The 42,870-nt window shown below is 68.7% G+C and carries 42 protein-coding genes and 1 riboswitch (1 of these 43 cut by a window edge); of the genes, 23 read left to right on the forward strand and 19 right to left on the reverse strand.

What is annotated here, in order from left to right:
- The 4 genes from IF67_RS45265 to IF67_RS0128950 form a co-directional block, all read right to left on the reverse strand.
- Nucleotides 1-384: the 5' portion of an LppU/SCO3897 family protein gene (locus IF67_RS45265; protein ID WP_037839991.1), read on the reverse strand. It extends 201 nt beyond the left edge of the window; the window shows 384 of its 585 coding nt (coding positions 1-384); the start codon lies at nt 382-384; the stop codon falls past the left edge of the window.
- 98 nt (nt 385-482) lie between these two features.
- A complete protein-coding gene (locus tag IF67_RS0128940; protein WP_030990607.1) occupies nt 483-1,742 on the reverse strand; it encodes an MFS transporter in 1,260 nt (419 codons plus the stop codon).
- Nucleotides 1,743-1,820: 78 nt separating this feature from the next.
- Nucleotides 1,821-2,903 (reverse strand): inositol-3-phosphate synthase, encoded by a 1,083-nt coding sequence (locus IF67_RS0128945; protein ID WP_030990609.1) that lies wholly within the window; start codon nt 2,901-2,903, stop codon nt 1,821-1,823.
- 46 nt (nt 2,904-2,949) lie between these two features.
- A complete protein-coding gene (locus IF67_RS0128950) occupies nt 2,950-3,630 on the reverse strand; it encodes a PadR family transcriptional regulator (RefSeq protein WP_030990611.1) in 681 nt (226 codons plus the stop codon).
- Nucleotides 3,631-3,991: 361 nt separating this feature from the next.
- Between IF67_RS0128950 and IF67_RS0128955 the strand changes: the two genes are divergently transcribed.
- Both IF67_RS0128955 and IF67_RS0128960 read left to right on the forward strand, forming a co-directional pair.
- Entirely contained in the window at nt 3,992-6,658 is a 2,667-nt protein-coding gene (locus IF67_RS0128955) for a transglycosylase domain-containing protein (protein ID WP_234341388.1), read from the forward strand.
- A gap of 123 nt (nt 6,659-6,781) precedes the next feature.
- Complete coding sequence (locus tag IF67_RS0128960; protein ID WP_030990615.1) at nt 6,782-8,263, forward strand: glycosyltransferase family 87 protein; 1,482 nt, start codon at nt 6,782-6,784, stop codon at nt 8,261-8,263.
- Nucleotides 8,264-8,359: 96 nt separating this feature from the next.
- On the opposite strand, the gene IF67_RS0128965 is transcribed toward IF67_RS0128960, so the two are convergent.
- The 3 genes from IF67_RS0128965 to IF67_RS0128975 all read right to left on the reverse strand — a co-directional run bounded on the left by IF67_RS0128965 (nt 8,360) and on the right by IF67_RS0128975 (nt 11,014).
- Nucleotides 8,360-9,391 carry an alanine racemase gene (locus tag IF67_RS0128965; protein WP_030990617.1) on the reverse strand — a complete coding sequence of 344 codons (1,032 nt, stop codon included), beginning with the start codon at nt 9,389-9,391 and terminating at the stop codon, nt 8,360-8,362.
- Between the two features lie 63 nt (nt 9,392-9,454).
- Nucleotides 9,455-10,573 carry a lipid II:glycine glycyltransferase FemX gene (locus tag IF67_RS0128970; protein WP_030075756.1) on the reverse strand — a complete coding sequence of 373 codons (1,119 nt, stop codon included), beginning with the start codon at nt 10,571-10,573 and terminating at the stop codon, nt 9,455-9,457.
- A gap of 123 nt (nt 10,574-10,696) precedes the next feature.
- Nucleotides 10,697-11,014: a hypothetical protein gene (locus tag IF67_RS0128975; protein ID WP_030990619.1), complete on the reverse strand. Its 318-nt coding sequence runs from the start codon at nt 11,012-11,014 to the stop codon at nt 10,697-10,699.
- 229 nt (nt 11,015-11,243) lie between these two features.
- Between IF67_RS0128975 and rpsF the strand changes: the two genes are divergently transcribed.
- The 4 genes from rpsF to rplI all read left to right on the forward strand — a co-directional run bounded on the left by rpsF (nt 11,244) and on the right by rplI (nt 13,044).
- A complete protein-coding gene (gene rpsF, locus IF67_RS0128980) occupies nt 11,244-11,534 on the forward strand; it encodes a 30S ribosomal protein S6 (protein ID WP_006604399.1) in 291 nt (96 codons plus the stop codon).
- 82 nt (nt 11,535-11,616) lie between these two features.
- Nucleotides 11,617-12,231, forward strand: coding sequence for a single-stranded DNA-binding protein (locus IF67_RS0128985; RefSeq protein WP_030990621.1), 615 nt, complete (start codon nt 11,617-11,619; stop codon nt 12,229-12,231).
- A 111-nt stretch (nt 12,232-12,342) separates the two neighbouring features.
- Entirely contained in the window at nt 12,343-12,579 is a 237-nt protein-coding gene (rpsR, locus tag IF67_RS0128990) for a 30S ribosomal protein S18 (RefSeq protein ID WP_003978893.1), read from the forward strand.
- 18 nt (nt 12,580-12,597) lie between these two features.
- Entirely contained in the window at nt 12,598-13,044 is a 447-nt protein-coding gene (gene rplI, locus IF67_RS0128995) for a 50S ribosomal protein L9 (protein ID WP_030075760.1), read from the forward strand.
- Nucleotides 13,045-13,121: 77 nt separating this feature from the next.
- On the opposite strand, the gene IF67_RS0129000 is transcribed toward rplI, so the two are convergent.
- Both IF67_RS0129000 and IF67_RS0129005 read right to left on the reverse strand, forming a co-directional pair.
- A complete protein-coding gene (locus IF67_RS0129000) occupies nt 13,122-13,991 on the reverse strand; it encodes a trypsin-like serine peptidase (RefSeq protein WP_030990623.1) in 870 nt (289 codons plus the stop codon).
- Nucleotides 13,992-14,032: 41 nt separating this feature from the next.
- Nucleotides 14,033-15,370 (reverse strand): MATE family efflux transporter, encoded by a 1,338-nt coding sequence (locus IF67_RS0129005; RefSeq protein WP_030990626.1) that lies wholly within the window; start codon nt 15,368-15,370, stop codon nt 14,033-14,035.
- A 458-nt stretch (nt 15,371-15,828) separates the two neighbouring features.
- On the opposite strand from IF67_RS0129005, the gene dnaB reads away from it, so the two are divergent.
- Together dnaB and IF67_RS0129015 are read left to right on the forward strand one after the other, a co-directional pair.
- Nucleotides 15,829-17,307, forward strand: coding sequence for a replicative DNA helicase (dnaB, locus tag IF67_RS0129010; RefSeq protein WP_078889688.1), 1,479 nt, complete (start codon nt 15,829-15,831; stop codon nt 17,305-17,307).
- Between the two features lie 7 nt (nt 17,308-17,314).
- The gene (locus IF67_RS0129015; RefSeq protein ID WP_030990629.1) at nt 17,315-17,554 is read left to right on the forward strand and encodes a hypothetical protein; all 240 of its coding nucleotides are present in this window, start codon (nt 17,315-17,317) and stop codon (nt 17,552-17,554) included.
- A gap of 6 nt (nt 17,555-17,560) precedes the next feature.
- Here the strand turns inward: IF67_RS0129015 and IF67_RS0129020 are convergent, their stop codons facing one another.
- Complete coding sequence (locus tag IF67_RS0129020) at nt 17,561-18,526, reverse strand: NADP-dependent oxidoreductase (protein ID WP_030990630.1); 966 nt, start codon at nt 18,524-18,526, stop codon at nt 17,561-17,563.
- Between the two features lie 144 nt (nt 18,527-18,670).
- On the opposite strand from IF67_RS0129020, the gene IF67_RS0129025 reads away from it, so the two are divergent.
- The 6 genes from IF67_RS0129025 to IF67_RS0129050 all read left to right on the forward strand — a co-directional run bounded on the left by IF67_RS0129025 (nt 18,671) and on the right by IF67_RS0129050 (nt 25,253).
- On the forward strand, nt 18,671-19,645 hold the full coding sequence (locus IF67_RS0129025; RefSeq protein WP_030990632.1) for a GlxA family transcriptional regulator: 975 nt from the start codon (nt 18,671-18,673) through the stop codon (nt 19,643-19,645).
- A gap of 137 nt (nt 19,646-19,782) precedes the next feature.
- On the forward strand, nt 19,783-20,889 hold the full coding sequence (locus tag IF67_RS0129030) for a hypothetical protein (RefSeq protein WP_037839992.1): 1,107 nt from the start codon (nt 19,783-19,785) through the stop codon (nt 20,887-20,889).
- A gap of 133 nt (nt 20,890-21,022) precedes the next feature.
- The gene (locus IF67_RS0129035) at nt 21,023-21,229 is read left to right on the forward strand and encodes a hypothetical protein (RefSeq protein ID WP_030990638.1); all 207 of its coding nucleotides are present in this window, start codon (nt 21,023-21,025) and stop codon (nt 21,227-21,229) included.
- A 10-nt stretch (nt 21,230-21,239) separates the two neighbouring features.
- A complete protein-coding gene (locus IF67_RS0129040; RefSeq protein ID WP_078889689.1) occupies nt 21,240-22,688 on the forward strand; it encodes a serine hydrolase domain-containing protein in 1,449 nt (482 codons plus the stop codon).
- Between the two features lie 92 nt (nt 22,689-22,780).
- Entirely contained in the window at nt 22,781-23,923 is a 1,143-nt protein-coding gene (locus IF67_RS0129045; protein ID WP_030990642.1) for a pyridoxal-phosphate-dependent aminotransferase family protein, read from the forward strand.
- Between the two features lie 556 nt (nt 23,924-24,479).
- A complete protein-coding gene (locus IF67_RS0129050) occupies nt 24,480-25,253 on the forward strand; it encodes a TetR/AcrR family transcriptional regulator (protein WP_234341390.1) in 774 nt (257 codons plus the stop codon).
- Nucleotides 25,254-25,286: 33 nt separating this feature from the next.
- Here IF67_RS0129050 and IF67_RS0129055 read toward each other — a convergent pair whose 3' ends face one another.
- Complete coding sequence (locus tag IF67_RS0129055; protein ID WP_030990646.1) at nt 25,287-25,739, reverse strand: GNAT family N-acetyltransferase; 453 nt, start codon at nt 25,737-25,739, stop codon at nt 25,287-25,289.
- 107 nt (nt 25,740-25,846) lie between these two features.
- Nucleotides 25,847-26,380 carry a MarR family winged helix-turn-helix transcriptional regulator gene (locus IF67_RS0129060; RefSeq protein WP_078889690.1) on the reverse strand — a complete coding sequence of 178 codons (534 nt, stop codon included), beginning with the start codon at nt 26,378-26,380 and terminating at the stop codon, nt 25,847-25,849.
- Nucleotides 26,381-26,524: 144 nt separating this feature from the next.
- Here IF67_RS0129060 and IF67_RS0129065 point away from each other — a divergent pair, with 144 nt between their 5' ends.
- Together IF67_RS0129065 and IF67_RS0129070 are read left to right on the forward strand one after the other, a co-directional pair.
- Entirely contained in the window at nt 26,525-27,745 is a 1,221-nt protein-coding gene (locus IF67_RS0129065) for an MFS transporter (protein ID WP_030990650.1), read from the forward strand.
- A 132-nt stretch (nt 27,746-27,877) separates the two neighbouring features.
- On the forward strand, nt 27,878-28,336 hold the full coding sequence (locus IF67_RS0129070; protein WP_030990651.1) for a GlcG/HbpS family heme-binding protein: 459 nt from the start codon (nt 27,878-27,880) through the stop codon (nt 28,334-28,336).
- Between the two features lie 72 nt (nt 28,337-28,408).
- Here the strand turns inward: IF67_RS0129070 and IF67_RS0129075 are convergent, their stop codons facing one another.
- The gene (locus IF67_RS0129075) at nt 28,409-28,966 is read right to left on the reverse strand and encodes a hypothetical protein (protein ID WP_030990652.1); all 558 of its coding nucleotides are present in this window, start codon (nt 28,964-28,966) and stop codon (nt 28,409-28,411) included.
- Nucleotides 28,967-29,240: 274 nt separating this feature from the next.
- On the opposite strand from IF67_RS0129075, the gene IF67_RS0129080 reads away from it, so the two are divergent.
- From IF67_RS0129080 to IF67_RS0129090, 3 genes are all read left to right on the forward strand, one after another.
- On the forward strand, nt 29,241-29,876 hold the full coding sequence (locus IF67_RS0129080; protein ID WP_030990654.1) for an HAD family hydrolase: 636 nt from the start codon (nt 29,241-29,243) through the stop codon (nt 29,874-29,876).
- Nucleotides 29,877-30,326: 450 nt separating this feature from the next.
- Nucleotides 30,327-32,189: a globin domain-containing protein gene (locus tag IF67_RS0129085; protein ID WP_030990656.1), complete on the forward strand. Its 1,863-nt coding sequence runs from the start codon at nt 30,327-30,329 to the stop codon at nt 32,187-32,189.
- A 49-nt stretch (nt 32,190-32,238) separates the two neighbouring features.
- A complete protein-coding gene (locus IF67_RS0129090) occupies nt 32,239-33,180 on the forward strand; it encodes a pyridoxamine 5'-phosphate oxidase family protein (protein ID WP_051818697.1) in 942 nt (313 codons plus the stop codon).
- A 42-nt stretch (nt 33,181-33,222) separates the two neighbouring features.
- On the opposite strand, the gene IF67_RS0129095 is transcribed toward IF67_RS0129090, so the two are convergent.
- The 5 genes from IF67_RS0129095 to IF67_RS0129115 form a co-directional block, all read right to left on the reverse strand.
- Complete coding sequence (locus tag IF67_RS0129095; RefSeq protein WP_030990659.1) at nt 33,223-33,702, reverse strand: NUDIX domain-containing protein; 480 nt, start codon at nt 33,700-33,702, stop codon at nt 33,223-33,225.
- Nucleotides 33,703-33,750: 48 nt separating this feature from the next.
- Nucleotides 33,751-34,647, reverse strand: coding sequence for a LysR family transcriptional regulator (locus tag IF67_RS0129100; RefSeq protein ID WP_030990661.1), 897 nt, complete (start codon nt 34,645-34,647; stop codon nt 33,751-33,753).
- 309 nt (nt 34,648-34,956) lie between these two features.
- The gene (locus IF67_RS0129105) at nt 34,957-36,084 is read right to left on the reverse strand and encodes a cystathionine gamma-lyase (RefSeq protein WP_030990663.1); all 1,128 of its coding nucleotides are present in this window, start codon (nt 36,082-36,084) and stop codon (nt 34,957-34,959) included.
- Nucleotides 36,081-36,662, reverse strand: a complete 582-nt coding sequence (locus tag IF67_RS0129110) for a low molecular weight protein-tyrosine-phosphatase (protein WP_420708726.1) — start codon at nt 36,660-36,662, stop codon at nt 36,081-36,083. The genes IF67_RS0129105 and IF67_RS0129110 overlap by 4 nt, the downstream gene beginning before the upstream one ends.
- 60 nt (nt 36,663-36,722) lie before the next feature.
- Nucleotides 36,723-37,100 (reverse strand): phage holin family protein, encoded by a 378-nt coding sequence (locus IF67_RS0129115; RefSeq protein ID WP_030990666.1) that lies wholly within the window; start codon nt 37,098-37,100, stop codon nt 36,723-36,725.
- A gap of 49 nt (nt 37,101-37,149) precedes the next feature.
- Here IF67_RS0129115 and IF67_RS0129120 point away from each other — a divergent pair, with 49 nt between their 5' ends.
- The 3 genes from IF67_RS0129120 to IF67_RS0129130 all read left to right on the forward strand — a co-directional run bounded on the left by IF67_RS0129120 (nt 37,150) and on the right by IF67_RS0129130 (nt 39,088).
- Entirely contained in the window at nt 37,150-37,467 is a 318-nt protein-coding gene (locus IF67_RS0129120; RefSeq protein WP_030990669.1) for a cupin domain-containing protein, read from the forward strand.
- A 227-nt stretch (nt 37,468-37,694) separates the two neighbouring features.
- A complete protein-coding gene (locus IF67_RS43925; RefSeq protein ID WP_030990671.1) occupies nt 37,695-37,922 on the forward strand; it encodes a DUF5326 family protein in 228 nt (75 codons plus the stop codon).
- A 743-nt stretch (nt 37,923-38,665) separates the two neighbouring features.
- The gene (locus IF67_RS0129130) at nt 38,666-39,088 is read left to right on the forward strand and encodes an SsgA family sporulation/cell division regulator (protein WP_030075815.1); all 423 of its coding nucleotides are present in this window, start codon (nt 38,666-38,668) and stop codon (nt 39,086-39,088) included.
- 188 nt (nt 39,089-39,276) lie between these two features.
- Here IF67_RS0129130 and IF67_RS0129135 read toward each other — a convergent pair whose 3' ends face one another.
- The gene (locus IF67_RS0129135) at nt 39,277-40,683 is read right to left on the reverse strand and encodes a YibE/F family protein (RefSeq protein WP_030990673.1); all 1,407 of its coding nucleotides are present in this window, start codon (nt 40,681-40,683) and stop codon (nt 39,277-39,279) included.
- A 71-nt stretch (nt 40,684-40,754) separates the two neighbouring features.
- A riboswitch (TPP riboswitch) is annotated at nt 40,755-40,911 on the forward strand.
- Here IF67_RS0129135 and thiC point away from each other — a divergent pair.
- The gene (gene thiC / locus IF67_RS0129140) at nt 40,905-42,689 is read left to right on the forward strand and encodes a phosphomethylpyrimidine synthase ThiC (protein WP_030990675.1); all 1,785 of its coding nucleotides are present in this window, start codon (nt 40,905-40,907) and stop codon (nt 42,687-42,689) included. It overlaps the preceding riboswitch by 7 nt.
- Nucleotides 42,690-42,870: the final 181 nt, after the last annotated feature.

The following is a 42,870-nucleotide window of genomic DNA, read 5'->3' on the forward strand; positions in this document are numbered from 1 at the left end:
CTTCACGCAGTCGCCGACCTCGGCGCTGTCCGCGTCGTTCATGCTGCTGATCCAGGCGACCCCGATGAAGACCAGCCCGATGACGACGACGATGCCCTTCAGGATCGCCTTGGGGGAACGGGTTTTGCCGGGCCGCGGCGGCGGTACGGGAGCTCCGCCCTGCATGAAGGGCTGCTGCGGCGGCGCGGGGTAGCCCTGCTGCGGCTGTCCGTACGGAGCCTGCGGCTGCTGGGGGTAGGCGTATCCGCCCTGGGGCTGGCCGTAGGGGGCCTGGGGTGCCGGCGGTGCCTGCGGGTAAGAGTTCTGTCCGTAGGGCTGCCCGTACGGCTGCTGCCCGTACGGCGCCTGCCCATATGGTTGCTGGCCCTGCGGCGGCGTGGTCATGAATCTCCCCCGATATTGATGTGTACAGGCTCGTGTAGGACGTGCGTAAGGTATCTGGTCCCGGCGCCGCGTCGCAGGGCCTGGGCGTCACGAGGCGTCTAGCCACGTCCCCAGCGGAGAACTGCCGCGACGGTGACCGCATAGAGCACGGTCACGACGCCGAGCAGAGCGGCTGATCTTCCATCCGGTGGCAGCATGAGGGCAGCGACCGCGGCGGCACCGACGAAGGCGATATTGAAGAGCACGTCGTAGATGGCGAAGATCCGGCCGCGGAAGGCGTCGTCGACCGACGACTGGACGATGGTGTCGGTGGAGATCTTGGTCCCTTGGGTGCCGAGGCCGAGTACGAACGCGGCGGCCAGCATCGGACCCGGCGTGAAGAACAGCCCGAGAGACGGCAGCAACACGGCGCCTATCGCGGCACAGCAGGCGATCCAGCCGAACGCGGTGAGCCGCCCGACGGCCCAGGGCGTGACCACAGCGGCCGCGAAGAAGCCCGCTCCTGACACCCCGACGGTGATGCCGAGCAAGGCCAAGCCCTCCGACTCGGTGCCGGACCAGAGGTACCGGCACAGCATCAGCACCATGACCGTCAGGGCTCCGTAGCAGAAACGGATCACGGTCATCGCGATCAGTGCGCGAGCCGGGGTGCGCTGCTCGGCGAGGTGGCGCAGCCCGTCCACCAGCCCTCGCACCGTGCTCAACAGGGCTTCCCGGAGGTGCGGTTGGAGGCCTGCAGGGTCGGGGCCGAGCAGCTGCGGTGCCATGCGCAGGGCGGTGAGAGCCGAACAGAAATAGAGGGCCGCGGCGAGCAGCACGACATACGCGTCCACATCCGAGCCGGCCAGCCGGACGGCGAAGGCGAGCCCGCCGCCGGCCGTCGCGGCGAGCGTTCCGGCCGTGGGGGTCAGGGAGTTGGCCATGACCAGCTGCTGTTCACCGTCGACCACGCGCGGCAGCGCGGCGGAGAGCCCGGCCAGGACGAAGCGGTTCACTGCGGTCACGGCCAGGGCCGAGGCGTAGAAGAGCCAGTCGGGGACCTTCGACACGATCAGTGCCGCCGTCCCCATGGCCAGCAGGGTGCGCAGCAGATTGCCGTAGAGCAGGACCTGACGGCGCCGCCAGCGGTCGAGCAGCACGCCGGTGAACGGCCCGAGGAGGGAGTACGGGAGCAACAGGATCGCCATGGCGGAGGCGATGGCCGCGGGCGAGGTCTGCTTCTCGGGCGAGAAGACGACGAAGGTGGCGAGCGCGACCTGGAACACTCCGTCGGCCCCCTGGGACAGGAGCCGTGCGGCAAGGAGCGAACGGAAGTCGCGCAGCCGGAGGAGGACGCGCAGGTCGCGCACAGCATGCATGGGGCACAGCCTCACACAGCCCGCAGGCCCCCGGGTGGAATACCCGGGGGCCTGCGCAGGGGCGGTAAGTCGGGCGTCTCAGCGCTCGACTTCGCCGCTGATGAACTTCTCGACGTTCTCCCGTGCCTCGTCGTCGAAGTACTGCACCGGCGGGGACTTCATGAAGTACGAGGACGCGGAGAGGATCGGGCCGCCGATGCCCCGGTCCTTGGCGATCTTCGCGGCGCGCAGGGCGTCGATGATGACACCCGCGGAGTTCGGGGAGTCCCAGACCTCGAGCTTGTACTCCAGGTTCAGCGGGACATCACCGAAGGCGCGTCCCTCGAGGCGGACATAGGCCCACTTGCGGTCGTCCAGCCAGGCCACATAGTCCGAGGGGCCGATGTGGACGTTGTCCTCGCCCATCTCGCGGTCGCGGATCTGGGACGTGACCGCCTGCGTCTTGGAGATCTTCTTGGACTCCAGGCGCTCGCGCTCGAGCATGTTCTTGAAGTCCATGTTGCCGCCGACGTTCAGCTGCATCGTGCGGTCCAGGGTGACGCCCCGGTCCTCGAAGAGCTTGGCCATCACGCGGTGCGTGATCGTGGCGCCGACCTGCGACTTGATGTCGTCCCCGACGATCGGGACACCGGCCTCGGTGAACTTGTCCGCCCACTCCTTGGTGCCGGCGATGAAGACCGGGAGGGCGTTGACGAACGCGACCTTGGCGTCGATGGCGCACTGGGCGTAGTACTTCGCAGCGTCCTCGGAGCCGACCGGTAGGTAGCAGACCAGGACGTCGATCTGCTTGTCCTTGAGGACCTGGACGATGTCGACCGGGGCTTCGGGGGACTCCTCGATGGTCTGGCGGTAGTACTTGCCCAGGCCGTCGAGGGTGTGGCCACGCTGGACCGTCACACCCGCGTTGGGCACGTCGCAGATCTTGATGGTGTTGTTCTCGCTGGCGCCGATGGCATCCGCGAGGTCGAGCCCGACCTTCTTGGCATCGACGTCGAATGCCGCCACGAACTCGATGTCACGCACGTGATAGTCGCCGAACTGCACGTGCATGAGACCGGGCACGCGGCTCTTCGGGTCGGCGTCCTTGTAGTACTCGACGCCCTGTACCAGCGAGGCGGCGCAGTTGCCCACGCCGACGATGGCTACGCGAACCGAACCCATTCCGGTTGCTCCCTGTGTTCTCGATGAGGGCCTGCACAGCAGAGCCTCATGTGGTGGTGTCATCGGACGGATCCGGCCGGGAACCACCCCGGTGCCGGGGCAGGCCGCCCGTATCTCCTGACTGGTTCTTCTTGTCCTGTGCTGCGGGACCTGGTGGGCGCTGATCGCGCCCGGCGCGCTCACTCTCGATGAGCTCGTTCAACCAACGCACTTCGCGCTCCACGGACTCCATGCCGTGCCGCTGTAGTTCGAGGGTGTAGTCGTCCAGCCGCTCGCGGGACCTGGCCAAGGAGGTACGCATCCTCTCGAGGCGCTCCTCCAGCCGGCTGCGGCGGCCCTCCAGCACACGCATCCGTACGTCGCGCGACGTCTGGCCGAAAAACGCGAAGCGGACGCCGAAGTGCTCGTCCTCCCACGCATCCGGTCCGGAGTGGGCGAGCAGTTCTTCGAAGTGTTCTTTGCCCGCTGAGGTCAATCGGTAGACGATCTTGGCTCGGCGACCCGTCAGCGCCGCGGGGGGTACGTCCTCCGGGGAGCCGTCCGTCTCCTCGATGAGCCAGCCGCTCGCGACCAGCGCCTTGAGGCAGGGGTAGAGGGTGCCATAGCTGAACGCACGGAAGACCCCGAGCGAGGTATTGAGCCGTTTTCGCAGCTCATAGCCGTGCATCGGGGACTCGCGGAGCAGGCCGAGGACGGCGAACTCGAGGATGCCGGAACGTCTGCTCATCCTCCGCCTCCTGGGTCCTGTGCGTTCTTTATGCCGTGCTGATGTATCGACTCGATACATCCAGACGATAGATCGGTCGACTGGGTGGAACAAGAGGGGGCACGGTGAACGGCATCACATCACCGAATCGTTCTCATCAACCTGACTGATTTGGAGTGAATTTCAACACTGGGCAGGTTTTGGCCGTGCGTAGTCTGTGCGGCATGCAGACTGCCGGGAACCGTGGGCCAATATCTGGCGTCCCTGTCCTCGGTGTAGTGCGGCTCGCGCCTCAGGAGCGAGTCGTGCATCGGGGGGACCTGAAGACAACTGCCGCCTTCAGGCGACGAGATAGCGCGCCTGCCCGAGGAGTATTCGTTCCATGAGCGAGCACCGTCGCAAACCGCCACAGCCGCAGGGTGGCGGACGTGCCGCGGCCCGACGCGCCGCACAGCAGCCACCGGGGCGTCGAACCGCCTCTTCGCGTGGCTCCGCAGCCAATCCTGCCTCGCACTCCGAGCCGACCGGTCATGAGCCGCGGCAAGGAGGGCGCGCCGAGGCCCGCAGAGCTTCCCAGCGCAGCGGCCGCCGACGGGCGTCCGAGGCGTCCGGAGCGGCTGCCGGAGGCGGCGCCGGTGGCCGTGGCGGTGGAGGCCGGCGCGGCGGTGGTGGCGGTGGCCCCGAGGGGGGCCGCGGTCGCGGTCGTGGCGGCGGGACGCCGGCCAAGAAGCGTCTGATCGACTATCCGCGTGCCAACCGTGTCGGGTGGCGGCGCTTTGTGCCGTCCTGGAAACAGGTCACCACCCTGTGCGTCGGTTTCATAGGGCTGATCGTGGGCGCCTCCGGCGTCGCGCTGGCCCTGGTGAACGTGCCCAGCGAGAGTGACGCCGCCAAGTCGCAGAACAACGTCTACCTCTGGTCCAACGGCAAGGTCATGGCGCGTGACGGTGAGACGAACCGGCAGAACGTCACGATCAACGAGATTCCGCGCTCGATGCAGAATGCGGCCATCGCTGCGGAGAATGCGTCGTTCCGAACGGACTCGGGCGTGGACCCGATGGGCATCGCGCGTGCCGTGTTCAACATGGCGAAGGGCGGCTCGACCCAGGGCGGCTCGACCATCACCCAGCAGTACGTGAAGAACGCCATGCTGAGCCAGCAGCAGACCCTTGACCGCAAGTTCAAGGAGCTGTTCATCGCGATCAAGGTCGGCTGGTCGAAGAACAAGGAGCAGATCCTTCAGGGCTATCTGAACACCAGTTACTACGGCCGTGGGGCTTACGGGATCCAGGCAGCGGCTCAGGCGTACTACGGAATCGACGCCGAGAAGCTGGATGCGAATCAGAGCGCCTTCCTGGCCACCGTGCTTAAGGGCGCGGACCTGTACGACCCGGCGGGCGGCACCAGCCCGGGAGCCACGCGGGCGGCGAACACCAAGCGTGCCGAGGCACGGTGGTCCTGGATCCTCGACCGGGAGGTCGAGAACCACCTGTTGTCGAAGACGCAGCGGGAGAAGTACCGGGGCCGCTTCCCCAAGCCGCATCTGCCGAAGCCGGTGGCCAGCAAGGGTGGCCAGATCGGCTACATGATGGACACCGCGAAGAAGTACGTGCTGAAGCACGCGGGTCTCAGCGAGGCGCAGTTCGACAAGGGCGGCTACACGATCCGGACGACCTTCGACGCGAAGAAGACCACTCAGCTCGAGGGCGCGGTCAAGAAGGTCAACAAGCGGTACATCGACCCGGAAAAGCGCGCAAAGGACAAATACGTCCAGTTCGGTGGCGCCTCCGTGGTGCCGGGAGACGGCAAGATCGTCGCCCTGTACGGCGGTGAGGGCTACGACAAGGGGCACTTCAGCAACAACGCCGACACCTTCGGTGTACCGGTCGGCTCGACCTGGAAGCCGTTCGTGCTCGCAGCGGCGATGGAGCACGGAACGGCCCGTAGCGGCGGCCCGCTCTCGCCGGACAGCCGCTACAACGGCGATGACCACCTCAAGGTGAAGGACGCCGAAGGTCACTTCGTTATGAAGCGGGACAACACGCCCTTCTTCCAGGAAAACGAGAGCAACCATCCCTGGGGCTACATCCCCTTGACCAAGGCGATGGAACAGTCGGTCAACACGCCGTTCGTGCAGCTCGGCATGGATGTCGGGATGAGCAAGGTCCGCGACATGGCGGAGGCTGCTGGTATCTCGCCGGCCAGCTTCGACAAGAACCTGAACCCGTCCTTTGCGCTGGGCACCTCCACGCCGAGCGCGATTCGTATGGCCGATGCCTATGCGACCTTCGCCCAGTCGGGAACGAAGGTGGAGCCCTATTCGGTGACCAAGGTGACGTTCCAGGGTGAAGACCTGACGGGCTTCGACAAGCCCAAGCAGGAGACGGCGATGGAACCCAACGTCGCCAACAACGTGACCAAGGTGCTACAGAACGTCATCAAGAACGGTACGGGCAAGCTGGCCAATCGGCTGAACATGCCGGCAGCGGGCAAGACCGGCACCACCGACGAGAACAAGTCGGCCTGGTTCGTCGGCTACACCAAGCAGCTGTCGACTGCCGTCACGATGTTCCGTGAGGACGCAGGGAATCCGCGTCAGCTGTCCATGAACGGTGTCGGTGGCTTCGACTCGATCCACGGTGGCGCACTGCCCACCGAGGTGTGGACCGAGTACATGCTCCAGGCGATGAAGGGCGTTACGCCGGAGACCTTCCAGCCCGCTACGCCCATCGGGCAGAAGGTGGACGAGGCAGGTATGCCGACGCCGACGCCGACGCCCACGCCGTCGGACTCCCCGTCGGAGTCTCCGTCGGAGACGCCGAGCGATTCCGCTTCCCCGACGAACTCTCCCAGCCCGACCCCGACAGACACCTGTTCTCCCTGGGACGTCAACTGCAGGAACAGCGGGGGGACGAGTAACGGCGGAGCTAACGGTGGAGGACCGGGTGGACCGGGTGGACCGGGCGGTGACACCGGTGGGACGAGTCCGACACCTGATCCGACGGATGCGAACGGCGGTGGCGGCCTGTTCGGCGGCCCCAGCGGCTGACGGCCGTTTCACGTGAAACGCTGAATGTTTCACGTGAAACACGGGGCCACGAAGCCCCCGACCGGCTCGACCGGGCGGGGGCTTCGCCGTCTTCTGGACAGGGGCGTACGGCAGGATGGGCCCATGACGAGCGTGCGACGGGACGAGTCGGTACGGCCGACCAGGCGGGATGAGGTGGGGGCGGCCGGCAGCGAGCTGATCGGCGGGCCGATCGGCCGACGCGCACTGCTCGGGACGCATTGGCTGACGCCGGTGCGGATCATCGCGCTCATCGCCATCGGCATGTTCGCGCTGGGCATGGTGCAGAAGCTGCCCTGCTACAACGGTGGCTGGTTCTTCGGCGCCACGAGCCAGTACACCCACGCCTGCTACTCGGACATTCCCCATCTCTATGCGGGGCGGGGCTTTGCCGATGGGCTGATCCCCTATTTCGACCGGTTGCCCGGCGATATGGAGTATCTCGAATACCCCGTGCTCACCGGCGTCTTCATGGAGGTCGCCTCCTGGATGACACCGCACGCCGGGGGAATCCAGCACCGCGAACAGATCTACTGGCTGGTCAACGCCGGCATGCTGATGATCTGCGCCGCTGTCATCGCGGTGTGTGTGACCCGCACCCACCGGCGGCGCCCCTGGGACGGCCTCCTGGTCGCCCTGGCACCGGCCGCCGCCCTGACCGCCACCATCAACTGGGATCTGCTGGCGATCGCCCTGACGGCCGCCGGGATGCTGATGTGGTCCCGCAGTCGCCCGCTGGCGGCCGGCATCCTCATCGGCCTGGCTACCGCGGCGAAGCTGTATCCGGTGCTGTTGCTGGGCCCCTTGCTGGTGCTGTGCTGGCGCGCGGGAACCTGGCGCGCGTACGGGAGGGCGGCGGTCGGCGCTGCGGCCTCCTGGCTCGTGGTGAACCTGCCGGTGATGATCACGCACGATGCCGCGGGATTCCATATCCGGGAGGGCTGGGCGAAGTTCTATACCTTCAGCCAGGAGCGACCCATCGACTTCGGTTCGATCTGGCTCCTGATCTCGCAGCGCACCGGTAACCCCCTGGAGAACGCCAATACCTACGCCGCGCTGCTGATGATCGTGGGCTGTGGCGCCATTGGCCTGCTGGCCCTCTACGCGCCGCGCCGTCCGCGCTTCGCGCAGCTGGCCTTCCTCGTCGTCGCGCTGTTCATCCTCACCAACAAGGTCTATTCGCCGCAGTACGTCCTGTGGCTGACCCCGCTCGCCGCGCTGGCCCGGCCGCGCTGGCGGGACTTCCTGATCTGGCAGGCCTGCGAGGTCATGTACTTCCTGGGGATCTGGATGTACCTCGCCTACACGGGAAGCGGCGACAAACACCAAGGCCTGCCGCTGGAGGGCTACCAGCTGGCCATCGTGCTGCACCTCGTGGGCACGCTCTATCTGTGCGCCGTGGTCGTACGGGACATCCTGATGCCGGAGCGCGATGTGGTCCGCAGGGACGGGGACGACGACCCCTCGGGCGGAGTCCTGGACCGCAGCCCCGATGTGTTCGTGCTCAGCCGGGCCCAGCACCGTCCCCGGCACGCGGTGCACTTCGAGGGGGCGCCACAGGTGCGCTGGGGCGCCGTACGGGAATGAGCCGACCCCTGCCCTCCGCGCCAAAGGGCCCGGTGCCGCAGACGTTCTCTGCGGCACCGGGCCCTTGGCGTGTGTCCGAGCGGGCGCTCGGCCGGTTCAGCGGTCCACGATGCGGTCGAACTGGGTGGTGGTGTGCCGCAGATGGGCCACCAGCTCCTCACCGACCTGCGGCTGCGGTGCGTCTCCCGGCACGAACAGGATCGACACCTGCATGTGCGGCGGCTCCGCGAACCAGCGCTGCTTCCCGGCCCACACATACGGCGCGAGATTGCGGTTGACAGTTGCCAGGCCGGCCCGGGCCACGCCCTTGGCGCGCGGCATCACGCCGTGCAGTGCCTTGGGCGACTCCAGGCCGACACCGTGCGAGGTGCCGCCGGCCACCACGACCAAGTAGCCGTCGGAGGCCGCCTTCTGCTGGCGGTAGCCGAAGCGCTCGCCCTTGGCGACCCGGGTGACATCGAGCACCGAGCCGCGGTACTCGGTGGCGTCGTGGTCGCCGAGCCACAGCCGCGTGCCGATCCGCGCGCGGAACCGTGTCTGGGGGAACTGCTGCTGGAGACGGGCGAGTTCATCGGCCTTGAGATGGCTGACGAACATGGTGTGCAGCGGGAGGCGGGCGGCGCGGAGCTGGTCCATCCAGCCGATGACCTCCTCGACCGCGTCGGACCCGTCGGTGCGGTCCAGCGGCAGGTGCAGCGCGAAGCCCTCGAGCCGGATGTCCTCGATGGCCGCGGCCAGCTTCGGCAGATCCTCCGGCTTGACGCCATGGCGCTTCATGCTGCTCATGACCTCGATGACGACCCGGGCGCCGACCAGGCCGCCCACGCCCTCGACGGAGGAGACCGAGCGGATCGCCCGGTCGGGCAGCGGCACCGGCTCCTCGCCGTGGCGGAACGGTGTCAGAACGAGCAGGTCGCCGCTGAAGAAGTCCTTGATACGGGCCGCTTCATAGGTCGTCCCGACCGCGAGGATGTCGGCGCCCAGGCGGGTCGCTTCATCGGCGAGGCGCTCATGGCCGAAGCCGTAACCGTTGCCCTTGCAGACCGGGACCAGCCCGGGGAACTGCTGGAAAACGCTCTGGTGATGCGCCCGCCAGCGCGCGGTGTCGACGTAGAGGGTGAGCGCCATGGCCGGGCCCGGAACCTTTCTCGTGGCTGGTGTGTCAGGAGTACGGACGGTGCGGTGAAGCGGTCAGCGGCGCGCCATGTACATGTCGAACGCCTTGTGCAGAAGCTTGTTGAGCGGGAAGTCCCACTCGCCGAGGTACTCCGCTGCCTGCCCGCCTGTGCCGACCTTGAACTGGATCAGGCCGAAAAGGTGGTCGTTCTCGTCCAGCGAGTCGCTGATGCCGCGGAGGTCGTAGACCGTGGCGCCGAGCGCATAGGCGTCCTGGAGCATCCGCCACTGCATCGCGTTCGAGGGACGGACCTCACGTCCGATGTTGTCCGAGGCGCCGTAGGAGTACCAGACGTGCCCGCCGACGACGAGCATGGTCGCCGCAGAAAGGTTCACGCCGTCGTGGCGCGCGAAGTACAGCCGCATGCGGTTGGGATCCTCGGCGTTGAGGGCCGTCCACATGCGCTGGAAGTAGCCGAGCGGCCGCGGCCGGAAGTGATCACGGACCGCGGTGATCTCGTAGAGGCGCTGCCATTCGGCCAGGTCGTCGTAGCCGCCCTGGACGACCTCGACGCCGGCCTTCTCGGCCTTCTTGATGTTGCGGCGCCACAGTTGGTTGAAGCCCTTGTGGACCTCCTCCAGCGACCGGTCGGCCAGCGGCACCTGGAAGACATAGCGGGGCTGTACGTCGGCGAAGCCGGCGCCGCCGTCCTCGCCCTGCTGCCAGCCCATACGGCGCAGCTTGTCCGCCACCTCGAAGGCACGCGGCTCGATGTGCGTCGCCTCGACGTCCCTCAGACGCTTGACGTCGGGGTTCTGGATGCCGGCCTTGATCGCCTGGGCGTCCCAGCGGCGGATGACCACCGGCGGGCCCATCTTCACGGTGAAGGCACCCTGCTGCTTGAGATGCTTCAGCATCGGCTGAAGCCAGTCCTCCAGGTTCGGCGAGTGCCAGTTGATGACCGGCCCCTCCGGGAGGTACGCCAGGTAGAGCTTGACCTTGGGAACCTGTCGGTAGAGCACCAGGCCGGCGCCCACCATCTCGCCGCTCGCGTCGAACCAGCCCAGGCTCTCCGCCCGCCATTCGGATTTGACGTCCGCCCAGGCGGGGACCTGCATGTGGCTGGCCGCGGGCAGACTCTGGATGTATGCCAGATGCTGCTCTCGGCTGATGGTCCTCAGGGTCAGGCTCATGCGGGGCGCTCCTCGGCAGGTGTGTCCCCTCGGTCGGGGCTCCGGCTCTCGCGCCGAAGCCTACTGTGACCACGGAGCGCCCCGTCTGGGCCATACGGGCCGGGGCCCCGTATGCCGCATCGGCTAGCCGATAAGGCCGCCGAAGAGGCCGCCGTGAGCCAGGCCGAGGTAGAAGCCGACAGCCGCTGCCCCGAGGCCGATGATCAACAGGAAACGTTCGCCTGTCGTCGACGAGATGAATTGTCCCCACAGGCCGGTGCCGATTCCGATCAGGCCGACCCAGGAGCTGATCAGGTGCAGGCTGGGAGAGAGCGTGGTGAAGATGGCGATCGCGCCGAGGACCACGGTCACAATGGCGATGGTGTTCTCGACGGGATGCGCCTTGCCGTCGCTGTTGAGAAGCGAGAGCAGACTGCGCTGGGTCCGTGCTGCCTGTGCCATGCGGCACCTCCGATGACAGGGCGGCGCACTGTAACGCCGCTCACACCCGTTGTGTTCCAGATTGAGGGGTGCACCGGGCGGATTTCAACCGGAAGGCTTCAGGCAGGTACTCTGTACGGTCTGCGCCCATGTCTGCCCGGATGACCCGGACGGGCTCGGCGCGGAACGCATACGACCCTCCTGCCACGGAACGACCGTGGCCGCTGAGTCCAAAGGAGGTGGGTTCTACATGCGTCACTACGAGGTGATGGTCATCCTCGACCCCGATCTCGAGGAGCGCGCTGTCTCCCCGCTGATCGAGAACTTCCTCTCCGTCGTCCGTGAGGGCAACGGAAAGGTCGAGAAGGTCGACACCTGGGGCCGTCGTCGTCTCTCTTACGAGATCAAGAAGAAGCCCGAGGGCATCTACTCGGTCATCGACCTGCAGGCCGAGCCTGCGGTCGTCAAGGAGCTCGACCGTCAGATGAACCTGAATGAGTCGGTCCTCCGGACCAAGGTCCTTCGTCCCGAGACCCACTGAGCGCGCAAGCGCCCAGCGGTAACCGGGTCCGAGTAGCAGCAACACCAGCAGCCAGCAGCACACCCGCCGAGAGGTTCCCCTAATGGCAGGCGAGACCGTCATCACGGTTGTCGGCAATCTTGTCGACGACCCCGAGCTGCGCTTCACCCCGTCCGGTGCGGCGGTCGCGAAGTTCCGCGTCGCGTCCACTCCCCGCACTTTCGACCGCCAGACCAATGAGTGGAAGGACGGCGAGAGCCTGTTCCTGACCTGCTCGGTGTGGCGTCAGGCGGCGGAAAACGTCGCCGAGTCCCTGACGCGGGGTACCCGCGTGGTCGTCCAGGGCCGCCTCAAGCAGCGGTCTTACGAGGACCGCGAGGGCGTGAAGCGCACGGTCTACGAGCTCGACGTCGAGGAAGTCGGCGCGAGCCTGAAGAACGCCACAGCCAAGATCACCAAGACCAGCGGTCGCGGTGGCCAGGGCGGCGGCTTCGGCGGCGGTCAGCAGGGCGGCGGCCAGGGTGGCGGCGGCTGGGGCGGCGGCCCCGGCGGCGGTCAGCAGGGCGGCGGCGGTGCTCCCGCCGACGACCCGTGGGCGACCAACGGTCCTGCCGGCGGCTCCGGCGGCTCCGGCGGCTCCGGCGGCGGTCAGCAGGGTGGCGGCGGTGGCTGGGGCGGTAGCTCCGGCGGTGGCTACTCGGACGAGCCGCCCTTCTAGGTCCGTACAGCTGGCCCGATGCCGCGCGGTTTCACGTGAAACCGCGCAGCGAAGCGGCCAGGGGCCTTGAGGGCGTCAGCACAAACTTCTTGAACTCATTGGAGAGAGATAATGGCGAAGCCGCCTGCTCGCAAGCCTAAGAAGAAGGTTTGCGTGTTCTGCAAGGAGAAGATCTCCTACGTCGACTACAAGGACACGAACCTGCTGCGGAAGTTCATTTCCGACCGCGGCAAGATCCGTGCCCGCCGGGTCACCGGCAACTGCACTCAGCACCAGCGTGACGTCGCCACGGCTGTGAAGAACAGCCGTGAGATGGCGCTGCTGCCCTACACGTCCACCGCGCGATAAGGGAAGGGTGACCGAATCATGAAGATCATCCTCACCCACGAGGTCTCCGGCCTCGGCACCGCTGGCGACGTCGTTGACGTCAAGGACGGGTACGCCCGTAACTACCTGGTCCCGCGTGGTTTCGCGATCCGCTGGACCAAGGGTGGCGAGAAGGACGTCGAGCAGATCCGCCGCGGTCGCAAGATCCGCGAGATCGCCACGATCGAGCAGGCCAACGAGGTCAAGGGCCGGCTCGAGGGCGTCAACGTGAAGCTGGCCGTTCGCGCCGGCGACGCGGGCCGCCTGTTCGGCTCCGTCACCCCGGCCGACGTCGCCTCGGCGATCAAGGCCGCCGGTGGTCCGGACGTCGACAAGCGTCGTGTCGAGCTCGGTTCGCCGATCAAGACCCTGGGTGCGCACCAGATCTCCGTGCGTCTGCACGCCGAGGTCGTTGCGAAGCTCGGCGTCGAGGTCGTCGCCGCGTAAGCGCAGCACCACGACAAAGGGCCGCATCCCGTCCGGGATGTGGCCCTTTGTCGTGTCCGGGTGCCGAAGGCCCGCTGTCAGTCCTCGTCCTGGGCGCGCTTGTAGAGCTTGACGACATCGTCGTCGAAGTACGCGGCGTAGGAGACATCGTCCACGTCACCGCCGCCTTCATGGCCGCCGAGAACGCCGATGACCGTGCCGGTGTGGCTCCTCGGGTCGTAGTCGGCCAGCCAGGGGCTGCCGCTCGTACCGCCCTCGAAGTCGCTGCACTTGATACGGAGCTGGGTGCTGCTGTACTTCGTGGTGCGGTTCTGGCAGGAGATCGGGGTGTCACGGCTGGTCGGATAGCCGGTGATCTTGACCTCGTTGTCGAAGCCGCGGTCGATGCCGAGCGTGTTGCCGCCCAGCACGTCCTGGATCTGCTTGCCGTTCTTCTTGTCGAGCACGAGGAAGGCGATATCGAGGTCCTCGTCCTGCGACTTGGCCCAGCGGTCGTCGATGACCACCTTCTTGACCTTCCACAGGCCGGTGGGCTCTTTGCCGTTGCGGTAGTCGGGCGCGAAGACAAGATCGTCGACCGTGGTCTCGGCGTCGGGATCGAAGGCACAGTGGGCCGCGGTGATGAGCATGTTCCGGCCCGGACTCTGCACCACGCTCGCGGTGCAGAAGTGCTCGCCGGTGTCGTCCTTCTCGAAGACCGCGCCGACCCGGGCGTTCTGCTCGGTTCTGCGCGGGGTGTACGCACTGCCGTTGTCGGCCGGGGCCGTCGCGGCCGGGTCCTGGTCTTGCGGATCTTGGCCGGCCTCGCCGGACTTGCCGAAGCTGCTGCGGCCGCTGAGGGCACTTTTGCTCGTATCGGCTTCCTCCGAGGAGTAGCCCACCACGGCAGCGGCCACGCTGACGACGAACGTCAGGGGCAGCACGGACTTCCTGGCAAACGAGCGCACACGGTCATTATCGGCACCCGTTGCGTATTGCGGGAGGTCCTTCAGCGAGAGGCCCCGGTCACAATCCATCGGCCCGAGCGGGTGCGCAGCCACAGGGTCAGCATGCGGACGGTCATCATGAGCGCCATCGCCCACCACAGCGCGACCAGTCCGCCGCCGAGGACAGGTACGGCCAGCGCGGCCGGAGCGAACAGCGCCAGCGTCACCACCATGGCCCGGGCGAGATACGGCCCGTCCCCCGCACCCATGAGCACGCCGTCGAGGATGAAGACGATCCCGGAGACCGGTTGTGTCACGGCCACGACCAGGAGCGTGCTCATCAGCGGGCCCTGCACGGCGGGGTCGGAGGTGAACAGCGGGATGAACAAGGGGCGGGCGAGGGCGACCAGCACGCCGAGGACCAGGCCGGAGGCGATGCCCCACTGGACCATGCGCCGGCAGGCGGCCCTGGCACCGTCGCGGTCCTCCGCACCGAGGTACCGGCCTATGATGGCCTGCCCGGCGATGGCTATCGCGTCCAGCGCGAAGGCCAGTAGGGACCACAGCGTGAGCACGATCTGGTGGGCAGCGACCTCGGCGTCGCCGAGCCGGGCGGCGACGGCGGTGGCGATCATCAGCACAGCGCGCAGCGAGAGCGTACGCACCAGCAGCGGGACCCCGGCCTGGGCCGAGGCACGGATCCCCGCGGCGTCGGGACGCAGTGAGGCGCCGTGCCGTCGCGCACCGCGGATGACCACGACGAGGTAGACCGCGGCCATACCCCACTGGGCGATGACCGTGCCCCAGGCGGAGCCCGCGATGCCGAGCCCGGCGCCGTAGACCAGGGCGACGTTGAGTGCGGCGTTGGTGGAGAAGCCGCCGATGGCGACATGGAGCGGGGTCTTGGTGTCCTGGAGCCCGCGGAGCACACCGGTCGCGGCCAGTACGACGAGCATCGCGGGGATGCCGAGCGCGCTGATGCGCAGATAGGTCGTGGCGTACGGGGCAGCGGTACCGGAGGCACCGAAGGCCTCGACGAGCCAGGGGGCGGTGGGCAGTACGGTCGCGATGACGGCGGCGCCGAGCAGCAGGGCGAGCCAGATGCCGTCCATGCCCTGGCGGATGGCGGCGGGCAGATCGCCGGCGCCGACCCTGCGGGCGACCGCGGCGGTGGTGGCGTAGGCAAGGAAGACGAAGACGGAGACGGCGGTGGTGAGCAGGGCGGCGGCGACACCGAGGCCGGCGAGCTGGGGAGTGCCGAGGTGGCCGATGACGGCGCTGTCGACCATGACGAAGAGTGGTTCCGCGACCAGTGAACCGAACGCCGGCAGGGCCAGGGCGATGATCTCGCGGTCATGGCGGCGGTCGGTGCGCCGCGGGGTCGCGGGAGCCTGGGTCATGCGCTCAATGTAATCGTCCACAGGTAAGAGATGCAAACCCCTTGCAGTCCTTACTTTCCGCTGTGCGGAGTTGCCTCCCCTGTGCCGTTTGTCGCGATCTTGAAACGCAAGTGAAAGTTTTTCTCCCCCACAGCCTATGGATGAGAAAGGTGCAGGTCAGCTCGGTGGGGGTGGGGCGATTGTGTGCTTGTCCACAGAAGTTTCCCCCGGGCCGTGCACAGGATCCGGGGACTTCTCCACAGCTGTAGGGCAGTCATCCACATGGCCTGTGGATAACCAGATTGGCGGACGGTGCCCACGGGCCTACCGTGGTCCGGCACCCGCCGCCTGTTCCGGCCTGAGAAATCGTCCGAACTCGACGCGCCGTAACCGGAGTCGGGCGTCTCGATTGTCAGAGCTGTGCCGTAAGAAAGAACAGCACAGCAAGGTCCGCGTCGCGGACGGGAGGAGGTGCCGGGGTGAGCATTCCCGAGCCCATGGAAGACCCCTGGGCGGACTCCGGTCCCAGCGACCTGCTGCCGGCCGCGCGCTCCCGGCGAGGCGAGGGCAAGGGCCGCGGCCGCGGCGACCGCCAGGAGCGCGACGACGACGGCGGCGGCTCCTGGAACGGCGGATTCGAGCGGGTACCCCCGCAGGACCTGGACGCCGAGCAGTCCGTGCTCGGCGGCATGCTGCTGTCCAAGGACGCGATCGCGGATGTCGTCGAGGTCCTCAAAGGCGAGGACTTCTACCGTCCCGCCCATGAGCTGGTCTTCCAGGCGATTCTCGATCTGTACGCCAAGGGCGAGCCGGCCGACCCGATCACCATCGCCGCGGAGCTGACCAAGCGCGGCGAGATCGCGCGGGTCGGCGGCGCCTCGTATCTGCACACCCTCGTCCAGTCCGTACCGACCGCCGCGAACGCCGAGTACTACGCCGAGATCGTCCATGAGCGTGCGGTGCTGCGCCGCCTCGTCGAGGCCGGCACCCGCATCACGCAGATGGGATACGCCGCGGACGGCGATGTCGACGAGATCGTCAACAGCGCCCAGGCGGAGATCTACGCCGTCACCGAGCAGCGGACCAGCGAGGACTACCTTCCGCTCGGCGACATCATGGAGGGCGCCCTCGACGAGATCGAGGCGATCGGCTCACGCCAGGGCCAGATGACGGGCGTGCCCACGGGCTTCACCGACCTGGATTCCCTGACGAACGGCCTGCACCCCGGCCAGATGATCGTGATCGCGGCTCGTCCCGCCATGGGTAAGTCGACCCTTGCGCTGGACTTCGCGCGGGCCTGCTCGATCAAGAGCAATCTGCCGAGCGTGATCTTCTCGCTGGAAATGGGGCGCAATGAGATCGCGATGCGTCTGCTGTCCGCCGAGGCGCGGGTCGCGCTGCATCACATGCGCTCCGGCAGCATGACGGACGAGGACTGGACGCGGCTGGCGCGCCGGATGCCGGACGTCTCGGCCGCGCCGCTGTACATCGACGATTCGCCGAACCTCTCCATGATGGAGATCCGTGCGAAGTGCCGTCGGCTCAAGCAGCGCAACGAACTGAAGCTGGTGGTCATCGACTATCTCCAGCTGATGCAGTCCGGCGGCTCGAAGCGCGCCGAGAGCCGCCAGCAGGAGGTCTCGGACATGTCCCGAAACCTCAAGCTGCTGGCGAAGGAGCTGGAGCTCCCGGTCATCGCGCTCTCCCAGCTGAACCGTGGCCCCGAGCAGCGCACGGACAAGAAGCCGATGGTCTCCGACCTCCGTGAATCCGGTTCGATCGAGCAGGACGCCGACATGGTCATCCTGTTGCACCGCGAGGACGCCTACGAGAAGGAGTCCCCGCGGGCCGGCGAGGCCGACCTGATCGTGGCGAAGCACCGTAACGGCCCCACGGCGACGATCACGGTCGCGTTCCAGGGGCACTACTCACGGTTCGTGGACATGGCGCAGACGTGAGGGGGGCGTGCCCGCCATCCCGTCAAACGATCCCTCGGCCGTCGCCGTCACCCAGGAAGCCAGCGTCCGCTCGCGCCGGCTCCTCGAATCCATCGGCATGCAGCCGGTCGACAGCTTCGTGGAGTTCGACGCGCCCCAGGTGATGTACTCCGCCGGCCCTCAGTGGTCCGCGTCGGCCGGTGAGGACTCACCGGCCGACGCGGACGATGGCGAGGGAACGGCCGGTGGCGGGCCCGTCGGCCGGTGACCGCCGTCAGGGCGCCACCTCCAGCACGATCTTGCCGGTGGTGCGGCCGGTCTCGCCGAGGGTGTGCGCCTTTGCGGCCTCCTCAAGCGGTACGACGGTGTCGACGGCGACCCGCAGCTTTCCGCTGTCCACCAGGTCGGCGACGGCCTGTAGTCCGGCCCGGTCGGGCTCGACGAGCAGGAACTCCGCACGGACCTGTGCCTCGCGCGCCTGCGCGGCCGGGAAGGCGTCGTCCAGCGGCAGGATCGAGACCAGCGTGCCGCCGGTGCGCAGGGTGCGCAGTGAGCGGGCGCCGTAGTCGCCGCCGATGGTGTCGAGGACGACGTCGACGTCGCGCACCGCCTCCGCGAAATCCTGCTGGGTGTAGTCGATGAGCTCATCGGCGCCCAGGCCGCGCAGGAAGTCGTGCTTGGCCTGCCGGGCGGTGCCGATGACGTACGCGCCACGGGACTTGGCGATCTGCACGGCCAGATGGCCGACTCCGCCCGCCGCCGCGTGGATCAGCACCCGCGCGCCGGGCTGGATCTGCGCGGTGTCGACCAGGGCCTGCCAGGCAGTCAGCGAGGCCAGCGGGAGTGCGGCGCCCTGGACGTGATCCAGGCTGGCCGGGAGGTGCGCGAAGTGGCGGGCGGGTGCGGTGACGTACTCGGCGTAGGCCCCGGCGGGGTGCGGGAAGCGGGGCATACCGAAGACCTTGTCGCCCGGCGCGAAGAGGGTCACGCCGAGGCCGACCGCCTCCACCACGCCCGAGACATCGAAGCCCAGGGTGAACGGGGCCTTGGCGCCCGTCAGGAAAGCGCCCTGGGAGCGCGACTTCCAGTCGGTCGGGTTGACGCCCGCGGCGTGCACCCGGACCAGGATCTCCGTCGGGCCGGGCACCGGACGGTCGGTGGTGATCATCTTGAGGACGTCGGGGCCTCCGGCGGTGTCCTGGCTGACGGCTCGCATCTGCGGGGTCCGGGTCTCGGGCATGGTGTCTCCTTCGTACGGTGCCTACGGCGGTGACCGGGCATCCGCGACGCTGGTCGGGCGGGTTTCCCGGGGGTGCTGTCAGCTTTCCGTGGCGGCCGGGGGCCCGGCGGTGTCCTGATGGCCAACGTTTGAAAGAATCGGGTCATGCATCGCGTCGGTGTTCTCGCCCTGGACGGTGTCGTCCCTTTCGAGCTCGCTATCCCCGCGCGGATCTTCGGGGCCGCACACGGCGCCGCCGGGGAGCCGCTCTACTCCGTCGTCACCTGTAGTCCGGACGGGCGCCCGGTGCGCGCGGAGGCCGACTACGAGATCGCCGTCGCCGAGGACGCCTCCGTCCTGGCGAGTGTGGACACCGTCGTCGTCCCGCCGTCCCGCGCGCTGGCCACGATCGCCGAGGACGGCCGGCTGCCCGATGAGCTGCGCAAGGTGCTGGAGTACATCCGGCCCGGCACCCGGATGGTGGCCATCTGCACCGGCGCGTTCGTACTGGCCGCCGCCGGGATGCTCGATCACCGGCCGGCCACCACCCACTGGCGGGAGGCCGCGCAGCTGCAACGCCTCTTCACGACCGTACGGGTCGACCCCAATGTGCTCTTCGTCGACGACGGCGATGTGCTGACCTCTGCCGGAGCCGCCGCCGGTGTCGACGTGTGTGTGCACATCGTGCGCCGTGACCACGGCAGCGCCGTCGCCAATGACGTGGCCCGCGCGTGTGTGGTGCCGCCCTGGCGGGACGGCGGCCAGGCCCAGTTCATCCGGCTGCCCGTCCCCGCACCGTCGACGGGCGGCACGGCGGCCACCCGCGCATGGGCCCTGGAGCGTCTCGGCGATCCGCTGACCCTGACCGCCCTCGCCGCACACGCCCGGGTCAGCGTGCGCACCCTCACCCGGCGCTTCCGCGACGAGGTCGGCATGAGCCCTGGTCAGTGGCTCGCCGGCCAGCGCATCGAACGGGCCCGGCATCTGCTGGAAACCACGGACTGGCCCATCGACCTCGTCGCCCATCACGCGGGCTTCGGCACCGGGACCTCCCTACGCCAGCATCTGCACAGCGCCGTGGGGGTGTCGCCGCAGGTGTACCGGCGGACGTTCCGGAGCGCTGCCGAGCTGACCGCCTGAAGAGCGGCGGGGATCGCGGTCTTTGACCTTCAGGCTGCTTGAAGCTCCACAATCGCGTTCATGCAGCGGACGGAAAACACGTTGGCCGGCCGCCGCCGAGCTGCGACGATGCCCCTCTTTCCCCAGCGGAGGACATTTTGTTCGCTTTCGCGTGTGTGGGGTGCGGCGCCAGGTTGACCACCCCGCTGTCCCAGGTCGCTCTGCCGGTCCACGCCCATCAGAAGTATGGGAACGGGATTCAGCTTCCGGTGCTCATGGAGTCGGGCACGTTCGCCGTGGACCCGGAGCCCTCGGGGCCGCCGTGGCGGACGTGGGAGGAGATCGATCACCACGAGGCGGCGTCCCGCGGCATCTATGCGCCGGTCTACGCCCTGTCCGACGGCGCGCCCGGCGCGATCGTCATCGCACCCGGAGATGCACGCGGCACCCTGCTGATCCCGGAGAAAGGCGGCGGCTACTGCTGCGGCCTCGACGGGGCCGACGGCCTCAACATGGCCTGCGAGGCGTGCGGCCTGCCCGTGGCGAGCAGGATCGACGACTGCTCGCTCTGGCAGGCGGTGTGGCTCGCCCCCGACGCCGTGCGCCGCCGCCCCGTTGACTACGCCGACGCCGCACCGCTCTCCTGGGCGGAGCTGACGGCGAAGGGGAAGGGCACGCCCCCGTTCGAGCCGATCGCCACGTGGGGATCGCGGCTGGGGCCGAACCACTGGTGGTCATGGAGCCCGCAGTGGGAGGCGGCAGCCGGCCGGGCGCTCGCCCACCTGCTGGCGGCCTCGGAAGGCCGGCCGGTGACCGTCCCGGACGGCCTGATCGCGGAAGTGTTCCAACGCGCCCTCGACGCCCTGCTGCCCGCAGGTCAGCCGGCGCGGCGGGCCGTCCTGGCGGGACCGGGACGGCCCGCCCCCGATACGAACGCAGACATCCTCCTCGTGCCGACCCATCCACAGACGGGGGAGACCTGGGCCCCGGCCGGCCCGGCCGCCTCGGTATACCCGGTACCGCTGCCGTTCGGGGTGTGGCTGTGGCTGGCCTTCCCCGAACCGCACCTGTTCGTCCCCGCGTCGGGCGGTATGCCCGACGGCGTCCTCCGCGACGACCCGCCCGCGCCGCGCCCCCCTCACCGGTTCCGGGCCGACCCGGGAGCGTTCCAGCACACCCTGGTCCGGCTGCCGGCCGTCCGCAGCCCGTGGCTGCGCGAGATCCTCGAGAACCTCACGCAGCACATGCGCACCCGCTTCTTCTAGCCAGTCGGCAGAACGCGCCGACGCCCCATCTCCGACCTATCCGGTGACCGTGCTGCCGCCATCGAACAGCGCCAGACAGCGGTGCCTCCTGAAGCGGTGAACATCTGCTGTCCGTTCTCATGGACATAACCACATGGCCCTGGCCCTGACGCTCCCCGCTTATCTCGGATACCTCGGAACGGAGGGGGACCGGGTGCGGCTGCGGTCTGCGCTGAACATGGTGCACGCCGCGGGCCGGCTGCCGGACGACGAGCAGACCGAACTGGGCGCGGTGATCGGTGCGGCGGCGCTGGAGTGCTGCGGCGAGGATAGGGCCCGGCCGCGTCGGATTCGCCGTTGAGGAGAGTGCCATGACCATCCCACAGCCCACGGAGTCCCATGAGTCCGGACCGGTCGGCCACGGGCCGGTGGCGGGCGCTGCGTCCGACGAGTTCGCGGAGCTGTTGCCGCAGACCCGAAGGGCGTTGCTGCACCGGCTGGCGGTCGGACAGGCCGAGGGACGGGCGCCCTCTCTGACGGGTGCGGTCGTCCGCGGGGGGCGAGTGGTGTGGACGGGTTCCCGGGGATCGGTGGAGGGGGAGGCACCGCACGACGATGTGCAGTACCGGATCGGTTCGCTCACCAAGACCTTTGTCGCGGTGCTGGTATTGAGGCTGCGGGACGAGGGACTGCTGCGGCTGGAGGACCCGGTCGGCAGGCACCTGGAGGGGTCGCCGGTGCCCGAGGCGACGATCGCCCAGCTGCTCGCGCACAGTTCGGGGCTGGCGGCCGAGACCCGAGGTCCGTGGTGGGAGCGGACCGCGGGCGAACTGCGGCCCGAGCAGGCCGATCTCTTCGACGAGCGGCCGCAGCGGCTCCCCGCCGCACGGCGCCACCATTACTCCAACCCTGGCTATGCGCTGCTCGGTGCGCTGGTCGAACGGCTGCGGGGCGGTAGCCCGTGGGACGAGGTGCTGCGGAACGAGGTGCTGGAACCGCTGGGCATGGGGCGTACGACGCTGCGGCCGGAGAGGCCGCACGCGAGCGGCTGGGCGGTCCACCCGTGGGCCGACGCCGTGCTGCCGGAGCCGGCCGAGGACACCGGCTTGATGGGCCCGGCGGGGCAGTTGTGGTCGACGCTCCAGGATCTGTGCCGGTGGGCGGCGTTTCTGCTGCGGGGCGACGGACGGGTGCTCAGCGCGTCGAGCCTGGCCGAGATGCGGACACCGGCCGTGCCGCCGGAGGCGAACGCATGGGACGCGGGGTACGGACTGGGCGTTCAGCTCGTACGGCGGGAAGGCCGGCTGCTGGCCGGGCATGTCGGCTCGATGCCCGGTTTTCTGGCGGCACTGTGGACCGATGCCGAGGAGGACATCGCCGGGGTCGTGCTCGCCAATTGCACCTCGGGCCCGGCGGTCGCCGCCCTCGCCGCCGATCTCACCGGGATCGTGAGTGAGCACGAGCCCCGGATCCCCGAGCCCTGGCATCCGCTGCCCGGGCCGCTGGACCCGGAACTGCTGGCGCTGACCGGGCCCTGGTACTGGGGCGCGAACCCGCACATCCTGCGGCTGCGGGACGGGCGCGGACTGGAGCTCACGCCGCTGTCCGGGACGGGGCGGTCCTCGCGGTTCCGGGCGGAGAAGGACGGCACATGGACGGGGCTGGACGGCTATTACGCGGGCGAGACGCTGCGGGTGGTGCGGGATGAGGAGGGGTCGGTCAGCCATCTCGATCTGCATACCTTCGTGTTCACCCGCGGACCGTACGAACCGTCGGCACCGGTGCCGGGTGGAGTGGATCCGGAGGGTTGGCGGGTGTGAGGCCCGTACGGCGGGGGCGCGGGCCGCGGACGTACAGTCGAACCAGATGTCAGGAGCCGCGCCGAGTCGGCTCGCTACCGCTGGAAGGCCCTGTGACTGCCGTGTCTGATCCGACCGCGAACGCCGCCCCGGACCTGCTCGACCTGACTCCGCTCACCGCGGCCCACTTCGCGCGGATCGAGGACAAGGTCGCGGCCCTGATGCACACCCGCTGCGATGTCGTGGCGATGCAGGGCGAGGCGCTGCTGCCCCTGGAGGCCTGTATCCGCTCCGCCGTGCGGCCCGGCAGCACCGCGCTCAACATCATCACCGGCCCGTACGGCGAGACCTTCGGCGGCTGGCTGCGCTCCTGCGGCGCCGAGGTGGTCACCGTCACCGCGCCGTTCACGGGTGCGGTCGACCCGCGGCAGGTGGCGGACGCCTTGCGGGAGCACCCCGAGATCGACTTCGTGAGCCTGGTGCACGCGGAGGCAGCCACCGGCAACACCAACCCCGTCGCCGAGATCGGTGCGGTGGTGCGCGAGCACGGCGCGCTGCTGATGTTGGACGCGGTTGCGTCGGTGGGCGCCGAGCCGCTGCTCACCGACGAGTGGGGCGTGGACCTGTGTGTGATCGGCGGGCAGAAGGCCATGGCCGGGCCTGCCGGGGTGTCGGTGGCGTCCGTCAGCGCCCGTGCGTGGGAGCGAATCGCCGCCAATGAGCAGGCTCCGCGGCGCTCGTACCTCTCGCTGCTGGACTGGAAGGAGCGCTGGATCGACGGCGGCCGCACGGTACTGCCGCACGCCCCGGCGCAGCTGGAGATGCTCGCTCTGGAACAGGCGGCGGACCGGATGAACGCCGAGGGGCTGGATGCGGTCATCACCCGGCACCGGGCGGCGGCCGCGGCGACCAGGGCCGGTGCGCGGGCGCTGGGCGGGCTCGCTCCCTACGTTGTGCGCGACGAGGACGCGGCGCCGGCGGCCACGACGCTCCGTGCACCCGAGGGAGTGGACGCCCGGGAGATCGTGACCGCCGCGCTCGCGGTGGACGCGGCGGTGCCGGTGCAGGCCGCGGCCGGAGCGCTGGCCAAGGAGATGATCCGGGTGAACCACTATGGCCGGGCTGCTGACCGGGCAGTGGTCACGGCCTCGCTGGTGGCACTGGCGGGCGGGCTCCGTGCGCTGGGGGTGTCCGTGGATGCCGAGGGTGCCGCCTTGGCGGCGGGCGCGGCATGGGACGCGGTGGCCGCACGCTGAGGCGAGCCGGCGCCCGGCCGTAGGGCGCGTTGTCGTGGTGGGGTCGTGTTTCACGTGAAACACGACCCCACCCGTGTGTCTGGGCGCGGCATCGTCGTTTCACGTGAAACACCTGTGCCCGCGGGTGTGCCCCTCGGGAGCCCGGCGTTCAGCAACCTCCGTTATATGCAGGGGAGTTGGCTGCCGCGGAAGCAGGAGAGAACGAGGTGCCGTACGGCCGCAGAGGCAGCGCCGGCGGCATTGCGGCTGACCACGATCTCGTCCGTCGTCCGTCAGGAGCAGTGCGGTGGCGTGCTCCGGGCCCCGGCGGCAGGCTGGACGCGAAGGCGCCGTATGCGCCGTCGCTTGCGGGCCTCGGCACAGCGGTCAGGCCATGCCGAGGGCTCTTCGGCGGCTATGGAACGCTCTTCGATGGCTCGCACGTCCGCGCCGGTATCGGTCGTCGTCGGTCCGTTCCCCCGCCACCGCGTGTCCGGGTCATTTAACGATCATGCTCGAAGCCTCCCGTAGAATCGGAACAAGCGACCCGTTTACAAGGACGGCACGCGCGCACCGGATGTCGATGTTTTTCGGGAGGCCGGCGGTGGCCGAGGGTGGTGTCACGTCGTCCCGTGCGGATGCGCGGCGCAACAGGGCTCTGGTGCTCCAGGCGGCTCGATTCGCCTTCGAGGAACGGGGGTTGGGGGTTCCCCTCGGAGAGATTGCGCGCCGGGCGGGTGTCGGTGCGGGCACCGTCTACCGCCACTTTCCTTCCAAGGAAGCCCTGTTCAGGGCGACGATCGTGGAGCGGATTGAGCTTTTCACCGACACTGCAAGGGACTTGGCCGAGGTGCCGGACCCCGGCGCGGTGTTCTTTCGCTTCCTTTCCTCCGTGGTGCGGCTCGCGTCACGGAACAAGGCACTGTGTGACGCGCTGGAAGCGGCCGGCGCCGGTCGTTTCGAGCCGTCGCCCGGGGTCGGGCAGGACTTCGACGATGCGCTGGAAGTGCTGCTCGGCAGGGCCCAAGAGGCAGGTGACGTACGGCAGGACGTCGGGATAACGGACCTCAGGGCCCTGCTGGTGGGGTGTCTTTCGATGGAGCGGGCCAGGGCGGGAAACGGTGTGGAGGCCGGGGTGCCGGAACGGATGACGGCGCTGATGTGCGATGCGCTGCGGCCGGAGCGCGCCGTAACGAAACTGCCGGTGGAGCCGGTAAAGCGTAACGAATCGCGGTGTGAGCTGTGTGGCACGGCGATCACGGCGGCGCGCATGGGGCGGCCCGCCCGCTACTGCGGTGGTGCCTGCCGGCAGAAGGCGCACCGGGCACGGGGACGTACCCGGCAGACGTGATCAGACGTCGCCGTGTGCCGGCCGGTGCGTCGCTCAGAGCTGGAGCTTGAAGCCCAGGTGGGAGGCCTCGAACCCGAGGCGCTCGTAGAAGCGGTGCGCATCGATGCGGGTCGCGTCCGAGGTGAGCTGCACCATCTGGCAGCCGAGCGTGCGGGATTCCGCGACCGCCCACTCGATGAGCTGGGTGCCGAGGCCGCTGCCGCGCTCGTCGCGGTGGATGCGTACCCCTTCGATGATGGAGCGGGTGGCGCCGCGCCGGGACAGACCGGGGATGACCGTGAGCTGGAGCGTGCCGACGGTCCGTCCCTCGCGGACCGCGACAATCTGGTGCTGCTTCGGGTCGGCGGCCAGCACCTCGAACGCGGCGCGGTACGGAGCCAGGTCATCCGGCGATTCGCGGGTGGCACCCAACGGGTCATCGGCGAGCATCGCGATGATGGCGGGCAGATCGGCCTCGGTCGCGCGGCGTATCTCGATATCGCTCATGGGCGCGACCTTATGCCGTGTGATCGCGGGGGCGGCAGACAGGCAGCCGTGCCGCGCGTTCAGCCGTCGTCCCGCCCCCGTCCCCGTTCGCCCGCATCACCCCGGTGTTACTCCGGCGGCGCGAGCGTCTCGACGGCGGTGACGAGCGGTGCCAGCTCGGGGCGCTGGGCGGCGTCCTGGAGGGCTTCACGCAGGGCGCCGTCGTGGGTGGGCCGGGCGTCTACCAGGAGCGTGAGGCCATCGGGCGTCACGTTGGTGTAGATGCCGCGCCGGTCGTCGGGGCACAGGTAGCGCGAGAGCAGCCCCCGATCCTCGAGCCGCGTGACCAGGCGGGTCGTGGCGCTCTGGCTGAGAACCACGGAGTCCGCGACCTGGTGCATCCGTAGGTGGCCGCCGGGTCCGTCGTGCTGCTCGCTGAGCACATTGAGGACCGAGAACTCACGGACGCTGAGGTCGTGGCCCGTCTGGAGGGCGCGTTCGATGTGGGACTCGATACGGCCGTGCAGGGCGGAGAGCGCGCACCAGCCCTGAGCCAGTCCGGGGGCGGGCGCCGGTGGGCAGCCGGGGGCAGTCGGTGCTGCCGGCTGCCGTGCCTCCACGGTCTGCTGAGTCTCCTGGTTCTCCCGCGTCTGCTGCGTCATCGACGACCTCCTCATGGGCGCACCTCATGGGCGCACCACCAGGATAGGACACTTTCGAAATATACGGCGCTTGCAATTAACCCGCGTCTGCAATTATTGTGGACGCTCGTAAGAAACAGACGCAATGATTTGAAGGGATCCGCCATGCCTCTCGCACTCCTGGCTCTTGCCATAGGTGCCTTTGGGATCGGAACGACCGAGTTCGCGGTCATGGGCCTGCTGCCCGACATGGCGGGCGGTTTCGGTGTCTCGATCCCACTCGCCGGATACGCGACCACTCTCTACGCCCTCGGTGTGGTCATCGGGGCGCCGCTGATGACCGCCCTCGGCACCCGCTTCACCCGCAAGCAGATGCTGATGCTGCTGATGGGCCTGTTCATCGTGGGCAACCTGCTCACGGCCGTCGCACCCAACTTCGGGATCATGCTGGCCGGACGGATCGTTGCCGCGTTCACGCACGGTGCGTTCTTCGGCATCGGCGCGCTCGTCGCCGCCGACCTCGTCGCGCCCGAGAAGCGGGCCACGGCCATCTCGCTGATGTTCAGCGGCCTGACCATCGCCAACGTCGTGGGCGTACCCGCCGGCACCATGCTCAGCCAGCAGTTCGACTGGCGCACCACCTTCTACGCGATCACCGCGCTCGGTGTGATCGGCCTGCTCGGCATCGTCAAGCTGGTCCCCGCGCAGCGGGCGAAGGCGGCCTCTCCGATAGGCAGCGAACTCGCGGTCTTCCGCAATCCGCAGGTCGGTCTCGCGATGCTGATGACGATCCTGGGCTTCGGCGGTGTCTTCGCGGCCGTCACGTACCTCGCCTCGATGATGACCGAGGTCACCGGCTTCGCACCGTCCTCCGTGATCTGGCTGACGGCCATCTTCGGCCTCGGCATGGTCGGCGGAAACCTGGTCTCCGGTCGCTTCACCGACCGCGCCATGATGCCGATGCTGTTCGTGTCGATGACCGGTCTGGCGCTCTCGCTGGCCGCGTTCAACTTCACCGCGCACAACAAGATCGCAGCCATCGTCACCATCGCGCTGATCGGCATCTTCGGCTTCGCCACCGTGCCGCCGCTCCAGAAGCGGGTGATGGACCAGGCGGCCTCGGCGCCCACCCTCGCCTCGGCCGGAAATATCGCGGCCTTCAACTTCGGCAATGCGCTGGCCGCTTGGCTCGGCGGGATCGTGATCTCGGCCGGCCTCGGCTACACCGCGCCCAACTGGGTCGGTGCACTCATGACTGCCGCGGCGCTGGGGGTGGCGATATTCGCCTCCGCTCTGGAGCGGCGTCAGAGGGGCCGTGGCCGTGTGGTGGCCGTCGGCGGATCCACGGTGGCCGCCGAAGAGCCCCTAGCAACGGCGCACAGCTGACGGACCCGTACCGCCCGCCCCGCATCAGCGGCGCTACGAGCACCAGCAGACCAACGAGCACCACGAGCGCGCCACGCACCACGAGCGCAGCACGCGTGACCAGCACCACTACACCCCCAGGGAACACCTCTCATGAGCACCACCACCCCTGCCACGCCCACGGCCACCCCCACCCCCACCGTCCGTCCCCTCACCACCCGCGATGCCGAGGGCCTTATCGAGACCGCCGTCCGTGCCGCCGAGGGGCTCGGTGTGCGGGGCAGCGTCACCGTCCTGGATGCGGGCGGTCATCTGCTCGGTTTCCGGCGCGATGACACGGCCGTGCTGATCTCAGGGGAGACCAGCACCCGCAAGGCGTACACGGCACTTCAGTTGGACGCCCCCACCGCTGACCTGGTCGAGCTCGTACGGCCCGACGGGCTCTTCCACACGCTCCCCACGGCGTTGGACCGGCCGCTGCTCTTCCTCGCGGGTGGTGTGCCGCTCCACCGGGACGGCCGGCTGATCGGCGCGATCGGCTTCGGTGGCGGTGCCCCCGAACAGGACCACCGGATTGTCACCGAGGCGATAGCGGAGGCCGACCTCGCCTGACGGCGGCTCCGCACCAGGGCCGGTTCGTAAGCCCCGCCCTACGGGCAAACGACGGGGCATCGCGGACACGCCCTAACGGACGCTCGCGCCTTTGATGCCGCTCCTTCGCGGGCGGCCGGCGCGGGCCTCGGCCGACTGTGCCTCGCGCAGTCGGCTGCCGCGTCTGGTCAGTCCCCAGGGCTTGAGGACGGAGATCGCGGTGATGAAGAGATAGGTGGCCGTGGCGACCGCCGGTGCGACGACGAGGCTGATGTCCGGGGTCGGGGTGCCTGCCGCGGCCTGGGCGGCCAGGTGGTTGATACCGGGCCGCAGGGAGAAGACCGACAGCAGCACGGTGATGAGCGTCAGCCAGAACTTGAGGTGGACCCAGCGGTGCCTGGCCAGCCCCCAAGCGGTGCACAGCGACAGCACCAGCCCGCTGACCAGCGAGACCAGGGCGACGGGGAGGACCAGCCAGTCACCGAAGACCTTCATCGCCCGGTAGGCGACGCCTGCCATGTCGGGGGACCCGGTGGTGTAGCCGGTGATGCCGAGCGCGAGCAGCCCGAGAGTGAGACCGAGCCAGCTGACGGTGACGGCGACGTGAACGACGAGGAGAGCCCGGCGGGCGGGGCGGCTGAGCTGCTGCATGGGTTCCACGGTGGCGACCCGGGCCCCGCGGTACATCTGCCCACGGGAGTATCCGCTCGTACGCGGGCTTGAGTACGTCCCCGATACGTCCCCGGTATGTCGATATGTCCCCCGGTGCGTCCCCGAAGAGCGGTGCCGGCATCTGCCGTTTCCGGGGCCCGAGAGTGCGAGCGCGGCCGCACCCTCGCCCGGTCCCGGGAACCGTGCGCACCGGTCGCACCCTCCTGCGGGCCCGCCCGCGCTTTTCGCCACCGCGCATCCTAGGCTCCGGGGCATGGGCAAGCTGCATCTGTTCGATATGGACGGGACTCTGCTCCATGGGTCCGCGGCCGCCATCGAGATCTCCCGGCAGCTCGGGCTGGACCGGGAGATTGCCGAGCTGGAACGTGGATTTGCCGCGGGTGAACTGACACCCCCGCAGTTCGCGCAGCGGGCATGCGATCTATGGGCCGCCGAGTTGACCGAACTCATGGTGGCCGCGGCTTTTGACGGCGCACCATGGCTGACCGGAATCCGGGAAGTCTGGGCGGATATCCGGGCGCGTGGTGAACGCTGCGCGGTGATTTCTCTCTCGCCGGGTTTCTTCGTCGAACGGCTGCTGCCGTGGGGAGCCGACGCGGCGCATGGTTCCCGCTGGCCCGCGTTGCCGTTCCGGGAGGCGGTGGAGCCGGCCGGCATCCTCTCGGCGGCGGCGAAGGTACGTATCGCGGATGAACTCTGTGTGCAGTACGACCTGACCCGAGCCGACTGCGTGGCATACGGCGACTCCATGTCGGACACCGAACTGTTCGCGGCAGTCGGGCAGTCCGTGGCCGTGAATGCGGATCACCATGTCAGTGGCCTTGCCTCATATGTGTACGCGGGCGGTGATCTGCGTGAGGCATACGAGCTGGTGCGTACTGGCCGGTAATTACGCGCTTTCTCCGGCGGATTCGTCCGCTGTGTGTGCTGAAAATGCACTCTGTGGGGAGGATCCCTGTTATCGGAGGGGCCGCGCGGAGTGTTCCAAGATCAGGGCTTGTGGTTTCAACTACTGCCGGTATGGTCGAGTCCGGCTTGGCGGAGGGAGGGCTTCCGCGGGTGCGCGAAGGTGGGCTCAAAGCTCGTCAGCCTAGTGGCAAAGCGGCCCTCGGTACCCGGACTTCCGATAATTTGTCCGATGTGATGAGCAGGAGTGGCATGCTGCTGACGCGGCATCTGCTCCACATTGTTGCGAGGCAGTGAGAGTTGTCCGTTTTGGAGGGTTTTGCCGGAATCGCTTGAGTCGATGAAGAATTCCGGGGCAGGCGGGGGAATTCCGGGCAGTTCCGATCCACGGAAGTGCGAAGACAACCGAAAGACGTTCGAGGCGAGGCAGACCATGGACGCTCCGACCACCACGTCGGCCGATAGCGGCTCTTCCGGCGGGAGCAGTGGCAATTGGGGTTGGTTCACTCCGCCGGCGAAGCAGTCCTCCGATGAACAGCAGGAGCGGCAAAACAGCCAGGACCGGCCACAGGACGAGGACGGCCGGGCCGAACCGGACGGCCGGAGTGAAGACCACGACCGCAGAGACCGCCATGAGCGGAACACGAGAGACGAACGGAACGACCGGGAACAGATACCCAGTCGGCCGGTCAATCCGATCCGGCCGGTAGGCACCGCCGCCGAGCGTGAGCGAGAGCCGGAGCCGCAGCCGCCGCAGGCTCCTGTGTCACGACACGCATCGGGCCGGCCGTCCGCGGCAGCCGTCTATCTCGAGCAGCCCTTCGCGCCCGCGTACCCCGAGCCCGCCGCGTACTCCGAGCAGCCTGCCGCAGACCCCGGGTACGCCGCCCCGGCCCCGGCCTATGCACCGCCGCGCCACGAGGTCGAGCCCGCCAGGGGCCGGGAGCCCGAGCCCGTACACGAATCGGCGCGCCCCACGGGAGCGCCCGCGGTAAGTGTCCCCACCGGCGCCGTGTCCCCCGCGGAGCCGCGCGTCCAGAACAAGGCCCCGGCCGCCGCTCCCTCTGCCTTCACCCCCAAGGCGCGTCCCGCCACCCCCGCCCCGGAGCCCTCTCTCGAGGCCCTGCAAGCCTCGGCCTCGTCAGCAACACCCGCCTCCCCCGACGCGATTCTCATCCGTCGCACCATGGCGGAAATCGAGCCCGTGGCTGACAAGGTCACGTCGTACTTCTACGCGCTACTCTTCGTCCAGTACCCCGATCTGCGGGCGCTGTTCCCCGCGTCGATGGACACCCAGCGCGACCGGCTCTTCAAGGCGCTGCTCACCGCCGCCCAGCACGTCGACGACGCCGATGTGCTCAGCGCGTACCTCTCGAACCTCGGTCGGGGGCACCGCAAGTACGGCACCCTGCCCGACCACTACCCGGCGGTCGGCGAGTGCCTGCTCAACGCGCTCGCGCGCTATGCGACGTCCAGTTGGGGGCCGGAGACCCAGGCCGCGTGGGTGCGGGCCTATACCGCGATCTCACAGATCATGATCGATGCGGCTGCCGAGAACGAGGCCGTGGCCCCCGCCTGGTGGCAGGCCGAGGTCGTCTCGCACGAGCTGCGGACGCCCGATATCGCGGTGGTGATGGTCCGCCCGGACCAGCCCTACCCGTTCCTCGCGGGGCAGTACGCCAGTGTGGAAACCCCCTGGTGGCCACGGGTCTGGCGGCACTACTCCTTCGCCTCGGCGCCGCGCTCCGACGGCCTGCTCTCGTTCCACGTCAAGGCGGTCCCGGCCGGCTGGGTCTCCAATGCCATGGTCCACCGCGCCCGCCCCGGCGATGTCATCCGGCTCGGCGCCCCCGGCGGCTCGATGACCGTCGACCACAGCACGCGCAGCGGTCTGCTGTGCGTCGGCGGCGGCACCGGCATCGCACCCATCAAGGCACTGGTCGAGGATGTCGCGGAACACGGCGTCCGGCGCCCCGTCGAGGTCTTCTACGGCGCACGCAGCGACCATGACCTCTACGACCTCGACACCATGCTGCGCCTGGAACACACCCACCCCTGGCTCTCCGTCCGCCCGGTCGTCGCCACGGGACCCGCGGCCCGCGGCGGGACGAGCAGCGAAACCGGCCAATTGCCGGACGCGGTACGGCAATACGGACCATTCCGGGAATATGACGCCTATCTTTCCGGGCCGCCGGGGTTGATCCGCAGCGGTGTGGACGCTTTGGTGGGGGTCGGCATCCCGACCGAGCGCATACGGCACGACTCGGTCGACCAGCTGGTCTCCACAGGGGATTGAGATCTTGGCAGCACAGGTCGAATACGGTCCGACAGGGGAGGGGTGGGGCATGCCACGGCAGGAGCGCCCCGGGAGCGACGGCGAGCACTTGGTGCAGCAGAGGCTCGGTACGACCGAGCGCGCCGACCGTTTCTACCGGGACCAGGTACTGGACCATCTCAATGTCCGTATGCAGGAGTTCGTGGCCCGGCAGGAGATGTTCTTCCTGGCCACGGCCGACCGGCACGGCGAATGCGATGCGACGTTCCGGGCCGGGCCGCCGGGCTTCGTCCAGGTGCTCGACGACCGGACGCTGGCGTACCCGGAATACCGTGGCAACGGTGTCATGGCGTCCATCGGGAACATCTCGGAGAACCCGCGCCTGGGCATCTTGATGGTCGACTTCACCCGTGACCGCATCGGGCTGCACATCAACGGCCGGTCGCGGGTCGTCATGGACGAGGAAATGCGGGCGCACCACCCGGGCCTTCCGGTCGACCCGATCCCCGGCCGACGTGCCCAGCTGTGGGTCACCGTCGAGGTCGAAGAGGCGTATATCCACTGCGCCAAGCACATTCCGCATCTCCAGAAGGTCCCGGCACAGCAGCGCGGGGCGCGCGCGTGGGGCACCGACGACGTCAAGCGCAAGGGCGGCGACTTCTTCGGCTCGGCGGCCGAGGCGGAGCAGCGGCCGCCCTTCCGGCGCGCCGAGCGCAAGAACGAGCATCTCCGGGGCGGACTGCACGAGGACACCGACGACGCGATGTACCAAGCTGCGGCCCCGGCGTACGGGAGCGGCCCCGCGTACGGCGCCGGCATGCGTCCTGCCCCACGGGTCGATCCCGCGTACGCCGGGGGACGCAGTGCCCCGGGCCGGGGTGACTTCGTGGAGGAGCTGAACGCGGAGTTCCTCGACCGGGTCGAGCGGGTGCTCGCCCGCGCCCAGCCCCGTCGGTCCGTGGACGACGATCCCGAATTCCGCGGCTGGTTCGACCGGCGCGACGGCGGCTGACACCGCGCCTGCCGTAGCGGCGGGCGCGGCGGCAGGCGGTCCTCAGCCCAGATCCGGGGCGTGCATCGCCCACACGCCCTCGATGTTGCCGTCCAGGTAGTGCCGCAGTGAGAGCGGCACGACCTCCACGGAGGCGATGCCGACGCGGGTGAAGGGCACCCGCACGATCTCGTACTCCCCGCAGGGCTCCTCGATCTCGGGGCCGTGCCGGCGCGAGGTGTCCATCGAGTCGAGCCGGCAGACGAAGAAGTGCTGCACCTTCACGCCGTCCACCCCACCGTCGCTGAAGTGCTCGACGGTGTCGACAAAGACCGGCACCACGTCCTTGATCTTCGCGCCCAGCTCTTCGTCCAGTTCACGGTGGAGGGCGTCGATAACGGTGGCGTCCTCGGGCTCCACACCCCCGCCCGGAGTGATCCAGTACGGGGCTCGGCCCGGCTTGGTGCGTTTGATCAGAACGAGGTCCGCGCCGTCGAGCAGAATCGCGCGGGCGGTGCGTTTGACGACTGGCCGTACGTTCATAGGGGACAGATGCCGCAGTCACGGCCTGGTGAAACCCACGCCTCTCGGTCACCAGTCGACAGCGGTTCGCAGCAGCCGCTCATGCGCCCGCGCGATATGCGGCAGTCCGAGCGTCCCGGTCCGTACGGCCAGGAAGTACGTGCGCAGCGGTGGTACCGGCGGGTCGAGCAGGGCCACGACTTCGCCGCTGTCCAGCGCGTCGGCGCACAGATAGCGGGGCAGTACGGCGAGCCCCGCGCCGGCCGTGACGCAGGACAGCACCGCCCGAAGGTCCGCAGCGATCACGGCGGCGGAGGCGGCGGGCTTGGCGTCGAAGACAGCGGACCAGTAGCGGGCGATCAGCGGCAGGCTTTCGTGGACCTCGACGAGCGGCACGGGGTCCAGCACGCGGACTCCCCCGGCCCGCAGTACCGCGGACCCGCCCAGCTCGGCCGCCCAGTGCGGCGCGGCGATCAGGACATGCTCCTCGTCGCAGAGCGGGGTGGCGGTCAGCAGCCCGCCGCGCGGCCTGGTGGTGGTGACGGTCAGATCATGGTGACCCGCTGCCAGACCGGACAGCAGCTCCTCCGCCGGGCCGAAGGCGGTGCGTATGGACAGGCCCTGGGCGATCAGTGGGGTCAGCGCCGGGAGGGCGCGTTCGGCGAGGAACTCCGGGGGGCCGGCGAAATGGAGAGTGCGGGTGACGGAGTCCCGGTCCAGGCCGGCCTCGGTGATCTCGGTGAGCGCGTCCAGGTGCGGTGCCACTTTGTGGGCGAGTTCATCGCCGACGGTGGTGGGGGTGACGCCACGGGCGTACCGGAGGAAGAGCGGGCGGCCCAACTGGCGTTCCAGCGCCCGGATCTGGCTGGTCACGGCGGGCTGGGAGAGGCCGAGCAGCGCCGCGGCGCGGGTGAAGGAGCCGGCTCGGTGCACGGTGACGAAGGTGCGCAGCAGAGCCAGATCCATCGCGTACTCCCTGCGCCTCTGGGAAGCCTGGTCGCGGGCCAACTATAAATTTGTCGATAGGGCTGTGTCGCTAGCGTGATTGGACAATGACGCTCAGTCAACTAGCCTTGTTCGAGCGGTTCGTTTCACGTGAAGCGGTTGGTTTCACGTGAAACGCGTGGACTCGGGGCCATGTGGAACCGCAGGCCGGCAGGGTGACGAGGGGGGATGCCCTGCCGGCCGGCCTCACACCGCTGCCGGTGCGCCGGGGGTGAGCCACGCTCCCCTTGTTCGACTCGTTCCCCGGCTTTGGTTCATGCGGTTGTCCGGTCAGTTCTGCGCGGCCTCGTCCAGCGCCCGGATGACATCCGCGATCAGATCCTCCGGCTCCTCGACACCGACCGAGAAGCGGATGAAGCCCTCCGGGACGGCGTCACCGCCCCAGCGGGCCCGTCGCTCGGCGCTGGACCGTACGCCTCCGAAGCTCGTTGCATCGTCCACCAGGGTCAGCGCGGCCATGAACCGCTCCGCGTGGGCCTTGTCGGGCAGCACGAAGGACACCACGGAGCCGAAGCGGCCCGGGCGCATCTGCCGGGCTGCGAGCTCATGGGACGGGTCGGACGGAAGGCCCGGGTGGCGCAGACCGGTGACCTCGGGACGGTCGGCCAGTGCCGCGGCCAGTGCCAGCGCACCCTCCGACTGCTGGCGGACGCGCAGAGCAAGGGTGGCGAGCGAGCGATGCGCGAGCCAGCTCTCCATCGGGCCGGGAATCGCGCCCACCGTCTTGCGCCACAGCCGCACGGAATCGGCCAGTGCGGCATCGCGGGTGCTGGCGTACCCAAGCAGGACGTCTCCGTGGCCGGTCAGCGCCTTGGTGCCGCTGGCGACCGAGAAGTCCGCGCCGAGGTCGAGCGGCCGCTGCCCGAGCGGAGTGGCGAGGGTGTTGTCGACGGCGACCAACGCGCCGCGGCGGTGGGCTTCGTCGGCCAGCCGCCGGATGTCACAGACATCGAGGCCGGGGTTGGACGGCGTTTCGATCCACAGCAGCCGGGCGCCGTCCAGGGCGTCGAGCTGTGCGTCGTGCGCGGTCGGAGCCGTACGGACCTTGATGTCGTAGCTCTCCAGGCGGGTGCGGACGGCCGGCAGTAGCTGGTACCCGTCGTTGGGGAGCACCACCGTGTCGCCGGTGCGCAGCTGGGAGAAGAGGACAGCGGTGATCGCTGCCATTCCGGAGGCGAAGGCGACGGTATGGGCGCTTTCGTCCGGTGATTCGAGCTCACCGATGGCCTGTTCCAAGCGGGTCCAGGTCGGGTTGGCGTCACGGCCGTATGTGTACGGGCCGACGGCGTCGCCGGGGAGGTGGTAGTGCGCCGCGAACACCGGTCCCGGGAGGGCCGGCTCGTAGGCCTCGGGCTCCGGAAGCCCGGCACGTACGGCTCGGGTGCCATCGCCCGTCATGCGCTCTCCTTCTGTCGCGGGGAGTGCGGGTTCCGCGCCTGGTGCCGGTCGGTGTCGTGTCCGGGTGCGTGGGCCATGGCCACGGTACGGGCCGTGACCGTGGCGCGGACCGCGGCGAGCAGGCCGTCGCTCGCCGTCTCGACCATCTCCAGGCACTCCTCGAAGGCGGCGAAATGGCCGTAGTACGGATCGGGTACGTCGAGGTCGCCGGCGAGGCCGTGGCCGGAGGCGCGGCGGGGCTCCGATATCGGTCCGGTGTCCGCCATGTCTGCCATGTCCGCTGCGTACGAGCGCAGCAGACGGATCTTGGCGGCGTCCTGCGCGGTGGGGGCCAAGCTGCGCAGCTCGCGCACATGGCCGGAGTCGAGCGCAATGACCAGGTCGAGGTGGTCGAACCAGGAGGCGTGGAACTGCCGCGCGGTGTGGGCTGTTTCATAGCCGCCCGCGCGCAGCACGGCGACCGTGCGCGGGTCGGCTCCATCGCCCTCGTGCCAGCCGCCGGTCCCTGCGCTGTCGACCTCGACCAGGCCGTCGAGTCCGTCCTCCGCGAGGCGGGCGCGGAGGACGGACTCCGCCATCGGCGACCGGCAGATGTTGCCGGTGCAGACGAAGCAGATACGGAAGGGGGCGTTCAAGGATCAGTCCTCGTCGGGAAGGATCATGTGCATCGCCCAGGCCACTATGGAGATGATCACGCCACCGAGCAGTGCCGTCCAGAAGCCGCCCACATGGAAGGCGAGGTCGGCCTTGCCGGCGAGCCAGGAGGTCAGCAGCAGCATCAGCGCGTTCACGACCAGTGTGATCAGGCCGAGCGTGAGGATGAACAGGGGGAAGGACAGCAGCTTCGCCACGGGCTTGACCAGGAAATTGACCAGTCCGAAGATCAGCGCGACGAGGACCAGGGTCAGTATCTTGCGGCCGGTGTTCTCGCCGGTGAGCGTGATGTCCTTGAGCAGCCAGATGGCCACGGCAAGCGCCGCGGCGTTGGCGATCGTCTTGACCAGAAAATGCTTCATGGTGAGATCGTCGCAGACAAGTCTGAATCATCAGAGGGGTGCGATCGGCATGAAGGCTTTCAGACTGGATGAGCTGGAAGTGGAACGGGCTGCGAACGACGGCGCGTATCTACAGTTCCTCCGGGAACGCAACATGTCGGTCGGGCTGTATGCGCTGGACGCCGGCAGCATCGATCCGCAGCAGCCGCATGCGCAGGACGAGGTGTATCTCGTGGTCAGCGGCCGGGCGGCGATCACTGTCGGGACGGAGACGCAGCCGGTGGCGCGGGGCAGTGTGGTCTACGTGCCGGCCGGAGTGCCCCATAAGTTCCATCACGTCAGCGAGGACCTCCGGGTGATGGTGGTCTTCTCTCCTCCTGAGAGCTAAGGGCCGGGCCCCGGTACCCGTAGGGGAAGGGTCAGGGGAGGGCCGGGGCTGCGAAGCCCCCACGGCCGCGGTCCGCGTCCTAGCATCGTTGGTGCAGGGGGGAACCGGAGGTGTGAGGCGACAGACATGCCGCATGCGGACGGTGCCACCACCGCGACAACGGCGCAGCAGACGGACAGCGCGGTACGGACAGCGACAGCGCGACAGACAGAAAGCAGGGCAGAGCAGTGGCTGGTAAGGGGATATTCGCAGGACTTCCGTGGTGGGTCACCTGGGTCGTGGTGCCCGTCGTCCTGATCGTGGTTTTCGGCGGACTGATCACCACCGCGCTCGGCTTCCTGATCGGCGTGCTGTTCAAGGTCCTCATCGCGGCGGCCCTGATCGCCGGAGTCATCTACCTCGTCCGCAGGTCCAGTGGCTCGTCGTCATCGTCCTCGTCGAAGAGCGACTGGTAAGCCGCGGTTTCTCCACCGACCGGCTCCCGTGCCCCGCTGTGAGCGGACGCGGGGGCCGGAGTTGGCAATCGTGAACAGCGAATACGGTTCTCGTCCAGGCTGCCGGCCGGGCCGGAGCCGGGCGCCGGCACCGGCCTGGATCTCCGCAGCGCCGGCCGTGGCAGGACAGGAGTCGGTGCCGCCGTCTACTTCGCCGTCTATCGCAAGGGTGATGTCGCGAGGCTCGTGGGCACCGAGGGCCCGGAGTCTTCGGCGGGAGCGAGGTGGGCCGACTTCCGTACCGCCGCAGACGCCCACGTGATCGGGCAATGTCTGCTTGCGCAGCTCGACTAGGTATCGAGCAGAGAGCATCACGCGCGCCATCCCGTCCCGTTGATAACGCCCTTTTCCGTGCGATCTCAGGACGAATTGCGGCACTGTTTGGATACGGTGCGTTGTCATCAGGGGTCTTTCCCGGTTCGGACATACGCCCTGGGCGCGGCATGTCCGGCCCTCCCGGTCCAGGTCGGTGCGGCCGCCGGGGCGTCGGTGCTTTCCCTGCGCACGGACGAACTGCGTCGATTGCGGTCTGTTACAGACCGACTACGAAGAATGGCGGAGGCGACACTAACGACACTCGCCTTCTCTGTCAGTATCTGAAAACTCACTCCTTGTGATCTGCTTGCGCGTGGCAGACGATGGCGCCAATAGGGCTACGGGGGATGTTTCCCGGCCATCTCCGATCAAGTGCGGGGCAGTGGTTGATGACCGACACAGTTCAGGCAGAAGTGATCATGAGCTTCGTCGTCTCGGAGGAGCTCGCGTTCCGGATTCCGGTGCAGCTGGACTTTGCCAGCGCCGATCCGTACGCCGTCCGTCTCACCTTCGATCTGCCCGGAGATGCGCCCGTTACCTGGGCGTTCGGCCGGGAGCTGCTGCTGGACGGCCTGAGCCGGCCGTCCGGTGAGGGTGATGTGCGGATCGAGCCTGCCTCCCCCACACACCTCAGCGATGTCTTCATCAGCCTTCAGGTCGGCGCCGAGCGCGCGCTGTTCCGGGTGAGTGCGGCGCCGTTGGTCGCCTTCCTGGACCGTACGGACCGGCTCGTACCGCTCGGCAAGGAAGAGGTCTGCGACACCCTGGAAGCCGTACTGGACCAGATCCTCACGGAGGCCCCGGCCGGCTGACCCCGAGCCGGACGGACCGTCCACGCCGACGTCATACCGGGTGCGCCGGTACTCCCGCGTGCCCGCGCACCTGTGTCGCCCCTTCTGGGCTGTGCTGCCTCCCTTCGCTGCCCTCGACCCGTGCCCTGCCCTTTCACGCGCCAGTCGCGTGCCTGAAGCCGCCTGCCACGGGCCGCACTTGTGCCCCGTCACTGCTTACGCCGCTTACCTCGTCCCCCGCGTCGGCTGGGTCTGCCCTCCGGGGTGCCTGTCGGTGCACCGGCAGCGACCCCGGCCCCCGATCCCGCCCCGGATCCTTGTCCGGCTCCTGCCCCGCCGTTGCTCCCCTGCCCGCCCAGGCCCTTCCGGTCCGCCGAGACCACCAGCGCTGCCAGCAGCGTCGTCAGCGGTACCGCGGCGACCAGTCCGATGCTGCCCACGAGCGTGCGGATGATTTCTTCCGCGACCACCTCGCTCGTGGCGACCGTGCCGACGCTGCTCTGTGCGATCGAGAACAGCAAAAGCAGCGGCAGTGCGGCGCCCGCGTAGGCCAGCACCAGGGTGTTGACGACGGAGGCGATGTGATCCCGGCCGATCCGCATAGCGGCGCCGTACAGCTTGCGCCAGCCCGCCGCCTGGTCCGCCTCCTTGAGCTCCCAGACCGCGGCGGTCTGTGTCACCGTCACGTCGTCGAGCACACCCAGCGACCCGATGATGATCCCCGCGAGCAGCAGACCGCGGATCTCGATGTCGGGGTACAGACCGTGCACCAGCCCGGTCGTGTCGTCCGTATTGCCGGTCAGCAGAGCCCAGTTGATGAATACCGAACCGAGCAGCCCGATCAGCAGCAGTGAGGCGAGGGTGCCGAGCACGGCGACCGACGTACGGGCCGTCAGCCCATGGCACAGGTAGAGCGCGATCAGCATGATCGCGCTTCCGCCGATCACCGCCACCAGCAGCGGATTGGAGCCCTGAAGGATCGCCGGGAGGATGAACAGCGTCAGGACCACAAAGCTGGCGGCCAGGGCCACCAGCGCGAGGACTCCACGCAGTCGGCCGACGATCACCACTGCGAGGGCGAAGATCCCGGCCAGCACCCACATCGGGAGCGATCGGTCGACATCGCTGACCGAGTACTGGAGATCCTTCGGCGCCTTGGGGGAGTACGCCACCACCACGTCCTGTCCGGTGGTGTAGTGGCGCAGCGCGTCCGGTGTCACCACCGTCTGGAAGGTGCGCCCGGCGTTCTCTCCCGTGGTGACCTTGATCGTCGCCTGCTGGCAGGGCTTGCTCTTGGACGCTCCCCCGGTCGGTGGCTGTCCCGTCGGAGACGGCGGCTGGGGCTGCTGCTCGGCATGGACATCCGCACAGTTCACCTCCGCCACTTTGATGACTCTGGCCTGCTCCGTGGGCTGGTCGAAGCCGACGCCGGAGGGCTTATGGGAGGGCGCACCGCCTGGCCACAGCACGACCAGACCGACCGCCACCGCAGCCGCGAAGGGGATCAGCACTGCTGCGATGACCTTGCGCAGATGCCGGGAGACCGGCGTGGCAGGGCCATGGCCGTGCGCATGGGAGTGCACGGCGGACTGGTGGTGGGACTCGTGAGGGCTCACCGCCCGATCATCGCAAGAACTCGTGGGGCCCCCTGTTCACCCCGCCACATCGGCCGCTACCGTGGTGCCACCTTTGCAATCGCGGGAGCTCGGAGCACCGGGCTGAGAGGGCGCTGACCTTCGTCCCAGCGGCGTTTCACGTGAAACGCCCATGGACGGAAGCCGCTGCGTCGACCGCCGAACCTGTTACCGGGTAATGCCGGCGTAGGGAGTTGGGTCTCATGACTCTGCAGGATGCACGCACGCCCGAAAACGGAAACGGTGCCGACGGCGGCAGTGAGCCGCAGATCGGCTGGCACAAGGGCTATGTCTCCGGATCGCGCGCGGACCTCCGGGTCCCGGTCCGGCGGGTGCACCTCACCAACGGCAAGGACGTGACGCTCTACGACACGTCAGGGCCGTACACCGACCCTCATATCGATACCGACGTCCGCCGCGGTCTGGCGCCGCTGCGGGAGAACTGGATCATTGCCCGCGGCGACACCGAGGAGTACGCGGGTCGCCCCATGCGGCCGGAGGACGACGGCCTCAAGCACACCTCGCCGCGCGGTGGACTCAAGAACCTTGACGCGGTCTTCCCGGGCCGCCCCCGCCAGCCGCGCCGCGGCCGTGACGGCGCCGCGGTCACCCAGCTCGCGTACGCGCAGCGCGGCGAGATCACCGCGGAGATGGAGTACGTCGCCCTCCGCGAGAACGTCACGCCCGAGTTCGTACGCGACGAGATCGCGGCGGGCCGCGCGGTGCTGCCGTCCAACATCAACCACCCGGAGATCGAGCCGATGATCATCGGCAAGAACTTCCTGGTGAAGGTGAACGCCAACATCGGTAATTCGGCGGTCACTTCCTCCATCGAGGAGGAGGTGGAGAAGATGACCTGGGCGACCCGCTGGGGCGCCGACACGGTCATGGATCTGTCCACCGGCCGCAATATCCACACCACCCGCGAATGGGTGCTCCGCAACTCCCCCGTCCCCATCGGCACCGTCCCGCTCTACCAGGCGCTGGAGAAGGTCGACGGCAAGGCCGAGGAGCTGACCTGGGAGATCTACAAGGACACTGTCATCGAGCAGGCGGAACAGGGCGTCGACTACATGACGGTGCACGCCGGTGTGCTGCTCCGATACGTCCCGCTCACGGCCCGCCGCAAGACCGGCATCGTGTCCCGCGGCGGATCCATCATGGCCGCCTGGTGCCTGGCGCACCACCAGGAGTCGTTCCTCTACACGCACTTCGAGGAGCTCTGCGAGATCCTCGCCTCCTACGACGTCACCTACTCGCTCGGTGACGGTCTGCGCCCCGGCTCCATCGCGGACGCCAATGACGAGGCGCAGTTCGCGGAGCTGCGGACGCTCGGCGAGCTGAACACCATCGCCAAGCGGCACGGCGTACAGACGATGATCGAGGGCCCGGGACATGTCCCGATGCACAAGATCAAGGAGAACATCGACCTCCAGCAGGAGATCTGCGAGGAGGCCCCGTTCTACACGCTCGGCCCGCTGACCACCGACATCGCGCCCGCCTACGACCACATCACCTCCGGTATCGGCGCGGCGATGATCGCCTGGTGGGGCACCGCCATGCTCTGCTACGTCACGCCCAAGGAGCATCTGGGCCTGCCGGACCGCGATGACGTCAAGACCGGCGTCATCACGTACAAGATCGCGGCCCATGCGGCCGACCTGGCCAAGGGGCACCCGGGGGCCCAGGAGTGGGACGACGCGCTCTCCGACGCCCGCTTCGAGTTCCGCTGGGAGGACCAGTTCAACCTGGCTCTCGACCCGGACACGGCCCGCGCCTTCCACGACGCGACGCTGCCCGCCGAGCCGGCGAAGACGGCCCACTTCTGCTCGATGTGCGGCCCGAAGTTCTGCTCGATGAAGATCAGTCAGGACATCCGCCGCGAGCACGGGGGTGATCTGGCGATCGACGCCGAGGCCGGGATGGCCGAGAAGTCGAAGGAGTTCGCGGCGGCGGGCAACCGCGTATACCTGCCGATCGCGGACTAGCCGGAGTTCGGACAGCTGTGGGTGAGGGCCCCTACCGAGGAGGTAGGGGCCTTCCGCCGTCCCCGCCCGGGGTGGTCGCGGGCCCTAGATGATTGAGTCCGATGTCTGTGCTGGCCGCGACCATGGCGAAGGGCGCCCGTTGGCTTGTGTGTGACGACAAACCTGGACGCCCTTCTGGCGG

Origin of the sequence: Streptomyces sp. NRRL S-1813, assembly GCF_000719605.1 — a bacterium.
Lineage (GTDB): Bacteria > Actinomycetota > Actinomycetes > Streptomycetales > Streptomycetaceae > Streptomyces > Streptomyces decoyicus.

What these genes read in the sequence shown, in the direction of transcription:
- IF67_RS0129090 (WP_051818697.1), top strand. Translation starts at nt 32,239, where the DNA reads ATGCCACGGCAGGAGCGCCCCGGGAGCGACGGCGAGCACTTGGTGCAG.
- IF67_RS0129105 (WP_030990663.1), bottom strand. Translation starts at nt 36,084, where the DNA reads ATGACGGGCGATGGCACCCGAGCCGTACGTGCCGGGCTTCCGGAGCCC.
- IF67_RS0128975 (WP_030990619.1), bottom strand. Translation starts at nt 11,014, where the DNA reads ATGGCACAGGCAGCACGGACCCAGCGCAGTCTGCTCTCGCTTCTCAAC.
- IF67_RS0129035 (WP_030990638.1), top strand. Translation starts at nt 21,023, where the DNA reads ATGGCCCTGGCCCTGACGCTCCCCGCTTATCTCGGATACCTCGGAACG.
- IF67_RS0129120 (WP_030990669.1), top strand. Translation starts at nt 37,150, where the DNA reads ATGAAGGCTTTCAGACTGGATGAGCTGGAAGTGGAACGGGCTGCGAAC.
- IF67_RS0129080 (WP_030990654.1), top strand. Translation starts at nt 29,241, where the DNA reads ATGGGCAAGCTGCATCTGTTCGATATGGACGGGACTCTGCTCCATGGG.
- IF67_RS0128970 (WP_030075756.1), bottom strand. Translation starts at nt 10,573, where the DNA reads ATGAGCCTGACCCTGAGGACCATCAGCCGAGAGCAGCATCTGGCATAC.
- IF67_RS0129075 (WP_030990652.1), bottom strand. Translation starts at nt 28,966, where the DNA reads ATGCAGCAGCTCAGCCGCCCCGCCCGCCGGGCTCTCCTCGTCGTTCAC.
- IF67_RS0128950 (WP_030990611.1), bottom strand. Translation starts at nt 3,630, where the DNA reads ATGAGCAGACGTTCCGGCATCCTCGAGTTCGCCGTCCTCGGCCTGCTC.
- IF67_RS0129115 (WP_030990666.1), bottom strand. Translation starts at nt 37,100, where the DNA reads ATGAAGCATTTTCTGGTCAAGACGATCGCCAACGCCGCGGCGCTTGCC.
- IF67_RS0129065 (WP_030990650.1), top strand. Translation starts at nt 26,525, where the DNA reads ATGCCTCTCGCACTCCTGGCTCTTGCCATAGGTGCCTTTGGGATCGGA.
- IF67_RS0128965 (WP_030990617.1), bottom strand. Translation starts at nt 9,391, where the DNA reads ATGGCGCTCACCCTCTACGTCGACACCGCGCGCTGGCGGGCGCATCAC.
- rpsR (WP_003978893.1), top strand. Translation starts at nt 12,343, where the DNA reads ATGGCGAAGCCGCCTGCTCGCAAGCCTAAGAAGAAGGTTTGCGTGTTC.
- IF67_RS0129095 (WP_030990659.1), bottom strand. Translation starts at nt 33,702, where the DNA reads ATGAACGTACGGCCAGTCGTCAAACGCACCGCCCGCGCGATTCTGCTC.
- IF67_RS0129070 (WP_030990651.1), top strand. Translation starts at nt 27,878, where the DNA reads ATGAGCACCACCACCCCTGCCACGCCCACGGCCACCCCCACCCCCACC.
- IF67_RS0128985 (WP_030990621.1), top strand. Translation starts at nt 11,617, where the DNA reads ATGGCAGGCGAGACCGTCATCACGGTTGTCGGCAATCTTGTCGACGAC.
- IF67_RS0129130 (WP_030075815.1), top strand. Translation starts at nt 38,666, where the DNA reads ATGACCGACACAGTTCAGGCAGAAGTGATCATGAGCTTCGTCGTCTCG.
- rpsF (WP_006604399.1), top strand. Translation starts at nt 11,244, where the DNA reads ATGCGTCACTACGAGGTGATGGTCATCCTCGACCCCGATCTCGAGGAG.
- IF67_RS0129055 (WP_030990646.1), bottom strand. Translation starts at nt 25,739, where the DNA reads ATGAGCGATATCGAGATACGCCGCGCGACCGAGGCCGATCTGCCCGCC.
- thiC (WP_030990675.1), top strand. Translation starts at nt 40,905, where the DNA reads ATGACTCTGCAGGATGCACGCACGCCCGAAAACGGAAACGGTGCCGAC.
- IF67_RS0129085 (WP_030990656.1), top strand. Translation starts at nt 30,327, where the DNA reads ATGGACGCTCCGACCACCACGTCGGCCGATAGCGGCTCTTCCGGCGGG.
- IF67_RS0129005 (WP_030990626.1), bottom strand. Translation starts at nt 15,370, where the DNA reads ATGACCCAGGCTCCCGCGACCCCGCGGCGCACCGACCGCCGCCATGAC.
- IF67_RS0129020 (WP_030990630.1), bottom strand. Translation starts at nt 18,526, where the DNA reads ATGCCCGAGACCCGGACCCCGCAGATGCGAGCCGTCAGCCAGGACACC.
- IF67_RS0129110 (WP_420708726.1), bottom strand. Translation starts at nt 36,662, where the DNA reads ATGGCGGAGTCCGTCCTCCGCGCCCGCCTCGCGGAGGACGGACTCGAC.
- IF67_RS0128940 (WP_030990607.1), bottom strand. Translation starts at nt 1,742, where the DNA reads ATGCATGCTGTGCGCGACCTGCGCGTCCTCCTCCGGCTGCGCGACTTC.
- rplI (WP_030075760.1), top strand. Translation starts at nt 12,598, where the DNA reads ATGAAGATCATCCTCACCCACGAGGTCTCCGGCCTCGGCACCGCTGGC.
- IF67_RS0128955 (WP_234341388.1), top strand. Translation starts at nt 3,992, where the DNA reads ATGAGCGAGCACCGTCGCAAACCGCCACAGCCGCAGGGTGGCGGACGT.
- IF67_RS0129060 (WP_078889690.1), bottom strand. Translation starts at nt 26,380, where the DNA reads ATGACGCAGCAGACGCGGGAGAACCAGGAGACTCAGCAGACCGTGGAG.
- IF67_RS0128960 (WP_030990615.1), top strand. Translation starts at nt 6,782, where the DNA reads ATGACGAGCGTGCGACGGGACGAGTCGGTACGGCCGACCAGGCGGGAT.
- IF67_RS0129100 (WP_030990661.1), bottom strand. Translation starts at nt 34,647, where the DNA reads ATGGATCTGGCTCTGCTGCGCACCTTCGTCACCGTGCACCGAGCCGGC.
- IF67_RS0128945 (WP_030990609.1), bottom strand. Translation starts at nt 2,903, where the DNA reads ATGGGTTCGGTTCGCGTAGCCATCGTCGGCGTGGGCAACTGCGCCGCC.
- IF67_RS0129040 (WP_078889689.1), top strand. Translation starts at nt 21,240, where the DNA reads ATGACCATCCCACAGCCCACGGAGTCCCATGAGTCCGGACCGGTCGGC.
- IF67_RS0129050 (WP_234341390.1), top strand. Translation starts at nt 24,480, where the DNA reads ATGTCGATGTTTTTCGGGAGGCCGGCGGTGGCCGAGGGTGGTGTCACG.
- IF67_RS0129025 (WP_030990632.1), top strand. Translation starts at nt 18,671, where the DNA reads ATGCATCGCGTCGGTGTTCTCGCCCTGGACGGTGTCGTCCCTTTCGAG.